The organism is Lelliottia sp. F153 (assembly GCF_002870005.1).
Classification (GTDB): Bacteria; Pseudomonadota; Gammaproteobacteria; order Enterobacterales; family Enterobacteriaceae; genus Enterobacter; species Enterobacter nimipressuralis.
Window position 1 is genome coordinate 685,976 of the sequence record NZ_PKFT01000001.1, and the last position, 57,671, is coordinate 743,646.

Genomic DNA, 57,671 nt, shown 5'->3' on the forward strand with positions numbered 1-57,671 from the left:
ACCTTTGGCGTAAGGGTTATTTTTGTCATATGCTGAAGAATTAGCCCCCGCCACCCCATTCACACTAAATCCCAGAATTGGCCTGTCGATTTCGCTGTGAATAATTAAAGTCACACCTCCGGTCGGCGGTCCCCAGATTGCGGCCCAGACTAGCCAACCACCATATGCCAGTATCATCGCCACCAGACTACCCCAGATCCATTTCCCCCAACGGGCATATCCACGGTTTACAACGCTATCCACTCTTTCAAATTTGCGAAAAAATCCCATTATTGTTTCCCTGCAATGCTTTTTCACGCGGTAAATGTTGTCAGTATCTGTTCAAGAGATATCTTTCCAAGACTCACTTGCTGCAACGATATTTGCATCTCATCCGACTCGAGCACCATTTTGCCACCATTGAGATAGTAAAGCGCATACAGTTTGCTGTCTGAACCCTCTGGTATACCTGCATCCTTCGCTTTTCTGAGCGCCTTAATTACCATGTCACGCTGAGTGCAATGTGGAAAATGTTGGCTTGAAGGCATCTTCTGCCATTGCGTTAATACGCTGCTGATTTCTGGTTTGTCCGTTATCTGTTGCCAGACCTCTTTGTCCAGGCGTACCACGTGATCAGAAGGATTTGAAGTCGTAGACGCAGGAATAGTGATTTGTTCCCATTCATCGTTCCCGGGTACCCACCACTGCCCAATATCCCGGAATAAAAAAGCGTGCCAGTCATTTTCTGCTGATAACGCCAGAACCTTAACAACATGCTGTGCGTAAAAGCGCATCAGTGAGGTGTTATTATCCGGCCCGACAACCACGCAACCTCTGGAAAGTTGAATCGCCACAGAAGAAAGATGTCGATTTGCAATAATAATTCCAGTAATCCCCGGAAGATTTTCCAGATACTCCAGTAACTGATTTTTATTTTTCACTTCCAGAAGCCATGGACCGTACGACTGAAATTCTTCCAGTTGCGGATGGATATACAGTGAGTACATATTTGAGGTATGTTCTGATTGAAATACCCGAAAATCTTCAATGACCTGTGCCCCGGCTTCAAACAGCAGATAAGTATGCGCACCTTTTTTATCAGGTAATGCGTGGAGTAATGCAGTAGTATCCATAGTCATGCTCCCTGCACGATGGCACTGTTTGATTTAATGGCATTCAGCAGGCAAGGGATGCAAATATTATCGGTAATAGCAGGATGCAATTTCTGTATATTGAGCGGCAACGTCGCCGCCCCCGCAAACATCGTCCGCTTCACCTTACGCATATACGTCGCCGTGGTGCCGTACTCCACCTTCCCGGCTTCAAGCTTCAGGTAGCTTCCGCCGCCGATCAGCGTGATACGTTTTTTCCCGACAAAGGAGATGTCGCTCGCCGAGCTCAGCGTCAGCTTCTTCTGTGCGAACAACCGCATACTGGCGTTTTGCGCTTGGACATCGATTGGCCCTCCGCCGGACTTCAGGCTCAGTTGACCGGTGCGGGCAAACAGCCCCAGTTTCTCCCCGGCAAGCGCCGTCATATTGCCCATCACCCCGACGCTGATATCCCCCCCGGCGTTGATGGCGACGTTCTTCGTGGCCGCAATTTGCAGATGCTCGCCGCTGGTGAGGGCCATGCCTTCCGGGGCGGAGAACAGAACCGCTTCGTTGAGCGGCTTCAGGCGCTCTTCAAACATCTGTATCTGGCCGTCGATATCCGCCTTCAGGGCCTGAGCTTTTTCGGCAGCTATCTCCAGTTGTTGCAGATGTTGATTGAGCTGTTGGATTTCTTTCAGTGCTGCATCCCTGTCCAGCGCGTCGCCCCGGGCTTTTGGCTGACCGTCTGCGCTGACAAACAGCCCTTTCCCGGCGCGTATCGTGCCCCACTCGTCGGTGCGCAATTCGGTGCCGGTGCCGCGAGACTCCCCCTTGTTATCCACCAGGTGCCCGCTGTTGAGCTGCGTCTTGCCGTATTCCGTGGCGAGTTTGATGTGCTCCTCGCCGCGTTTGTCTTCCATCCGCAGTTTTGAGTTGGCAGGCGTCCTGAGGATATTGCGGCTGTGATTGTCCCGGTTCACGAGGTCCGGATGTTCAGAGTCGTGCAGTGCATACGCGATGTACGGCAGATCAACATCGCCGTTGCTGTACGCAATCGCCACTTCGGTCCCGTCGATGAGCGGCGTATGCCAGCCCAGCGTTTCACCGGCATATGGTTTCGCCATCCGCAGCCACAGGTAGCCGTAACCCGGATCCGTGCCTTCCCGGTCGAAGTCCAGCTTCACCCGGTAGCGCCCATGGTCATCCAGATGCGCGTAGATGTCGTTCTTCTCACGACTTTCGATACGCGCCGGAAGCGTGCCGTGGATGACCGGACGCGGGATTTCAACCGGGCGGAAACAGTAACGCTCGGTATAAGGCATTCCCCAGACCGATACGTGCAGACGGGAATCACGGGCTCCACGGAATGTCACCAGCGTGAGGACCACACCTTCCTCCAGGGCCGTAATGACGTCGTCCTGCGGCTCCAGCACCTGCCCGGGTGTGAGGTGTGAAGCATTGCTGAACAGGTGAATACGGGCCGACCTGTTAAGCTCCCGCTCGTGGTGAAGCCGGGCGTAGAACGCCCCGCTTTCGGTTTCCGGCTCCGGAGCGGAGTCATCCCCGGCTTCGAGATAAGGCGCTGCGTAACGGTAATGCTCCCCGGTGGTGACCGCATCATTACGTACGCTGACCGCAGCATCCATCGGCGTGCTGGCTGTCCGGTAGTTGTAATCCCGCGCGGCGACGGTGCCGGTGGCGATGTTGTGCCAGGTGCGCACATCCCAGACCGACTCTGCAGCGCCGTCAAACAGGCCCGAAGGCTCGCTGTACGGGAGATGCACATCAAACTGGTAGCTGAGCTGGCTGTCGGCCAGTATGTACGTATCCAGACCGCGCACGTCGTCCATCACCGTACGCCAGTAAATCCCCACCTCAGACAAAATACGCTGGATGAACTGCAAATCCGTTTCCCGCCACTGGGTAATCAGCTCACGTGACGGGTAACTGCGCTCCAGACGAAATTCAAAATCCGGGCCTTCCAGGCCATGTTTGCGCATAACCTGCTCCACCACCTCCGGGACGGACTGATTCTGGTAGATGGCGCATTGCCGGGTGTAGCCCAGAAGCGTCATTCGGGAACTGAGCGTGGCCCGGTAATGTGACTGATCCTTTGAGGTGGAAAGCCATTCCAGGCGGGTAATAATGCCGTGGACATTCTTGCCGCCACGCATCCGCAACGAGGCATATTTCATCAGCACCTGTTCCGGGGCAATGTTTGCCTGCGGTGTGGTGAACTCGATGTCCCAGCTAAACGGCTCGCTCAGCGCTTCCCGTCCGCGAAAATTCAGCACATCCGGCTGCACAGTACTGTCGTTAATCTCCAGGCAATACCGCGTCTGTCCGTCAAAAAGGGCTAACCCGTTATCCATACGTCACTCCTTTACCGGCACGAGGCTGAGCCAGCCATCACCGAGCTCAATAGTGCGCGCTTTGTCCGGGTCAAGATCGTCACGTGTCAGCACCATCCGCCAGCGGTTATTCTTTATATCCGGGCGATTGAACAGGGCAACTACCGCCACGAACTGCGCGTTTTCATCCATGGGCATATTGAGCGACACGCTGCCATTGGGCATCACCAGCAGCTCTTTTGAGGCCAGCACATCCTCTTTCAGCACGGTATCGGCATTACTCAGCAGCGTCTGATAGTCTGCGGCATCCACGGCTTGCCGGTCTTTGAGCTGATAAACCCGCACCATGGTTGCCAGCGGGGTTTGTGCACCATCAGCATTGATTGCCGTGCGTGGAGTAAGATCCAGATGCAGCGTTTTGATCTTTTTATAAAAGATGGATTTTGTGAGACTGACTGTACCGTCCGTAACGGTCTGGGTCAGACCGCAGCCTGTCAGCTGGCCGCAGACGATAAGCGTCAGTGCCCACCAGCGGGTTATTGTCGCCATTCAAATTTCCTTGTAGAGGGAGAAAGTGCGTAATTAATAGAAACGGTAGCGCCCGTCTTCAGCTGATAGCAGCACCTGGCAATGCAGCCCTTCATAGCAACCCAGACTGACAGTCAGGGTTTCGCGGTTATCGCTGAGTTTGCCGTCTTTCAGCCCGAGCAGGCCGGTACGCCCCAGTTGAATACGCCGGCCTTTGCCCAGACGCGGCTCGGGCAGCAGTCGCACCGGCACGGTCAGGCGTAAACGCGCATCACTGCGGTAACCGAGATAAACGCGCATCAGGACCAACAGGTCGGTATGGAGATGACCGCCGGGTAACCAGCCTTCTGCTTCCTCAGGATCTTCCGTGGCGAGGATCACCAGCACCCGACTGCATGCTTCTTTGGCGGTTTTTCCCAGTGTTGCTCGCTGTGAAAGCTGAACGCGATTTCCCGCCCCCAAACCACTGCGTTGATTAATATGCACTTTGACCGGATCGGGTTCCGTTATGGTTGCCCGGGTGTGAGGGGCCAGCAGGCTGACCAGTGCCCGAATACCCTCCGCATTGCGGGTAGGCAGCCGCATGGTGCCCAGCAGCGCAAGGAAGCGGGAAATAGGTGTTGCCACCTGTTCAGCCGTGCCCGGGATTCCGAGTCCCACCAGCCCCAGCAGACACTGGGAAGTGGCGTCACGCCCTCCCCCCTCAAACGTGGCCGGGTATGCATATTTGCGCCAGATTCGGTAATACTGGGTGGTGATTCGATGGCTGAATATGTCCAGAAACGAAGTGACGGCCTCATGCCCTTCCCGGCTCTGTGCAATATCGTCCAGATACGTAGTGGGAAGTGGCGAGTCCACGCCATACATCCCCAGAAAAGTGGTGCGCACGGTCGGTGGCCGCTCGGGATGATCTTCATCGGTTTCAACCGTTTTCAGCGTGCTGACCGGAAATCCCATCCCCGGCCACGGGCGAAAACGCACCGGATCGTTTGCCGGATGGCTGGTGGCCCCGAGCTTCGGTGAGTCAGGGTTTTCCTGCTCCAGCAACTGGCAGAAACGATAAAAGTTAGCGCGCCAGATGTCCTTATTGAGGGCTAACGTCAGCCTGGTACGTGCTGGCTGTGATTCTCGTTCCATCGCAGTCGTTTCCCTGTCGGTTGCAGTACCAACGTGAGCTGGTTAAAGAGGTGAATATCCGCGTACAACGCAAAGAAGCGGTGCAGCATCTCGCCGAAGAGATTCACATCGCCCTCACCTGCAAAGTTGTCCATATTCAGCGTGACCTCAATGTCCACGCCACGCAGCATAAAGCCCTTCTCAAAGCGTCGGATGAGCGTGTGCTTCACCGCAACAATGGCTTCAAGGCGACGTCGGTTCATCTCGTCGTCGGTCCAGTCATACAGCGCCAGCGTCCCTCGCAGTACTTCAGGATTATCCATCATGCTGAGAAAATTAGAGCCAAGATGACTCATCACCCGCCAGTGGAAACGGTCATTTGCCGGAGGATAAAGGGGCATCGTCGGTGCGGAGACATTCAGCACCCTGACAGGGACTTTCCCTGCTTTGACTACCCTGTCCAGTAATGTACTTTCAAGTGCCTTACGCGGGAGCTGGCCGTTGGTGCCGGTGATCCGCATCGAAAGTGATTCTGGCTTCTCGGACAGTTGATCCAGTTCGAAAGAACGCCCTCCCAGAATGAGCCAGGTGTCATACAGGCCGGATGCACCGCGTTTTACCCGGGTGTGGTAATAACGCTCTGGCGCATCGTGCCGCATCATGCCGCCCCGGTGCCGGAAGCTGGTAAACGGGACATACAGGTGCTTACCGAGTTTTACCGCCCCGTGGATATTATCGACGCTGTAAATTTCTGTATGACCGTCCTGCAGGCGCAGCGGACGCAGCAGGTATTCATTATCCAGCGGGTTAAGCGTCAGCGGGTCGGCTTCGAGCGTGAAGAGGTTAATGACCGGCGCACAGTGCAGGCGAAAGTTTTCCGTCTCAAATGGTAGGTCTGATGACCATGCTTCACTGAGCACAATGTCGATTTCAAACCAGGTGCTGCCAGCACTAAGCCCAATGCTTTCAAGGCCCCGCAGCTCCACAAACATAAACTTTGGCCGGAAGCTGAAATATTCCAGCAGCAGTTGATATCCACTGAAGGCAGAATCGGCTTTGTGCCAAAGGCTGTCATTGTCGTCAAAGCCCATCGGCTTGCACCAGCCATCAAACTTGTGTCGTTCCGTACGGGTCCCGGCGTGACGGGCATACATTGCATGAACTCGGCGGGTCATCGCCAGATGCAAGGCGGAACTGATCGGGCTTTCGGCATTAAGAAAAATAGCAACCTTGTCGATCCCGGCTTTGCTCCAGTCCACTTTTTCTGGGCATTCGAAACGCAAGCGGATAGCGGAGCGCCCATCGGTTTCGGTATGCAGACGCGCATCGGCAAGGTGCAATGGCTGCAAAGGCACATCCCGCGTGGTCCGGTACTGGCAGGCAGTTTTGTGCGCCCCCACCGGACGCGAGAGAACCGAGAAACCTTCCGCCAGCATTTCAGTCTGACGAAGGCTTTGCCATTCAGGGGAAAACTCAACGATGGCAAGCGACGGAATGGTCCGCATGTAGTGAGGCCATAACAGGCTCACCAGCCCTTCAGTCAATTCCGGTAGATCATCATCAAGCTTTTCACGCAAACGCCCCATCAAGAAAGCAAAGCCTTCAAAAAGACGCTCTACGTAAGGATCGCGAGCGCCGGGTTTATCCAGATTGAGCATCGCCGCCCGGTCCGGGTGCGCTCGGGCAAATTCTTTACCGGCCTCACGCAGGTAGCGCATTTCGGCCTCAAAATAGCGCAGGGTTAAGTCATCCATGCACGGAGTTCCTGAAAGTTATCAAACAAAAATTTAGCCACAGAGCACCATTGCACGTGCAGGATCAATGGCAATCAGACCCGCCAGGAGCCTATCCATCTCGGGCATCAGCCGGGCTTTATCACTTTCACTGCGACCAGCTTTCATACGCAGGAGCTTCAGGCGGCGAGCCTGGACTTCAAATAACAGACCGGGCTCCCAGTCACCCAGCGTCAATTGCGGGGCGCTGGCGGTCAGCTCGCCCAGCAGATGCAATGCCATTTCGTTACGTCCGTATTGTTCAGCGACCCGGGCCATCAGCAGGCGCACCAGCCAGCGGTGTCGGGGTGTATCCAGTCCCGGCCGGTTCTGAAGCCAGGTCAGGGCTGCCTCGGGGCTTTCACTGTCACCTTTTTCCATTGCCTCAGATTCGAGTAACAGCACATCGTCTCCCTGTCCGCTTGCTACCGTTGCCGGTTCATCACCAAATAGCAGCGCGTCTTCATTCACCTTTTCAGCTATCCAGCTTGTGGTTACTTCATCGGCAAACGGGGTGCCGTCATTCCATGCCAGCCCCTCCAGCCCTGGCATGCGCTTAAGAAACAGGCGCAGATCCAAGAGAATCGAATCAGACCAGGTCTCCCATGGCTGACCGGCATGACTGAGTCCTTGCCAGAGATACCACTGGAGATCGAGCCAGAAATGGTTCACCCCTTCGCAGTACATCTGACTGGCCTGCTCCACCAGCTCTGCCCAGTTTTTTTGGAGATACAGTCGTTTTAGTTGTGCCCGGTACTCCGGTTTCGGCGGAACCAGGCGAGAACGGCCACTGCTGTCCAGCGGGGGGATCTGATCGATCGTATCCCAGCGTACGGTTTTCATCAGCCGATGGGAGGCCAGCCAGCCCTGAGGCTGTTCACCAAGCCAACGGGAGAGTAACTTTGCCTGATCGAGCAAATCCCGCCCGGACTTGACGGTGGACAACTGGGGTGACTGAGAAAGGACAGGATCTTGCCCGGCCTCATGGGCACTGCTGTTCTGCGGGATCAGCGCTTCTATACCACCGGAACGCGCAAGGCGGTTTTCCAGAGCGCTACATAGCCCGGCGAAAGAGGGTTTCTCATTCTCAGGCCAGTCAGCGACGGCAGCAGATAACAGGCTGATTGCTCCCGTGGTCAGTGCGGTATCATCCCGATCCACTTCCGGCCAAAGCGACAGCGCATCGAGAACCTTTGCACTGCTGAGCCACTCAAGAGCAGCTTTCCGCGCATTAGGGCGCTGTGGATGGCAAAGCCTGCCGAAGCGTGACAACATCGCCACCATCAGTAACAAACCTTCCGCCAGCCCTTTCTCTCCATCGCGGCTCAGTCGGGCCTGAATGTACCAGGTCACCACACGGATATCTTTGGCACTTTCACAAAGTACCTTTTCTGCCAGCGCACAGAGTTGCTCCGGGTCAGTACCGGAAAGTTTATTAATCTCTTCCCGCATCTGCTGGAAGTTGTCGTCGTAGGCCGGATCGTCACCGGTTTCCTGCTCAGGGCTGAGCGGTGATAACCAATTATCCCAGAGTGAAAGAGCATCGGATGCCCGGGTAATAAGGCGCTGCTGCTCTTCCTGACGAGGGGTGCATGCTGATAACAGGGCTTCCGGTGAACTCATTTATTTCCCTATTCATTACTAAATTAAAAGTTAAACATATCTATTGATCACTGCTCCGGACAGTTGGCACTGTAATCGGTTACTGTATAATTATCCCCCATTGTAATAACATTCAAAGAGATCCCACCTTCACGTTGATAATCGAAGCTACAGAAGCCAAATCCTGTCCCAGAGCATGAATCTACTTCGACAACTCCTTCAGCATTTAACTCTTTGGCAATGGAGTCGCCCTGATCTGTTTCGATATTTTCAGGCTTCCATCCATAATTTTTGAGCAATTTTCTGGCACTCTTAATATCTTTCCCATAAATGTTTGGTACAGGTGCTATCCCATTACAAAATGGCTCTACTGGTGCAATCGGTTGAACGCGAGCAACATTACCGTCATAGAACAAATCAGCGACGGCGGGCATACCCGGAAAAAACTCTCTCAGTCGAAATGTGTTATTCAAGTTGGTTTTGGAAACTGCACCCAAAAGCGAGTTTGAGTCATCGGTGATTTCATCACCATAAATTAAAGCCTGAAGAGCTCCTTTGCTATAAATTGCCACATTTCCATTTTTGACAAAGCAGGACCCGCTCGTACCGTCCTCACCTTTGCTGAAAAAACCAACAATAGTCAAATCGCCGTTAGAGACTTCATTAATCACTTTCCATCCCAGAGCGGAAACAGCTTTTCCCTCGGGACTTACGGGAGGATCTCTATCACAATTTAATACAGGCTCGTCAGTTGATGCTTCCTGAGGTGCTAATGGCAATTTATTAATAGCGACAATATGCAAGCCGTCTACCGTTGATGATATTTTAGGTATATTTTCTGAAGCATAGGATGAAAATCCAAACATTAAAAATAATAGGTTGCAAGTACCTACCAACCGGTATGAAAAACGACTGATAAAATTTAAAATCATATATACCACATGTTTTTTAAAAGCATAAAATCTCGAGTGTGGGATTTTATGTAAAAAGAAAATTATCATTTAATTTACCGCTTACTTCCCCACTCGTTGTTTTCCGAGAAAAGCCAGAACAGTACCGGCAGCACTACGTGCCAGAATCCATGGATTCCCTTTTCCTGCTGACTGATGGCCGTGGAGACAAGATCGGTTAACGCGAGATACTTCATCCCCATCGGAATGTGCACGCGGGAAAGCGAATCCTGGCTCTCAGCAAAGACCGTGTCAGCCGGAAAACTAGCCAGAATCTCCAGAATGGCGATTGGTGAAGCATTTCCCCTGACAGTGCGTCGGTCTGGCGAGTTTCTCTGTGGACCCGGAAGAGAGGTTCATCGTATTGGAGAAGTGTTTTCCCTGATTGCCAGGCCGAAAGGTCCTAAAAGGGTTGAGGATTCAGATTCACGACATCGTTCCAATTTGCTGAAAATACTCGGGGACCAGCCTTTAACCTGTTTTGCGAAAGCCAGCGCCGGATGAGTTTTCCCACCTATCGTTACTGGAGCTCTTCTGCGCCAGCGGCGACGTTGAAGATAGCGTTTGGCAGCTTGAATCCCTGTAGCTTCAGTAACGCCAGAGGGCCGTTGCCGAGCTCGCTGCGCATCACAAACTGCAGAGGGGTGCCGTCGGCGGCGGTCCACACCAGTTGTGTACGGCTGGCATCAAGCGGGGTGATGATGGCCTTGTCCAGCAGTCGAATGAAACCCCAGTTACCCTGGTTGTTGGCATAGAGCCGCATACCGTTGTTTACACTACGCCAGCTGAGCGACACGCCCGGGTAGTACGTATTACCTGGCCAGGTGAAGCTTTGCCAGCTTTCCATCTGATTGAAGTAATCCAGGTTCTGCTCATCGAGGGTAAGCTGCACTCTGGCAACATCCCGTGAAGGACGCGACATCAGTTCGAAGTGAACACTTGCATCGCCCTGAGAGAACACGATATCTGAGAGTTCCGCCAGCTGATTAATCGCCCGGAGAAAATCCGGACTGACAACCATCCCCTGACTTGCGGAAGGATCAACGACCCAGCGATTCCCTTCCTGGTGGAGGATCCCGCCGAGATTCGTTTTCAGGAAGGTAGTGATTCGACCCGAGTCGCTACGCAGGAACTGAGCCAGCAGCGGCAGGGAAGCATCGCTACCGGTGGCTTTAAACGGGTACCGTCCCGCAAAGGCCTTATTCCACTGATCTACAATGGTCGTCTGCCAGCGGGTATTGAGGCTACCCGCAGCCGGGGCAAGTACCTGCCGCCAGGCCAGATCAAGCGGTTGCACAAATAACGACTGACCAAATCCATTCCACTCCTGCCCCAGACTCGCCGCAACCAGACTGCCGTAATCGCGGGTATCGGTCAGATCGATAGCTTTGCCCTGGAACACGGTCTGGGCCAGCATCTGCGACATAGCCTGCGGATCCGGGGCGCTGGTAACCTGCTGGAGTTTCAGGCGTACCTGCGTGACGCGGGCAAGCCAGGACTGGAAACTGAGGTTACCGTTGGAACCGGTGCCCTCTTTACCTTCCATCAGCCCCATCAGCGGTCCAAACACGCCATCGAGCGGACCTTTAGGACCCTGTGCCTGCTCAATAAACTGTCTGGCATTTTTTTTCTGACCGATCAGCTTTTTCGCTGAGTCCACTATCGAATCAGCCAGTGCCTCACCTTTCTGCCCTGTTTTTCCCTGCCAGGCCAGAGTGTTCATCAGTGCCACCAGCGGCGACTGGCGGACATCACCGATCAGACTGAGCTGGGCAATCGCTTCGGAAAGTGATATGGCTTCCTGCCACTGAATGCTGTTGACCATGTTCAGCCAGGCGTTACCAAAATCGGTAAAGTATCGTTCTGTCAGACGCGTCTTCAGCGCTTCCGGGGAGATATCACTTCCTGTCTGATGGGTTTTATCCGTCAGGACCCAGTCGATTTCATCACGGCGGGTTTTGACAACCTCGTCAATTGCATCCTGAACCTGCTCTTCCCAGGCCTGGCGGGTAAACATACCCGGGACGACTTCGTCTGTGCTGAATACCGTTGAGGCATCGGTGTCGCCGGTCATATCTTCAAGTGTTAGATCAGGCCAGTTGCTGGCCACGCGCTTAAGCATGTCCTGATACAGGCTTGATTCAGCGTTACGCTGTCCTATCTGTTTGAGCAGGATCTGACGGACAGTGCTGATTAATTCAGTGTCAGGCTTAATTTTCCATTCCGGATGAGCCGGGAGGTTTTGCGCATAAAAGCCCAGTAGTTTGGGCGCGAGGTCCTGCCATGTGCCATCCGGTACATTCTGACGCTTCGGCCAGGCTACCAGTATGTTTTTTGCCAGCCAGCTCGCGTCCGCTTTATCCGGACGGGCCAGCATCAGATAACTTTTGAGTGCGTCGTAGGTATGCTGAGTGCCCTGTGTGCGGGCGTCACTGGCCGGTGGTAACTTCACAAAGGCGGTCAGCTGTTGCTTCAGATGGTCTGCGGTGGCATCCCTCATCAGCTGCGTGTTGTTCTTTGCATATAACGGCCAGAGCGCGGCCAGCGTGTCGCTGTCCTGATTCAGACCAAAACGGGTGTACCACGGGGCACCCGTGGCTTCACGATTTTGCAGACGGGCAATGGATTGCTGGAGCACGAGCTGGTTACGCAGGCGTTCAGTCAGCGGTAATGCGGCATCCGCCGCCTGCCTGGCCGTCTCCTGCGCCTGATAGATTTGAGCCCGGTTAACGACGAGAGACAGCAAGGTACCTGCACCCCATAAGACAATCAGAGCAAGCAGGATGAGCCGTAGCACTTTCCGCCAGTCATAGCCCAGTTTTTTGGCGCTGACGGCACCACAATCATCAGTAACCGCCGTCCAGCCAGGGGTATCAAGACGCGTGTTAGGTATGGCTCCCGCTACTGAGAGTTCTGGACTGAACATGACACCCCGAAGGCGCCAGGCGGCAGACCCCTGCATTAACACGTTGAGTAATGCGTTCAGACTGGATTTCAGCTCATTTTGCAGACGGGAAGAGAGCTGTAGCAGGCCGTCATGTGTCGAATCATTCACGACCTGTGCTACCCCGGCCTTACGAAGCCGTGGGATCAGGGTCTGAATGGCCTCATTTGCGGCCTTGGGTGTTCCCCCAAGCCCGAAAATCGCACCGATAGCAGGCGGCTGCGCTTCTGGCTGAGCACCGGTAGCCTTATCAGTCAGCCACAGCCAGACGGGTGCCTGCCATCCCAGCTGGTGGTCTGCTTTCTGGCGGCTGCGCAAAAATGCATCCCGCTCAACATCCGTCGGAAGTGACGAGGAATTCAGCACCTGAACAATGCCATCTACTGGATGGCTGGAACGCAAACGTTTCAGTTTTGAAAGGAAGATCTCATCCGGAAGAGACTGGGTATCGCCCCCATATATCAGCACATTTCCGTCGCCTTCCTGCCAGAGGTCAGCACATAAGCCCGGGGCAGCTTTATGGACCTCATCCGGATTACCCATCACCAGGAGGATACGTACCTTACGCTGCCAGCGACGGCCATAGCGGAAACGGAGATGCTCAGAAACGGCATCCTCACTGAAGACAGGTTCTTCTTCATCATCTTCGCTCGCAATGGTGCCTGTTGCCGGGGCAACCATCTGAGCCTTTTTCTGACCCCAGTGGAAATACAGTCCCGATTTACCGGCGAAGTCGAAGGCCTTCTCAATCAGCCAGCCGAATAAAAGCATCGCGGCAACCAGGATGGCACAGAACGTGAGGATCTGTTGCCCGTCATATGGTCCCAATCCCGTGGCCGAGGCGACATTTTCCGGAAAGCCGTAAAAGAGAAATGCAACGATGACCGTCAGAAAAAAGGCGACAGTCACAACGGAGCCGATGAGAGTTTTTACTTTTACCTTAGACATTCTTAGGCGATTCCTTGCGAACTTCTTCTTTGGTGATGACGGCGACCCAGATATCGTCCTTGTCAGCGGCGGGTTGTGCGGCGATAACTTGATCGCCATTCTTTTTACAGACTGCCGAGGCAAGAATGATGGCAAGCCAGGGGCCTGCACGACCAGCATATCCCAGAGCCGGATCAATACTGCGATTGTCTTCTGACAAGCTAAACGTCACTCCGTTATCTTCGCAGGCTTTATTCCACGCGCTTCCCCTGGATGTGACTGGCCCGGTATGCCAGCCAGCATTTAGTGCTTCAGAACTCTTCCCGGCCCACAATATTGCCCGTTGCAGTGTTTTTCCCAGCGTGTGTTCAAGACCCTTTTCAGGACGATGAAGGCATACTGCCTCTGAGTAGCCAGCAGCCTTACGGTTGCTGAGTACCACAAGAGTAATTGCATCAGCGTCATCTTCATCAGGCTGCGTTGGCAATGAAAACGTCACTGCGACAAGAATGCCCGGATGCTCCCATCGGTTATCCAGCCAGGCATCAAACGCTGCAAGACCTTTGCCCGCAAGAAGCCTGAAAACCCGTCCTGTTTTTGCAGCGAGTTCATTTTTGAGGTGTTTCTCCACCTGTTCTAGGATATCGTCCTCGCAGTCCAGCATCAGACAGCAGGGAATATCCTTCGGTAGGGTGTCGGTAATTTTTTTTACATGGGCAACGAGCGTGGACGCGGTAGAAATGATTTCGTTCTCTAAGTCGGTCTGAAAGGCCGTGAGGGCTGCATATCTGACGGCAGCGGTACCTCCACGTGGCGTGGATATCCCGGTTGTCGGTGTGGGATGCATAACCGCATTACCCAGCATACCTGGTTTATTGCCGGAAATATGTTGAATGCAAGTACCGAGTATCCACGCGCAGCGCTGACCCCGGCGCGTTTCACATTCAATTAATTTCTCTCGTTCCACATTCCGGGACTCAGACCCAACCTGCTCTGCTTTATATGCGAACCGTCGAAGGGAGAAAAGAAGTCCCCATGTGCAGAAGGGCAATCCCAGCGCAGTAAACCAGAAAATAAAACCTGTTCGCTCCGTCGTCCAGTTCCAGAGCGCTAACACGACCCCTACTGACATGAAAAATGCCAGGACCAGCATCCAGCGGCGGGTATCGGGTCGCTGCACCTTCGTCGCCTTCTCAGGGATGGCATCCAGCAAGACGGGCATACTCAGGCAACCTTCGCTTGTACAAAAGAACTGATTAGTGTGCAGCCGCAACCGCATTTGTGGCCGTGAAAGGCTACCGGAATCCCGTTATCAAGGTACTCCGGGTTACCTTCTATGATCGTTGTAGGACCATGACCTGGTATTGGGCATGAAACTTTGTCACCTTTACGTGCCACACCAACCCCGCCAAATATCATTGCGGCAGAACCGGTCATAACTGAACCACCGTGAGAGGTTTTATCGCCTTTTCGGATAATCTGGAGCATTCTTTAAGGTCTCATTGTTAGGTTATATTTGATTTTTTCGAAATTAGTGAGTGAACCTGATCTCGAACAAACGATAACGATAAAATGTGAAATTGCTTTTTGATTAAGCGAGGGGGTGATAATTTTGCGTTCATCCCCTCTCTATAAAATCATTGGGCTATAGTATCGGACTTGATCCAAGTGATTAGGGGTATGTTTTTGGGATTAATGTAACCTACATTCACCCATTTCCTATCTGATGAGTACTGTATTACTTTTATTTTATCACCTGGGATCAGGTAATTTTTAGTTTGGCTGCTATTGTTCGGGGCGGAATATAAATTTGCCCTTTCAATAATTGATGATTCTTCTTTACGGCTGTGCAAGAATGATAATATTGCATCTAATGCAATTTTTTTATTAATTTTATTCTCCCTTGCTAATTGTTGGTATTTATCTATATTTTCTATGGAGGGGGCATCACAACGGAGCAAGTTACTTGCACCTCTGGCATCAAGCGAAGAAAGTTTGTTTTTCAATTTAATAATTGAAGGCCGCATAGAATTGAAATCAAAAATATCAGCACCAACTTCTTCAGAACTGGCCAGTACATCTTTCCCTTCAGTCCAGGTATATCCGCATGCTTCTCCATCCCAGTCACTTACAATACAACCATTGCTCATATCAACAACACTACAATAAGCCCTTTCTGTATACTTCGACGTTCCATCTCCGAACTCAACAGTTCCACTTGAGACACTATTAACAATCAGGTATTTTCCTGAGGGTGAGACTTTTGAAGAGCCATCCTCAATGTAAAAACGGTCATCCCGACTGAGATCAGCAGAGTAATTTTTATTGGAAAATAAAATTTCCCCCCATGAGTTACCATCATATTGCTCACCATTTTTTTTCTGTGAAAAAGTTAAACTCCCTCCAGTTGGCGATCGAATTATAACATCAGCATCGTATTTTTCATGTGCTGAGGGTTCTTTTCCTGAGATCTGCTCTGTTTTTTTAAATAATATCACTTTAGGCACAGACATATTAGCATTTACAAATGGAGTGGGATTAGTGATGGTATATTTAAGAACATTCCTTTCAATTGATATCGTTGCCTGACCAATGCCTCCAAATGTACTTTCAAAGTCCACAACTCCAACATTATCTTTGATTATACCGCTAATATTTCTATCATTATCCTCTGAACAGTCAATTCTATTTCCGTTATTAGTTATAAAGCAGTATTTTCCAACAAGATGAGTACTATCTTCGACTAAATCCAATGCTAACGATTGTGAGTCGCTCTCATTTACCCAATGACCGGAAAAATTAGCCATTGAATGAAAGGAAATAAAAGCTAAAAACAATAATATTTTTTTCATATATCAACCCTCAAACAATCTTTAACTCTATGTAGTCCTTTTTAGTTGTCGGATCATTTTTTAAATCACCGCCTGAACGTTTACAAACTGCACTACTTAAGCTGACTGGATCAACCCATTGTTTACTCAAGCGACTATAGGATTTTGCAAAAATTATATTTAATTTATCATCTAGCACATATATGTTATCAAATAATAACGGTCCATCAATAGAGGATGAGTCCATGTTTAATCTGACTCCAATTGCTCACGACTTTTTGCATAGCTAGTCTTAATAAGGTAAGGATTGCATTTCCTTGATCCGTTGCTCATTAATGCGATAAATACATTTATTTACTAACATTGCATTAGCTTGGGATCCTGAGTCAGCAAATAGTGACTCCATAGCGCATTGCTGCTCTCTATATCTCAACCATCCCCTTTGTGCTGACAATAGTTTCGTCGAGTAACGTTCTGACATATCTTTATCCGTTGAATAATTTTCAGCTATTCTTATTCTGAGTGCAGAATACTCATCATTAAGACGTTTTTCAGAGTCATTTTTTAATTTTGCATAACAAGAATCAATAGATTGAGTTTCACTTTTCGCAGAGCAGACATCGTCTGCTAATACTGAAACTGATACCAGCAATGACAAACCACACACTAACATTTTAATTAATGACATGTTACTGACCTCTTAAGTAATTTGCTCTATGACGCCCGTTCTCGTAACTGGAAATTATTGCATTATTTTCTATATATGAAATTAACTCCTGCCGTCTATTATACATTCCAGCCCTCATGGGTCTTTCACCACTAAAACCCTGATATATAAAATCAACAAGTATGTCTTGGATTTTTTGCTCTAAACTATCCCATGGCAGAGCGCCAGGTACTCCATGAATTTTATCTTTATAATTCCGTTTGGCTCTATCTACATAGGTTGGATATATCAATCCAAATAATTTATTTTGCTGCATCCTAGTAATTTCACCTATAGACTCTCGATTAGAAAGGACAAAATTCATTGCAGCACTTCCTTTCAAACCTGCGGCCATCGAAATTTTGTTGGCTTTATCTGAATCAATTCCAGATGCAACCATATCACTATACACCGAATCCTTACTTCTCCCCCCCATATCATACCCTCGACCAAGGGTCACACCTGAGAGATCATTTCCAGGCCAATGAATTAGGCGGCTGAAGTAGCGGTTTCCCGTAATATCATTACCTTCAGCATCGAAAGTAACTTGTCCCTTGTCTACTTTGAGCCATTTCAGAGCCATTCCGTCTTCACTTTCACCCAAAGCATCTAAAAACACCATCGGATGCATGTGCCAGACTTCCGGCCCCAGCACAACACCCTTTTCCGACACTGCTTTCATCCACGTCATTTTATCCAGAAACGCTTCCAGATATGTTTTCCACAACGGCGCATCCGTGATTAACGTCTCCAGATAGGTCATCCATAGTTGATCGTCCTTGCCGTAGTACCATTCACTGGCATGCTTTGCTATCACCCGGTACAGGTGGTCACGGTAGGAAACATTGTGAACTGCCTGAAGATATTCCTGTTCCGAGTAATAGCCGTCCTGGTTACTGTCGATCATCTCCAGCAATCGCTGGTAGTTATATTTGTTCAGGACATGAGTGGTACGCGTTTCATCCTGTGCCGCTTTATACAACTGCTCTAGAATCCCCTTCACCACGTTACCCGGTTGTTTTATGCCATCAATCAGGTCAAAGCTCGCAGGGGCTTTATCCAGCGTGGCAAAGCCCAGTTCGCCTAACGCGTATTGCGATACTTTCTGAACACTGGCGGTAGGTAACCAGCCACCTTCCTGACGTATCTGAAAATAAGCCGCATCCTTGTTATCGGACAGTGCAGTTCCCGCAGCATCAACACCCGGCACTTTTGCAAGTGTAACAATACCCGATATCTTTGTTTTACGACTGCCCGCAACCATCCCCTGCTCACCCTTTTCAAACAACGGTGCATCGGCTTGCCACGTCAGATAAACCGGAGTATCTTCCCCCACCCTTCCAGGATTGGTGATGAATTTCTCCATATCATCCATGCTCAGACATTCAATATGCACTTGATAACGCGAGCGTTTGCCATTTTCTTCCGGGAGCTGATAAAAACCCAAATGTCCAAGGCTATCTCCGGCATTGACAGGTACAGGCGTTGGAGGTACATACACCTCATTTTTTGCTATAACATAGTACCGATACTGTGGTAAGAAATATGGTGAATCGATTGAGTTTATGAACCATATTTTCTATTTAAGTATTCTTTTATGGAGTTCGCATTTTTATATTTAAAAGAAGATTGATTTGTATTATAACCTGATAAATTAGGATCTTTATCTAAGGTGGTATTCAGACGTAGATGCCCTGTTTCATCATATGTATATCCATATATTTTATAATAATCACCTTCGTCAATATCCCCTCCCCAGGAGACCAGGCTAATAACATTCATTTCTGAACTAATATTCATAAAAAAAACGGTGCGAACCGAAGGCGACTTGTTGTCATGGTTTTTTATTGTATCAATAACAACGTCACCATTTGGATCTTCACGAATAAGATTTAAAGAATCATCTCTGATATATTTAATCACTGTATTATTAATGCCTTTTAAAACAAAAGGTCCCTGCTGTATAGCTTCGAAGTTTACAATGTAGTCCTTTTTAGTTGTCGGATCATTTTTTAAATCACCGCCTGAACGTTTACAAACTGCACTACTTAAGCTGACTGGATCAACCCATTGTTTACTCAAGCGACTATAGGATTTTGCAAAAATTATATTTAATTTTTCATCTAGCACATATATGTTATCAAATAATAACAGTCCATCAATAGAGGATGAGTCCATGTTTAATCTGACTCCATGAGCCTTTCCCCATTGACAAGAAAAAGTATAGTATTGTTTTATTTCAGCATTATTGGAGTTACCTTCAAGCCCCACTTCTATATTTTTAATTCCATTATCATTTCGTACTTGCAGCGAAAAATATTTTATATCTCCAATTTGGTCAGATGATGATAATTTAAAATCTGTTGCATGTGATAACTTTGTAGAAAAAATAAACACGAATACCAGTATGTTAAAATATTTCATCAAAAATACCCTCTTGCAAGAATTTTATTAAATTATTATGTCTATCTTCATAGTGGTTATCATAAAGATTAACAATTCGCGTTATTGAGTCCGACACTGTTCTACTAACCCCATTATCAGCTCTATTGTATAAATTATTCTGATCCCAAAAATACAAAGCAGACCTTGCCGCATAAACAGTTTCAACTAAAAGATCTGGATTGGTTTCAAAATCAATACGCTCACCCCAAACTCTTTCGTGATAATTTGTAAAAGATCTATAATTATTCTTGAAGGTTAACTGTTTCATTCCTCTTCCACGATACCGCCATCCATCTCCACTTGCAATGTCATCATTCCCCTCTCGCCCACCATATGCCCTGTTCGCAATGTTTTGTTTATTTGCTGTTTGCCTTCCCGGAATAAAACCATCCGCTTGAGCATCTTGAGAGTGATTACGATAATATGCAAATTTATCTATAAGCACTTGTGGCCTGTAGTTAAAACCCTCATTCAAATTGAAAGCAGGCCCTACTTCTTGATATATTTGAGCGAAAAAATGATATAGTCTATTCTTGGTGTTAATATTACACATATCAAATTTATTTGAAAATTCTTCAGCAACAACATCAAGGATAGAGTCAGAAACATTTCTTGGGTCAGACCAAATTCTCCTGAGCATTTCTCGTGTAATTTTGGCTTTTCCTTTCTTTAAAGCATTTAAAAATATAATCGGATGCATATGCCAGACTTCCCCCCCTAGCACCACGCCCTTTTCCGACGCCGCTTTCATCCAGGTCATCTTATCCAGAAATGTCTCCAGATACGTTTTCCACAGAGGTGCGTCCGTGGTTAACTTATCCAGATACGTCTTCCACACCTGGTCATCTTTGCCGTAATACCATTCACTGGCATGCTTTGCTATCAAACGAAAAAGATGGTCGCGGTATGAAATATTGTGAATCGCCTGAAGATACTCCTGCTCCGAGTAATACCCGTCCTGGTTACTGTCTATCAACTCCAGCAGGCGCTTGTAGTTGTACTTATTGAGTGCATGGGTGGTGCGGGTTTCCTCCTGCGCCGCTTTATATAATTGCTCCAGAATCCCTTTCACCACATTATTCGGCTGATTTATACCATCAATCAGGTCAAAGCTCGAAGGGGCTTTATCCAGCGTGACAAACCCCAGTTCGCCTAACGCGTACTGCGATACTTTCTGAATACTGGCGGCAGGTAACGAGCCACCTTCCTGACGTATCTGAAAATAAGCCGCATCCTTGTTATCGGACAGTGCAGTTCCCGCAGCATCAACACCCGGCACTTTTGCAAGCGTAACAATACCCGATATCTTTGTTTTACGACTGCCCGCAACCATCCCCTGCTCACCCTTTTCAAACAACGGTGCATCGGCTTGCCACGTCAGATAAACCGGAGTATCTTCCCCCACCCTTCCTGGATTGGTGATGAATTTCTCCATATCATCCATGCTCAGACATTCAATATGCACTTGATAACGCGAGCGTTTGCCATTTTCTTCCGGGAGCTGATAAAAACCCAAATGTCCAAGGCTATCTCCGGCACTGACAGGTACAGGCGTTGGAGGTACATACACCTCATTAAAAACAGGTTCACTACTGGACGCCGCCGGTGCAACCGGCGTCAGACTGTCGCCGTCTGAGACTACCCATACCCGGTCGCCCTTTTTCAACTTATCCTTATCACGGCCCAGAGTGACCAGACTGAATGTTCTTTCTGCATCACCGGCGTTCTTGCCGGGGCGGATGACCTGTTGTACGGTATTATCGGGCTCGTATGAAAGCGGGAAATCGGCTACCAGGCTGCCTGCATTTTTATATTGCAGAACATCGTCACTGCTAAGATAGTATGCCCAGTTTGTACGAGAAGTGCAGTTCACTACGCTTTCTGACTGATTAGTGTAAGCCGATGAACATTTTGTCCACCAGGACGGAACAGGCGCTGACGCCGCAACTTTCAGAGAACCCTGGTCAGATACCGTCCAGACTTTAGTGCCTGCGGCAAGTGTGTTCCCCGCTGCATTTTTTGTCTCACTGGTAATGGTCACTTCAGTAAACTGGCGCTTGTCACTGCTGCGGGTCACAATGGTGTCACTCAGCGTGACTACCGTGTCTTTCTCCAGTTTTCCGGTTACGTGTCCTGCCTGTAAACCTTCCACACTGGTGTAATAGCGCTGAACACCTGCCACTTTTCTGTCGAGCTGATTTCCCTGTTGTTTGTAGGCAAGATAGGGTGCCATATTCATATAAAGCGTAAAAAACGTCAGCCCACTCTCTACTGAATCTCCCGGCTGAATATAATGTTTTACTAATACAAAGGAGTTTGAAAGGAGAAGTTTTTCACCACGCCAGTCAATCCCGGCACTTTCATAGCTCTCACATACACGCCAGGCAACAATCTCACCATCCGCCATACAACGAATAAATTGTTCGCCTTTATAAAGCTCAGGGCGATATTCACTCTCTGCTGCGCTGTCAGTGCTCAGGGCGCACCAGGGAATAGTGGCATCAGTAATATGGATCCCCCCATGCCACATTCCCTGACTTCCCACCAGATACAGTCCTGAGCTTTCCCCTCCGATCATCGATAACAACTCTTCCACAGAGGAAAAGGGATGACCATTTTTGTTTGAAGGCACAGGAAAGCTGATTTTGGGCATCTTTGCAGTCATAAATTACCTTCCATTTTACTCACTGGTCCATTTGGCAGAGTTTTTTCTTGTGACCGTCACGTCCGTTGTTTTAAAGTCCGGTGTTTCCATCTGCTGGCTGGCACCTGTGCCCGGCACCAGGTAGCTCGCAACCTTCATCACCATCATCCCCTCAGATCCATGTTCAATCCCGTTCTTACTCAGGCGCAGATATGACCCACCACCGTTAAGTGTCAGTGTTTCAGGTGTGCTGATAATAATTTCATCTTCACTACTGGTCACGGTCAGCTGTTTTTCAGAAAAGAGAGTCATCGTGTTGTGCTGAGCCTGGATCTCGATGTCGCCCTGGTTAGCGACCAGCTTTGCGCCGTCTTTATGCACAAACAATCCCAGCGCTTTTTCTACCGTTACAGAAAGATTTTTCATCGCACCGATATCCAGATGCTGACCTGCATTAATCATGGTATTCCGGGTGCTGCTGAGCTGAAGGTGTTCCCCTGAGGTAAATGCTATCCCCTGCGGAGCGCTGCCCAGCAGTACGGCAGACTGGAGATCCTTGATTTTCTCGGTTACGAGGCTTATCTGGGTATTGATGTCACAGACCAGTGCTCCGGCGGCTTCAGCAGCGTTGTTCAGCGCCTGCATCTGGCTGTTGGCCTGGTTAATCTGGTTAATGGCAGGGGCCATTTCCAGTACCGGGCCCTGGGCTTTGGACTGAGCATCAGCCGTCAGGAACAGCCCTTTTGCCGCACGTACAGCGCCATGCTCATCCGTTCGCAGTTCAAAACCGGCGCCGCGTTTTTCACGCTGGCCATTGACCATGTGCCCCATGTTCAGCTGCGTTTTGCCGTATTCCGTCGCGAGCTTGATATGCTCTTCCTGCCGTTTATCCTCCATCCGCAGTTTATTGTTTGCCGGAGTGCGCCAGACGTTTCGCGTGTGGTTGTCACTGGTGACATGGTCCGGATGTTCTGAATCATGCAGGGCATAAGCGATGTAGGGACGATCCGGGTCTCCGCCGTCGAAGACGACGGCCACTTCAGTTCCGTCGAGAAGCGGTGAGTGAAATCCATAGGTATCACCGGCATAGGGTTTTGCCAGCCGCAGCCACAGATAGGCATAGCCCTGTTCAGGACTGCTGCGGTCGAAGTCCAGTTTTACCCGGTAGCGCCCATCCGGGTCGAGCCAGGAATAGGTGTCACCTTTCTGTGTGCTTTCCACCCGGGCAGGCAGCGAGCCGGATATCACCGGACGATTGAGCAGTGCCGGACGATAACAGACGGTTTCACTGTAGGGGATACCCTCAAACGTCAGCGTAAAGCTACTTTTGCGTGAACCGCTGGTGCGCACGGTGGTGATGACGATGCCTTCTTTGACGGCATCGGGTAGCGTGCCGTCAGTTTCCAGCACCTGTCCCGGAGCCAGATGAGGACTGGAGGAATGCCCGGTGACCTGATATTGCGCGTTCAGAATGCGTTCGTGGCGCAGGCGGGCGAAGTACGCCCCGGTCTCTGTACTATCAGTATCACCTTCTGTCAGGAAGGGTTCCGCGTAATGGTAGGTTTCCCCGGTGGTGATCCCTTCCTTGCTGAAAATACTTTCGGCGCTGTCCTGAGGTTTCAGTGCATCACGGTAGTTGTAGTCACGGGTGGCCACACTTCCGCTCACCACATTGTATGCGGTCTGAATATCCCAGATGCTCTCCTGCCCGCTGTCACTCATCCCGGCCTGGTTGCGTAACGGTAGCATGACTCCAAATTCATACTGCTGCTGGCTGTCCTGGAAAATCACCACATCCTGTTCAAGACGGGCATCCATTTCAAAGCGCCAGAAAATGCCCACTTCTGCAAGCAGACGCTGGACAAACTCAAGGTCAGTCTCCCGCCACTGGGTTATGAGCTCCCGGGATGGATATTCCCGGGAGAGCCGGAACTCAAAATCGGGTCCTTCCAGACCATGTTTACGTAATACTTGTTCAACCACTTCAATAACAGACTGATTGAGGTAGATCTCGCTCCGTTTCGTATAGTCCAGAAGGGCAATTCGGGGAACGATCGTCAGCGCGTAATGGGTATCATCATTCGAAGTGGACACGCGGCGAAAGGACTCAACCACGCCGAATACTGTCCTGACCGGCAGTGCCGGTGCCCCGTTAAACATCGGGGTCTGGAAAGTAAATGACGCCGGTTTCAGCAGTAACGTTTCGCAGGCAATATCCGTAGAGGAGCAGGTGACCGCCACGTTATAGCGCCATGGCTGGCTAAGTGATTCAACCGCGCTGTAACGCAATACGTCCAGGAACTCGCCGCATTCATGCACATCAACCCGGTAACGTGACTGATCTAACAGCTGTTGCACTGTATTGGTTGCCTTACTAATAAGGGAACCGCTCATGAATCCTCTCCTTCTGGCTCTTCATCAAATGCCAGCACAATGCCCTGTTCATCATCCCAGGTCAGCTGTAGCGAGGACGGCTTTTGTTTTGCCGCCATATGGCTCAACAACTGCTGGCTCAGTACCGGCAGAATTTGTTGATTCAGCAGGCTGTCCACGTTGCGGGCACCGGTATCTGGCAGTAGACAGGCTGTCGTCAGGGTATCGATGAGACTTCCGCCAATGTGAGTGGAAATGCCATAGTGGCGTTGCAGGCGCGTGCTCACCTGGGCCAGCTTCATGCCGACGATGGTGCGCATGGCATCCATTGCCAGCGGGCGATATATCACCGTCTGGAAGCGAGCCAGTAACGCGGGCTGGAAATGGTCGCGCAGGATCGGACGTAGCAACTCATGCAAATCTGCCTCTGTTGAGTCAGGCTGTTCGTCAACCAGCTGCATCAGCGGATCGCTCCCCAGATTGGACGTCATGAGGATCACGGTATTGCGGAAGTCGATTTCACGCCCTTCTCCGTCACGCATAAAGCCCCGGTCGAATACCTGATAGAACAGGTTCATCACATCCCGGTGTGCCTTTTCCACCTCGTCAAGCAGCACCACGCTGTACGGGCGCTTTCGAACGGCTTCGGTCAGAATGCCGCCCTGCCCGTAACCCACGTAACCCGGAGGTGAACCTTTTAACTGGCTGACGGTATGCGGCTCCTGGTATTCCGACAGGTTGATAGTGATCAGCGACTTCTCACCGCCATACATCACGTCTGCCAGCGCCAGCGCGGTTTCGGTTTTTCCTACTCCGCTTGGCCCCACCAGTAAAAACACACCCTGCGGCCCGTTCTCAGGTGTAAGACCTGTTTTAGAGGCACGAAGACGCTGAGCAATGGCATTTAGTGCCGATCCCTGCCCGACCACACGCGTTGCCAGCTGTTCTTCCAGTGTCAGCAGTTCGGTCTGCTCATCTTTCATCAGCGATGAAAGCGGTACACCCGTCCAGTCAGCGATCACGGTCGCAACGGTACGTACATCGACATCCAGGCCCAGTAATGGGCTGTTATCCTGAACCTGCGCCAGCTCCTGTTGGAAGGCGGAGATCTCCTTCTGGCGGCTGATGTCTTCCCGGCAGGCCTTCAGCGAGTCGGTAAGCTGTTTTTCGGTTTCATACTGTGACTGAAGGGCAGCTTTCTGCTGGTTGAGATCCAGAGTAAGTTGTTCGATTTGCGGCACACGGCTGGCATCAACAGTGTTTCCCAGAGAAATATCTTCCAGTAACTCCTGCTGCTCCATAGCCAGTGATGTCAGTTCGGCCTGCAAACGGGTGAGTTGTTCCGGCAACGTGTCCAGACTCATGCGCACCCGAGCCGCAGCGGTATCCAGCAAGTCCACGGCTTTATCGGGCAACTGGCGTCCGGTCAGGTAACGACGGGACAGCGTCACTGCTGCGCGGACGGCCTCGCCGGTAATGTGGACGCCATGGTGTTCGGCATAGCGGGATTTCAGGCCGCGCAGCATCAGGCAGGCAGTGTCATCATCAGGCTCATCAACCTTGACCATCTGGAAGCGGCGCTCCAGGGCAGCGTCACGTTCGAAGTACTGCTTGTATTCACTCCAGGTGGTGGCCGCTATGGTACGCAGTTCGCCACGCGCCAGCGCCGGTTTAAGCAGGTTAGCCGCATCTGCCCCGCCCGCCTGATTACCCGCTCCGATAATGGTGTGCGCTTCATCAATAAATAGCAGCACCGGCACCGGGGAGTGCTGGACGGCGTCGATGATATTTTTCAGACGCTGTTCAAATTCGCCTTTTACGCCAGCCCCGGCCTGTAACAACCCCAGGTCGAGCGTTCGGACAACCACAGGCTTCAGGCTCTCTGGCACATTTCCTTCAGCAATACGCAGTGCCAGCCCTTCAACCAGCGCGGTTTTCCCCACGCCCGGTTCACCCACCAGGATCGGATTGTTCTTTCGGCGTCTGGATAGAATGTCCACCATCTGACGGATTTCGTTATCGCGGCCAAAGACCGGGTCGATCTTACCGTCACGCGCCCGGGCAGTGACATCAACCGTAAAGCGGTTAAGCACCGCATCTTCCTGGCTGATTTCTGCCTGTTCCGCCGTAGCCGGGGCGTGCGTTCCCTTACCCAAATCCATCGCCCTGCCCATGATTTTGACATTACCCACAGGCTCTTGAATGAGCGCCTCCAGGCGCTCATCAGACTGCGATTCCAGAATGGGGCGCAGTCGTTCAAGCTGGCTGGTGGTTAGCGTCATCAACGGCCACAGACCTTCACAACGTGCCAGCCCTGGCGTTTCAATCATGGCGGTGAGCAGATGCACGCTGCGGATCTGTTCATCTCCGGCAAGCGTCGCAGCAAGCCAGGCTTGCCTGAGCAAAGACTGTAGTGAGTCTGAAAGCTCCGGACGACTACGTACCGAGCGAGGCAGACCGTCCAGCCAGCTCAGGAGAGCCTGCCAGACAGCATCCATGTCCCATTCATAGCGACGGGCGAGCACGGTCAGATCCCCTTCTCCTTGCTCCAGCAACTTTAACAGCCAGTGCTCAGGTGTGATTTCCGCATGAGCGCGCGTCTGGCACAACGAAGCCGCGCCCTCAAGTGCTTTGGCGCAGTATTGATTTAATCGACGCAGAAGAACGGCAGACTGACTTTCCATATCTCTATCTCTCTTTTTGATCGTTCAGGACACGCTACCGCCCATCGCTTTTCCTTGTGATAAGGAGACCAAAGCGCACGAGGTCAGAGGGCAGGTTTAAAAAGTAATTTTTGATGTCACCCGGACAGATGACAGCAAAAACTACCTCACGGGCTGACTTTCGCCAGCCCGGTCGGGTATTACGCGGTGGTGCGTTCGTTCCAGGAATCGGAATGAATGATGTTGCCGTCTTTGTAAGTCCAGGTAATTTTTTCGTAGCGAAGTTCGATCGCTTCGAGGTGATTGTGTTTCTCGAAGGACGGATCTTTGATGTCATGCATTTTCGGCGCGACTTTTACCAGCTTGACGTTTTCCAGTTTGGTGTTGAAGTACTCAACTTCCTGGCCCGCGTCGTTGATTTTGTACCACTTGAATTCAGCCGATTTCAGGGTCTGGCCGGTGGTGACCGCCTTGTACAGATACGGGCTGGAAGAGTCGATTTCTTTGGTAAACAGGAACGGGGTGTGGATACGGGTTCCCGTCAGTTTGCCGGTGTTGTTGTCGGTCGGGATGTACAGGTTATGTTCCTGAGCAACGACTTCGATGCTGCCTTCACGATCTTTCACGTCAACAGAACCTTTAATGTCCGCGCCGCCGTCATCTTTCAGCCACAGATAAACTGGAATTGCCATTTTTTACTTCTCCATTTCTTGGGTTAAAACGCCACGTACATCCTGTGACGCTGGTTTAGTGCCTGGCAGACGACAGGCATCTGCCTGCGGCACCAGACTGATTTCGACACGCCGGTTATGCGCACGGCCATCAGGCGTATCGTTTGAAGCAATCGGACGGCTGTCACCGTAACCCTGTACCGCAAAACAACTTTCCGGTACATCTCCGGTGTCCCGCATCCAGTTGCGAACGGATTCGGCCCTTTGCAGGGACAGATTCTGGTTAAGGGACACACTGCCGGTATTGTCCGTATGTCCGCTGACGACAATCAGCCAGCCGGGTTTGGCTTTAATCCCTACCAGTGCATTGACGAGAATTTTGGTCGAGCCGTCTTTGAGTAGCGCTTTGCCGGAATCGAATAGCGACATGCTGTCGAGTCGCACAATTTTGGGTACAGGCTGAGGTTTTGGAGCCGGTGGCGGAACATACGTATCAATAGCCTGCTGGAGGGCAAGCCACAGACGTTGACCCGGGTAATAGCCCAGGCTGTAACGAACAGGCTCCCCCTGTCGCTGCCAGCGCTCCAGCAGGAGAGCATCCTGTTTCAGCGCCGCCAGTGACTCAGCTTTAGGCACGTAATGATTCATCGGAATGGCAGACCAGCGCTGTAGATCGTTACTGACCTGGCGGATCAAATCGCGGTTATTGGATGCAGAAAAGCCTATAGCCGCCAGAGCACACAGCCATATCAACAGAACAACTCGACGAGTACGTTGCCCCCCCTGTATCGGGGAGGCAAAAGGAGCCAGCAACGGCATAACCGCATCAGGAAAACGACAGCAAGGATCGGTTTCTCCCGCCGGACGGCGAAATTGTAGGCAGGTTCGCAGACACAACCAGTGCGACCAGACTGATAGCATCTCTGGCCTGGCTGCACCGAGGCGTAGTGTCACAGCAAACGGGCGCACGGGAGGAATTAGCCTGTCCGCTTTCTCAAGCTCGTCCAGCAATGTCTCGCGAATAAAAGCAAATGCCTGGCCAAGAACCGGAAGGCAAGCCAGATTATTTTCCGTCTGCTGCCAGTCCATCAGAGTCAGAGGCGATTCATCACCCGGACACACAATTGGTCTGTCACCGCGAACAATCGCCCAGGGCGTCATAGGCCCTGAAAACTCGCAGCTCACCACCACCGGCATCGTAAATCCGATCAGTGCTTTTATCTGACGGACCTGCTGACGGAGTGTTTTTAGTGAAGATCGCAGAACGGCCTCATCCTGATGTTTGTCGGGCAGACACGTATACATCACGGAAAGCTGTCCCACCTGGCGGGGTTGCTGCACCAGAATGCTGCGCACAATATCCGTTAACCGGTTGACATCGCCCACCCGATACCACCAGCCCTGAGCGGTTTTTCTGAGTTGTTGCCCCTGAAATATCGCCTCAGGGTCATCCCCACACACCAGCACAACCGGCCCCTGAGTATCGAGTAATGGCAGTTCAACCGATTTATCAGTACCTTCAATTTCTGGTGCGCGATACCGGCAGCTTTTCCAGACACTCCACCCGGCAACAATAAAGAGAACCAACGTTGCCAGACTTTTAAATACATTACTGACCGGGGCGAAATACCAAAGCAGCCACAGCAACGCCGCAGCCCCTGCCAGGGTATGCAACACAACCGAGGCGATAACTGATTTACGCATTAACGTGGCAGCTCCGGGATTTGTGCCGACAACAACGCCTGAAGCCACAGATGCCCCCCCCACCAGACCACACTCGTCAGGATGACCGCCAGGACAATCCAGAACCAGACAGAACGCATCAGGCTGTAGCGATGCTTGCCCGTCCGATGAACAACGAGAGATAATCCCGCATCCGGCTGAGGTACACGCTCTGAAAGGGCTTTGATCACTTCATCACGCTGGGTCTGGCTCATCGTCTGAAGGCTGAACAGCCCCTGGAAACCGAGTGCGATAACCCGGTGATAGCAGATTAGTACCGCGTTAACTGGTGCTGGCTGGCGAAGGACTTCAGCAATGCGATCCCACAATGCTTCACCTGCATGCAGGGAGCCAAAGAACCTCGCCTGAAGGGGGGCTCTGCGCCAGGCTATCTGACCCGCATCCAGCCTGGACTCCTCGCCCTCTTCAGGTTTTTCTTGCTTGCGGCTCATCACGGCCTCATCCAGCAGGGCACACTGGGCATAGGAAATATGGTCAATGCTGGCCTCGTCGAATCCGGCACGTTCAAGTGCCTCACGAACGCTTTCAACCTGCCTGATGCACTTTTCATACAGCGCTGTACCATCCGGTGTGACAGCCCCTTTTTTGAGCATGGTGACGGTCAGCCAGGTTTCTGCCATCAGTTGGTCAATGTCGATGTCCTGTCTCATGATCGCAGCACCGCAAAGAGTTCAAGTTCCAGTTTCCCGAGTAACGCAGGGACATAGAACATACATACGCCCTGCTCCTGCATCTCACGGGCGGGAGCACTTTCCATGTCGAGGGCGAAGTACTGGTTTTCCATACGCACCGGTAACGCCGCAGGAACACGACTGACAGGAATGAGCGGAATTCCTTTGAGTGCGGCGCTGTAAATTTGATTCACGTCATCAGGTGACCCTGCCTGACAAAGCGCCGGGAAGCGCTCGGCAATCTGCCAGGCCGGAATATCCGAACGGACAGAAAGATACAAATCGGCTTCTTCACGCAAACGAATATCATGAAGACTGGCTTTCCAGGTCTGTTCATCAGGTCGCAACATTTCCAGTGCAATAACCCTTGATGGCAGACTGGCTTCCAGCAGCCCTGTGATCAGCTCAAACAGGGGTGGAAAGGCTTTTGCAGGTTCGGCATGGTCATAACCCGGTATCGCATCAAGGTCATGATCCAGAGAAAAGGTCAGCATGCTGCCAGCCAGACGTGCAAGCTCTGCCCAGACCTGTTCAGGATGACGGGCCGGGAAACGTTCATATTCTGTCAGCACCCGTGCATGGGAATTCAGGGCATTGAGCAACCAGAACAGCGAGACATCAGCGACTGCAAAATCAGCCAGCCGCTCGTTGCTCTCTCGACGCATTGACATCAGGCGCTGACGGCGGGAGCGAAGCTGGCGATTGAGTAATACAAGACGTTCACGAAGTGCTGGACTTGCGGAAAAGAGTGCCAGCGGCGGAATAAACGCCGGATCCTGACGCCACCCGCCCTGCCCGTCCCGGATAAGTCGAGCCACCGGACAGGTTCTCCAGGACTCGTTACTTTCATGCGCAAACCGGACAGCAATATTGAAACGTGCCACGGCCATAGACTCTTCTTCGGATCCGAAGGCATCCTGGACTGTCACCCATTCTTCACGATAGCGAAGCGGTCGGTCAGCGATGGCGCCGTCCTGTTCTACGTTGATCACACCTGGCTGCAGGTGAGGCAGTGCGATGACGACCGTGACCACATCCAGGCCCGCAAGTTGAACGGAATCGAGTTCGCGAGGTACAGGGGTTAAGTCACTGCTTTGTGTATCAATCAGTGAACCATCTTCAAGCCACAGTCGCAGTTGTGAAATCTGGATAAGTCCCGATGAAAGCAGTTTGTCATCAAGCTCAACGTTTTCCACACCCCACGGGAAAGGAGACGCCAGCGCCGACACTCCGGCACTGCGAAAAGATTCCCATTCTGCCTGCTGCTGGAACTGCTGAGGGGACAGCAATGCCCCCTCGTTCCACAGTGGACGATAAATTTTCATCCCTGCGACCACCTTAGGCTTTGGCTTTTGGCATCTGAGAAACCAGTGACAAATTGATGTCCATGCCTTCTACCTGGAAGTGAGGTACCGCAAAGAGTTTTACGCGGAAGAAGCCCGGATTGTCTTCGATATCTTCCACTGTCACTTTCGCGTCACGCAAAGGGTGTGATGCCTGAAGATCATCACCCGGGTCAGTCATTTCGGTTACCAGGCCGCGTACCCAGGTATTAAGCTCCAGCTCAAGCAGACGGCGGTCTTTGGTGGTACCGATATTTTCACGCTGAATCAACTTCAGATAGTGAGCGATACGAGACAGCAGGAAGATGTATGGCAGACGGGCATTGATACGGCTGTTGGCAGTCGCGTCAGCTGTATCAAACAACGCGGGTTTCTGCGAAGAGTTAGCCGAGAAGAAGCAGGCATAGTCGCGGTTTTTGTAGTACGACAATGGGATGAAGCCCAGGTTCGCGAATTCAAATTCACGCGTCTCGGGGATCATTACCTCTGACGGGATTTTCACCTGATTGCCGGTACCCAGATCATACAAGTGGATCGGCAAATCTTGCACTGCACCGCCCGCCTGAGGGCCACGAATTTGAACGCACCAGCCGTTATTGATAAAGCTTTTCACCATGTTGGCGGCAAACGCAAAAGAGGCATTGGTCCAGAGATATTTCTCGTGATCCGGGCCTTTCACCTCTTCCACATAGTTAAAGCTTCGCACCGGGACAGTATCCGGGCCATACGGCAGTCGACCGAGCACACGCGGCATAGTCAGGCCGATATAACGGGAGTCTTCTGAGTCACGGAAGGACTTCCATTTGATGTATTCAGCACGGTCGAAATAGTTGCCGATATCTTTAATCGCGGCTACTTCTTCCATCGAATTTTTATAGAAGAACTTCGGTCCTACAGATCCAATAAACGGCATGTGCGCCGCTGCAGACACTTTAGAGATGTTACGCAGCAGCGCCACATCCTGCGCGGACGCATCGAATTCGTAAGAGGAAATGATAGCCGCGATAGGCTCGCCACCAGGCTGATCGTATTCCATCGTGTACGTGTGATAGTAAAGCCCGCTCTGGATAATTTCCGGTGAGTCTTCAAAATCCTGACGGAGGTCATCTTTGGAGACATCCAGAATCTCAACTTTCACGTTCTGGCGGAAGTCGGTACGGTCAACGGTATGCTTGAGTCCGCGCCACAAGCCTTCTACGCGCTGGAACTCAGGATGATGCATCACTTCATCCAACTGGCGGCTGATCTGGCGGTCCAGTTCTGCAATATGTTGATCAAGCAAGGTTTTATCGAGTTTTTCGACTTTTTGGCCTGACTGGGTGATCACCTGCATGAAAACCTGAATCCCTGCCGTCACTCGCTCATCAGCGGATGCTTCCGCCATCATGCTGGTGTCCTGATAATTGGTGATATCACCCAGGTTTTTAACGGGAGTCAGATTGATTTTTTCAAACAGTGAAGCGTAAACGCTATTTTGCGGAGTTTTATCCAGTACAGTCGTTTGCCCTTGTACTGATTGTGTTTCGGTATTTACGGACATCAGCATTCTCTCTGTTAATCCATTAAAGATTTCACCCTGATATTATTCAGGAGCAAGGGCACTTAATTCGTCGCGTAATTCCTGCGTCAGAGCCGGATCGATAAGAATTTTCTCAAGTTCTTTTCGGAAAGTAACATTATCGAGAAGGTTAGATTTCAGATCGCGAAGCAAATTTCGCATGGCAAGCATGGCGCGGAGCTGCGGAATTTGACGGGCAACGTGTTCTGGTTCAAAGTCTTTCATTTCCTGGAAACTAAGAGAGATGTTTTCTTCAGAACCGTCGTTAGAAAGTGTATTTGGGACGGAATATTTTAATTCAGGGTTCAACTCAGAGAGGACGCTGTTAAAATTGTTTTTGTTAACATTTATTTTACTTCTTTCTGAAAGAGGGAGAGTTTCCTTTCCATTACTGAAATCCCCTACCGCCAGTAGTTTAAGCGGCAACTCTACTTTCTTTTGAGCGGAGCCTGTATGCAGGTCCAGCCGGATGTTTACGCGTGCTTTTGGTATCTCGCTTTGAAAGGTCGACTCAGCCATATCATTCCCTTAATACTCAACAGTTGTGACAGATCCAATGGTGTTTCTTTACACAAGCATGATAGAGCAAAACACTTACTGAGATCAAATTTACAGATCAAAATCTTAAATTAGAAAAATCTTAAGAATATTCATCTAAATGTTAATGTGGCATATTACCGTGAACTACTCATTTGCCCCTTAATCAACCTGATTTTGAGTGTTCTGATAGAGGTTTTAACTGCCAGTCAACAAACAGGCAGTTAAATGTTGATCAAATGAAATCAAATTGATCTACATCATGGTTATTTAATTATGCTGATGCACAGGGGGTTCGCAGGATAATATGCATTTTTTAATTTGTGTCAGAAATTAATAAAGAGGATGAAAATTCCTAAAAAAATTGTCAACTGAACAATTTCATTTGCAACGAAATGATTTAATATTCATTCACGGAGTGAATTTTTGCTTTGTCATGGCTTGGAATGCGTAAATGTTGAACGTGGCTATTCTGTTTCCAGGCTTCGTTTAAGAAATCCATTTCACCGACTCTATGTGAGACCGGTTCACTCACTACGCTCACTATCATTAATATGCCAGAGAGCATCACTGTTCTCTGTCAGTCCGTTTTTTCGCTTAATTTCTCGCGCAGAAATTCAATGAATACCTGAGTTTTTGCAGGTAACAGACGCGTCTCAGTCAGCGCATAAATGGTGACCTCTTCTGCTTGCCAGTCAGGCAAAACCCGAGTCAGTTTATTATCGATAACCTCTTCCTCGACAATTTTGTCCGGCAGGATTGCAATGCCAGCGCCCATCTCGGCAAAACGACGCATCATACCAATGCTGTTCATCTGAAAACGCCCGGTCGGCGTGACGCTAATTTCATCTTCTTTACGCTGTAATAACCAGTGGCCGGGCTTATCCTGGCGCATAGCAATACATTCATGATGTGTCAGTTCATCAGGATTGTCGGGCGTGCCGTTGCGACGTAAATACGCCGGGGAGGCATAGAGGCTTCGAGGGAGCGAGCCGAGCTTTCGCGCAATAAGACCGGAATCAGGCAAACTACCCATGCGAATCGCCAGATCATAGGGTTCCGAAACCAAATCGACATTTCTCGGTGTTAAATCAAAATCGAAGCTTATCCCAGGATGGCAGTCCGAAAACGCTTTGATGAGCGGTGCGAGAATAACTACCGCAAAATCGGCCGGCAAAGAGACCCGCAGCATGCCCTGTGGCTGAGCCAGGAGAGAACCGAGCTGCTCATGTGCCAGACGCGCTTCATCAATGATGCGCCGGCTTCGTTCGTAATAGATCTGCCCCGCCTCAGTCAGTTCAATCTTGCGGGTCGTCCGGTGTAACAGCCTGAGGCCAATAAACTTTTCAAGCTCATTTATTTTGCGGGACAGCGTGGAGTTCGGCATGCCGAGAGCCTGAGCTGCGCCACGAAAACTGCGCGCTTTGACGACCTCGACAAAGTAGGACATGTGGTTAAGAAGTTCCATATTCATTGTGCCATTGATGGAATATTCAATTCTGATTTTAGCTATTTATCCCAAAAATTAACAGAACTATACTTTAGTCATTCGCAGGAGATACCTGCACAAACCCTGATAAATACTAGCTATCTCAATCAGTTAACCACAAAAGAGGATTACCTATATGAGCTTTGAAAAATTCACCGCTGACAATGCCGCCATGCTGTTGATTGACCATCAGGTCGGTACGATGGGCTGGGCTAAATCGATGGCGTTTGACGAACTTAAACGCAATGCACTGATGCTGGCTAAATCTGCCGCCATTCTGGATATGCCGGTGGTGCTTACCTCCAGCATGGAAGAATATGCGCAGGGGCCGCTGCTTGAAGAACTGAAATCCATTCTGCCAGAAGAATTTGAAGCACGAATCAAACGCATGGGCATTGTGAATGCCATGGACGATGAGAACTTTGCCGCCGCCGTTCACGCAACCGGCAGAAAAAAACTGATTATTGCGGGCGTAACTAACGACGTCTGTACGGTATACCCTGCTCTGTCGCTGGTTGCAGCCGGGTTTGACGTGCAGGTTGTTGCGGACGCCGGTGCTTCTCCAACCAAAATGGCCGACGACATCGCCCTGCGCCGTATGGATAAGAATGGCATCACGCTTACCACAACGAACCAGCTGATTGCTGAGCTGGCAGGAAGCTGGGCGACACCGCAGGGTGAAAAACTGGTTCAGGTATTAATGGAATCTTTCCAGTAAACACTGAGCTGTTGGCCACTGACCCGGCAACAAAATATTTCTGTGGTGGAGTGAACAGTGTAAATATGCGCCAGCGTATATCATCCCCACAGAAAGCTCCGTGATACTTTTATATTTTTTTGATGCTCACCCTTTATCCGATGAGCGTTATTACCTTTACGTTTTCCTTCAGCATGCCGGGCTGCTGAATTAATTTCTTTTTATTATCTCAGGGAATTTACCGCCTTTATTTTTCAGCCTACAGGAAAAGAAAAATGAATAAAATATTTACCCCATTCACACTCGGGAAATTAACCCTTAACAACCGCCTAGTCATGGCTCCCATGACTCGCAGCCGTGCTGAATATGATGGCACGCCGGGTGCTCTTGCGGTTGAATATTACGCACAGCGCGCCGGTGTGGGTCTTATCATTGCAGAAGGGACACAGCCCAGCGATGACGGACAGGGATATTTGATGACGCCGGGTATTTACACCGACGCGCACGTGGCCGGCTGGAAAACTATCACTTCAGCCGTTCACCGTCAGGGTGGACATATGTTCATTCAGCTTATGCATGTCGGGCGCATGAATCATCCTGACAACACCCCGCACCATCGTCAGGGCGTTGCGCCGTCCGCCATTGCTCCCGGTGTACAGATGTTTACAGCAACCGGGATGCAGGATGTTCCGGTGCCACGAGAACTGACAACGGCAGAAATCGCCAGCACCGTGGCTGATTTTCGTTACGCAGCCAGACGTGCGATGGAAGCTGGCGCAGACGGCGTGGAAATCCACGGTGCTAATGCCTATTTGATACATCAATTTTTGGCACCGAGCGCTAACCAGCGCACAGATGAATATGGCGGTTCCATTGAGAACCGAGCCCGATTTGCGCTGGAAGTGACTGCAGCCATCGCCGATGAGATTGGTGCAGATAAAACGGCAATCCGTCTGTCGCCGGGCAGCAAGATCTGGGGTATTGATGAAGGTGAAGAAGGCCCGGCGCTTTATCGTTATCTGGTGGCTGAGCTAAATAAACTCGGACTGAGCTACCTGCATATTATGCATATGGGCAATGAGGAATTGCTTAGCGAGCTGCGGACATTGTGGTCGCAATCGCTGATACTGAATCGCCCGGGCAAAAGCAGAGAAGCCATCGGCGATGATGTCGAGTCCGGATTTGCTGAACTGGAATCCTATGGTCAAATGATTTTGGCTAATCCAGACTTTACCCGTCGTATTAAAACAGGGGCACCGCTGAACAGTGCCGATCCGGCAACGTTCTATGCCGGTGGTGCCGAAGGATATACGGATTATCCTGCAATGCAGTAATTTCTCGCACGAAGAGAGAGGATGGGCATTTATGCTCATCCTTTTTTTATTGCGCCGCACCGAGTCTGATAATTGCGGTGAGTTTTAGTCATATTACAGGTCACGAAAAGCCCCGCCCCCGTCAGGATATATATTCCAGAATTCAGCGCTGAAATTCATGAATACGCCATGAGATGAATATCCACAGTTGATTAACTCACCGTCGTGTCAGAAACGCGCATATCTGTTACATTGCCAGAACTATCGCCCGATTCCGACACGAGGACCTCATGAATAACAACAACTACCAACAACTCACCCGCACGTTCCAGCGTCTCTCCCGTTTCTCCCATCTCTCCTCCATCGCCAGCTGGGACATGTTCGCCATGATGCCGCCGGGCGGGAGCCAGGCGCGTGGGGAAGCACTGGCGGAAATGAGCGTGTTACAGCATCAAATTCTGACGGATAAAAAAGTGGGCGACTGGCTGGCCGCTGCCGAAAGTGAAGATCTTAATGACGTTGAACGCGCCAACCTGCGCGAAATGACGCGCCATTTCCAGCAGGCCTCCCTGCTGCCGGAATCGCTGGTGGAAGCCAAGTCTCTCGCCGGGAGCAAATGTGAACACGCCTGGCGCACCCAGCGTCCGGCTAACGACTGGCAGGGTTTTTCAGCCAACCTGAAAGAGGTGGTGAAGTTCAGCCGTGAAGAGGCGCGTCTGCGTGCCGAAGCCAAGGGCTGCACCCCTTACGACGCCCTGCTTGATATCTTCGAGCCAGACATGACCAGCGCCCGCCTCGACGTGCTGTTTGGCGATCTGAAATCCTGGCTGCCAGACTTGCTGGCGCAAGTGGTAGAGAAGCAGTCACAAAAATCGTTCGTTCCGCCACAAGGCCCTTTCCCGACCGCCGTTCAGCGTGAGCTGGGGCTGGAAGCGATGAAAATGCTGGGCTTCGATTTTAACGCCGGGCGTCTCGACGTCAGCGCCCATCCGTTCTGCGGCGGCGTGCCGGAAGATGTGCGCATCACCACACGTTACGATGAAGACGAGCTGCTGAGCGCTCTGTTTGGTGTGGTGCACGAAACCGGCCATGCGCGCTATGAGCAAAATCTGCCGCGCAACTGGCTCGGCCAGCCCGTAGCACTGGCGCGCTCCACCGCCATCCACGAATCCCAAAGCCTGTTCTTCGAGATGCAGTTGGGCCGCAGCAATGCGTTCCTGAAACATCTGCTCCCGGCGGTACATGCCCGCTTTGGCAGTCAGGCGGCGTTTAGTGAAGAGAACTTCATCGCCTGGAACCAGCGCGTGAAACCGGGCTATATCCGTGTTGATGCGGATGAAGTGAGCTATCCGGCGCACGTGGTATTGCGTTACGAAATTGAACGCGCGCTGATCAACGGTGAAATCGAAGTGGACGACATCCCGGCCCTGTGGGACGAGAAAATGCAGGCGTGGCTTGGGTTGTCGACAAAAGATAACTACCGCAACGGCTGTATGCAGGATATCCACTGGACCGACGGCGGCTTTGGCTACTTCCCGTCATATACGCTGGGGGCGATGTATGCCGCACAGCTGTTCAGTGCGGCGAAAACGGCGCTGCCGGGGCTGGAGTCTTCTGTTGCGGAGGGTGATTTCTCGGCGCTGTTTGACTGGCTGAACCAGAACATCTGGCAGCACGGCAGCCGCTTCACCACTTCGCAGCTGATTACCCAGGCCACGGGTGAAGATCTTAACAGCCGCTACTTCCGCGACCACCTCACCTCCCGCTATCTGTAACCCCCCGCGCCGGGGCGTGTACCCGGCGCTGTACATTCCGTTACACGCCGATACCAATGACTCACGGAAGCCTCGAATTCATAAGGATATAGTTATTTCAACGGCCCCGCAGTGGGGTTAAATGAGAAACCAAATTCGAGGGTATGAGAATGAAAAAAGTATTAGCTCTGGTTGTTGCCGCTGCTATGGGTCTGTCTTCTGCTGCGTTTGCTGCTGATGCTGCAACGTCTGCTACCCCAGCTCCGGCTGCTGCTGCGACCACGAAAGCGGCGCCAGCAAAAACTGTACACCACAAAAAACACAAGAAAGCCGCTGTAGAGCAGAAAGCTCAGGCCGCTAAAAAGCACCACAAAAAAGCAGCAACCAAACCAGCTGCCACCACCACTACGGCTGCGCCAACTGAGCAGAAAGCCCAGGCTGCGAAAAAACACCACAAGAAAGCCGCTGCTAAACCTGCTGTAGAGCAGAAAGCTCAGGCTGCTAAAAAGCATCACAAAAAAGCAGTAAAACACGAAGCGGCTAAACCAGCTGCACAGCCTGCTGCGTAATCGCACTCGCTAAACCGTGCCCCTCGCGGGCACGTTGCTAAACCGGCGCTGAGCTGTATTTATCGGCGCCGTTTTTTTATCCGGAGGGCGTATGCTGCGGCGCTATCGGTTTGAGTTCATTCTTATCACGCTTATTTTATGCGCGATTATCGCCAGCATGTTTTATCTTTCCTGATTGTAGCACGCTGATTTTACTCCCACTTTAACGCCGTCCCGTCTATAGTATTTTCATAGGGTTCAACTTTTTATAATCATAATTACCCCACCAGAGTGTGATATGCGGAAAACTGTTGTGTTGTTACTGGGAACGTTCTGTCTCTTTTCAGGCCTGGCACATGCAGACGATGGCGATGATAGCGCCATGGCTGCCAAAGAGATCAAAACGCTGTTCTTTGGTCATGATGACCGCACGCGTGTCACCGATCCGACCGGGGCGCCCTGGGATGCCATCGGGCAGCTGGAAACCGCCAGCGGCAACCTGTGCACCGCAACCCTGATCTCACCTCATCTGGCCCTGACCGCCGGGCACTGTTTACTGATCCCACCGAAAGGCAAGCCGGACAAAGCCGTTGCGCTGCGTTTTATCTCCCAAAAAGGTCTCTGGCGCTATGAGATCCACGGCATCGAAGGTCGTGTCGATCCGTCGTTAGGCAAACGCTTAAAACCGGATGGCGACGGCTGGATTGTGCCGCCGGCGGCAGCCGAGTGGGATTTTGGTCTGATTGTCCTGCGCTATCCGCCATCGGGGATCACCCCTCTGCCGCTGTTTGATGGCGACAAAGCGGCGCTGACGGCAGCCTTAAAAGCTGCCGACCGTAAAGTCACGCAGTCGGGTTATCCCGTCGATCACCTGGATTCGCTCTACACCCACACGGACTGCATCGTCACCGGCTGGGCGCAAAACAGCGTCTTATCCCACCAGTGCGATACGCTGCCGGGCGATAGCGGCTCTCCGCTGATGCTGAAAACTGACGGCGGCTGGCAGTTGATTGGCGTACAAAGTTCAGCACCTGCCGCCAAAGACCGCTGGCGCGCCGATAACCGGGCGTTATCCGTGACCGGTTTTCGGGAAAAACTTGAAGCGCTGGCGCAGGAATAGCTCAGCCATATTTGATTTCACGTAATTCCATAATCGCCTCGATGGGCATCGGCTGGCTGAACCAGAACCCTTGCAACTGATCGCAGCCCGCGAGGCGCAGCAGTTTCATCTGCTTTTCGTTTTCCACGCCTTCGGCCACCACCGCCATCCCCAGAGCACTGGCAATCCGCACGGTGCCGCTCACCAGCGCCGCCGCCTGTTCGTCGTTATCCACCAGCCCAGCCAGCGATTTGTCGATCTTGATGGTGTCAAAATTAAAACGGCGTAAATAACCGATGCTGGAGTAGCCCGTACCGAAATCATCCAGCGCGACGGCGATGCCCAGCGCTTTAAGATTCGAGATCGCGGCCCTGGCGCGCTCCGGGTTTTCCAGCACGTAGGTTTCCGTCACTTCCAGCTGCAGACGCGTGGCCGGGAAACGCGTCATTTCAATGACCTGCGCCACTTTGTCCTCAAATTCGGGATCGCGAAACTGCGCTGGAGAGATATTTACCGACAGCTTCAAATCACCGAAAGGCTCCAGATCCTGACAGGCGCGGCGCAGGACAAACTGCCCTAAACCATAAATCAGGCCGCTGGTCTCGGCGATACTGATAAACACATCCGGTCCCAGTTCCCCCGCCGGACGCCGTGGCCAGCGCAGCAGCGCCTCAACGCTGGTCATTTTCTGGCTACGCGCATCGATAATCGGCTGATACCAGATGTCGAACTCGTCGCGTTCCATGCCGCTGCGGATCTCATTTTCAATCGCCAGCTGCTGCTCGCGCACGCTGTTCAGTTCAGCGTCATACTGGGTGACGCGGCCCTTGCCGGTAATTTTCGAGTGATACATGGCGATGTCGGCCCGGCGGAACAGCTCCGAGCTAGTGCATTCGATCAGCGTGCCGCTGGCAATTCCAATGCTGGCGCTGATGTGAATGGTGCGCTCACCGAGGCGCAGGGGTGCACTCAGGAATTCAAGCACGTTATTGGCAAACGCCGCCGCCTGCGCCTGTGAATGGTCGCCGCCAATCAACATCGCAAATTCATCGCCTCCCATGCGGGCCAGCATGCCCCCTTCCAGCACCCGTTCACGCAGGGCGCCAGCCATCATGATGATCAGGTCGTCGCCCACGTCGTGACCATAAATATCATTCACATCTTTAAAACCATCGAGATCGATAAAGACCACGCTTTTGACATCAATATCGCCGCGCAAACTCACCCGCTCCAGCTCCTCAATCAGGGCGCGGCGATTGGGCAGATGGCTCAGCCAGTCCGTCCGCGCCACCCGCCGGGCCTGATTTTCTCCGCGCGCCAGTTTGTACAGCCCTACGCTGCTCAGCAGAATAAACAGCAGGATCAGCCCCGCCGCCAGGGTCACAATTTGCGTGATGTCGTTCGACGCGGCGCTGGCCGCCTGCGCACCGGGCAGTCGTGGCTGCCAGTTGAGATAGCCCAGCAGCTCGCCCGCCGAGCTTTTCAGCGGAACGCTGGCGATGCTGGTGTGATCGACGGTGAAATTGAGATCTTCAATCTGAAAGGTATTGCCCAGATCGCTCAGAATTTGCGGATTCAGGTGGCGGGTGATCACCAGGTAACGGCGCACATCGTTGTGCACCTGCAGGCGGCCAATCATCGGGCGGATTAGCCCAATGCCGACAAACGCTACCCCCTGGCGCGTGCGGGTGATCCCGGCGTAGATATTTTTCTCAGCGCGCAGCGCGTCGGCGTTATCGCGAATCAGCGCCTTCAGGCCATTGCCAAAAAAATCGAGGTTTTTCTCGTGGAAGGCTTTGCTCTGAAACGACCCCCACAACACATTGAAATGCTCGTCCAGCACGAAGGTGCCGTCGTACAAATTATTGATTTTAAAGCCTGCCCCCCAAGTATTGTACAGCCACTGGGTGTTCAGCACCGGGGGATACACCTCACGAACGGCATCATCCCAGACGGCATTATCAATCACCAGCGACCAGACGCGGTTGGCCGACGTCTGGATCGCCCCTTGTACGGAGAGCGCCGAACGGTGTTCATCTATTTCGTTGGTTTTACTGCTGATGAGGTGCAGGGAAAGGTAAAGCAGCGCAATGATGGAAACGATCAGGCCGATCCCGGCCATAAAAATCATGACAAACAGGGTTTTCGCGGTGGGAATATTGCGCCAGCTTAATGGGTTATACATTCGCCGCCCTCTCAAAAGCACTTCTTTCTAAGAGTAATACAGGTAGCGAATTTCGCTGCCCGTAAATACAGGCAGCGATCACATCAGGCCAGTTTTATCATGATCATGCCGGCGAGCAGCAGGACCAGGCCAATCCAGCCTTTACGGTTCAGACGTTGGCCGAACAAAATCCAGCCCGCCGCCAGCGTTGCGGCGATACCGAAACCGCCCCACAGAGCGTAGGCCACGGAAAGATCGATCCCTTTCACCGCCTGGGACAGCGCGCTGAACGCCCCCAACACTGCGGCGATTGACATCAGGCCGTAGACTTTACGGCGGAAGCCATCAGAGAATTTCAGGAATACGTTGGCGGCAATTTCCAGCACAATCGCCAGTGCCAGCCACGCCCCATGTACCCACTCAAACTGTTGCATGAGTTGGCTCCTGTGGCTGTTTTTTGCCTTTGCGGGTGCCCGATTTGATCAGCACAATGCCCGCGACCAGGGTGGTCAGACCGGCAATTTTCATCGTTGACAGGGTTTCATCAAATAACATCACGCTGAACAGCGTGATTAACAGAATACCGATCCCCTCCCACAACGCATACGCCACGCCGAGGGCGATTTTTTTAACCGCGAACGACAGGAAAATATACGAAAGGGAAATCATCACCAGCATTAAAATAAATCCGGTGTTGCCATCGCTGACGCTTGCCCATTTCATCGACAAGGTTCCGGTAATTTCAGCGATAATGGCCAGGGCTAACAATATCCAGTAAAACATGGTACTTCTCCTGCATGAGAATATAAATCACTGCAGCTTGTCGAAAACGACAAACCCAAAAATATGAAATAAATCAGATAGCCAGACGCATGGCGTCAGCTCAGGCAGAAGACGGGACTATAGCGCGTTGCGCCAGTGTTGCTCACCGGACAGCAGGCAGAGGGAGGTGGAAAATACAGCGGTGTTATTTGAAAAGTACGTCCTGAACAGATTGTCCATAATATTACAATTATCCGCGGTATTGCTTCTCGTCATTGCGGATGAAAATTGTCCTCGGTAGTTAAACACGCCTGATTTGTACCATAAGCTAAGGATTTACTCAAAACATTTTCAATTCTTTACCCTGCCCGTTTTATTTTCGTTCGCATATAAAATGCGCGTTGCCGTTATTATCATTATTATAAATAAAAAGCGTCACGCGGGAACTCACATGGCTAAGCCCATCATTACACTGAACGGACTGAAAATTGTCATCATGCTCGGCATGCTGGTGATCATTCTTGCGGGGGTACGTTTTGCCGCCGACATCATTGTGCCCTTTATTCTGGCACTGTTTATCGCCGTGATCCTCAACCCGTTGGTGCAGCGTATGGTGCGCCTGCGCGTCCCGCGGGTGCTGGCGATTACGTTGCTTATCACGGTGATTATTCTGGCCATGGTGCTGCTGGTGGCGTATCTGGGCACCTCCCTGAACGAGCTGGCGCGCACTTTGCCGCAGTACCGTTCCTCGCTGGTCGTGCCGTTACAGCATCTCGAACCCTGGCTGCAGCGCGCCGGGATTGAAGTCTCCGTGGAAGAGTTACTGAAGTACATCGACCCCAATGCCGCCATGACGCTGGTGACGGCGCTGCTGTCACAGCTTTCGAGCGCGATGACCTCGATTTTCCTGCTACTGCTGACGGTGGTGTTTATGCTGATTGAAGTGCCGCAGCTGCCCGTGAAGTTGCAGCAGATGATGTCTCGCCCGGTTGAGGGGATGGAGGCGATTCAGCGGGCGCTGGACAGTGTTTCGCGCTACCTGGTGCTGAAAACGGCCATCAGTATTGTGACGGGTCTGGTGGCGTGGGCCATGCTTGCCGCGCTGGACGTGCGCTTCGCGTTTGTCTGGGGGCTGCTGGCCTTTGCGCTCAACTATATTCCCAACATTGGCTCGGTGCTGGCCGCCATCCCCCCTATCGCTCAGGTGCTGGTATTTAGCGGACTGTACGATGCCCTGATCGTGCTGGCGGGATACCTGGTGATAAATCTGGTGTTCGGCAATATTCTCGAACCGCGCATGATGGGGCGTGGGCTGGGGCTGTCCACGCTGGTGGTCTTTTTATCGTTGATCTTCTGGGGCTGGCTGCTCGGCCCGGTCGGGATGCTGCTCTCCGTGCCGCTGACCATTATCGTGAAGATTGCCCTCGAGCAGACGGTGGGCGGCCAGAGTATTGCCGTGTTGCTGAGCGACGTCAGCCATCGCTGATCGCAAACACCGGCTTCGCGATCCTGCCCGCCTCGCGGTAATACGTCAGCGCCGGACGCCACTCTGTAAGGGAAAACAGCGTGGCGTCCCCGCCGTGGCTGGCCTGCAGTTTTGGCCAGATTTCACGAAACTCCCCCTGCCACTCGGCCACGCTCATTCCCGCCAGATAATTACGAATATGAAACCAGCGCACCTGCGGCTGTTGCCGGAACAGCTTCCCGGACAGCAGACCGTAGCTGACAAACACGCCTGCCGCAGGCAGCGAATTCAGGATCTGCTCGGCCACCTCGCCACCCGTGGCGTCGAAGACAATATCCGTCTCTTTGGCGATGGCGTGGATCGCCGCCGTGTCATGGTGTGATATTGGCGTGATCCCCCGCGCTGCCAGCCGGTCGGCGTGAACCGCTGAACGATGAATGCCGTACACGGATTCGGCCCCCGCCTGAAGCGCCCACTGTCCCAGCAGGAGCGCACAGTCCGATCCGGCGGCCGTCAGCAGCACGCGTTTTCCCCGTGGCGGAGAATGTTTTAACATCAGCTGCGCGGCCAGCGGGTTAATGTACGCGCGCGCGGCAAGCACGGAATCGATAAACTCGGGCACAGGAACCGCCAGATCCGCCGGGCAATCCACCACCTGCTGCCAGGTTCCCTGTCCGCGCAGCGGCAGCACCCGTTTACCGGTCCAGCCGGGCGGCCCGTCAATCACCACCCCAACCCCCTCGTAACCCGCAATGGCAGGCAGCGGCGTGCGATGGCGATAAGCCCCGGTGATGGGGATCAGATCTGAGGCGTTGACCGGCGCGAACAGCATCTGCACCCGTAACTGGCCGGGAGCCAGCGGCCCGCAGCGGGAGGTTTCCAGTTGCAGCACCGATTCCGGCTCACCAAAACGGCGGTACATTAGCGCAACGTTGTTCATCAGCGGCCCCAAGCAGAGTTAAACCGCACGAGTTTACTGTCTCGCGCGACGAGGGAAACGACTATTTTGCCACAGGCAAATCGGCGTAGCGTGTCGTATACCCCGGCGACAGCATTTCGCGTTTCATCGCCCAGCTTTTCTGGCTGCCCTGACCGGCAAACCAGACCGTTCCGCGCCCGGAGAGATTGAGCCGATCGATAGTCTGCATCAGCGCCTGGCTGTTGTTTCGCGGCTGGTATTCATCAAACAAATTCAGCTGCGCGACCCCCTGGCTGAAAAAATCGCTCAGCATCACCCCCGCTTTCATATAGCGAAAACCGTCCTGCCAGATCCGCTCCAGCGCATGGCTGGCGACGCGGATGATATCGCGCGTGTCGTTCGACGGGATCGCCAGACGACCGCTGGCCTGAGGGCCATAAAACACTTCATTTTCCGCGTGCGGGCTGGTGCGCATAAACACGCTGATCACGCAGCAGAACTGCTTTTCTGCCCGCAACTTCTCGGCGGCACGTTCCGCGTAAGCGCACACCGCCTGCTGCATCTCGCGGTACTCCGTAATGCGGTGCCCAAAGGAGCGGCTACAGATGATCTGCTGTTTCGCTGGCGCGAATTCATCGATCTCCAGACAAGGCTCGCCGCGCAACTCACGCACCGTGCGCTCCAGTACCACATTGAAATGTTTACGGATCACCCAGGTTGAGCACTCCGCCAGCTGCAGCGCGTTTTCAATGCCCATCTGATTGAGTTTTTTGCCGATGCGCCGCCCCACGCCCCACACTTCGCCCACCGGCACCAGCGCGAGCAGCTTTTGCTGACGATCCGGATCGGACAGATCCACCACGCCATCGGTCTTACGCCAGGTTTTGGCCGCAAAGTTGGCCAGCTTGGCGAGGGTTTTGGTCGGCGCGATACCGACGCCAACGGTCAGCCCGGTATTTTTCAGGATCTGCTCGCGGATCTGACGGCCAAACGTCTCAAGCGCGATGCAGTTTGCCACGCCGGAGACATTAATAAAGGCCTCATCGATGGAATACACTTCAATCGCAGGCGCCATCTCCGCCAGGATCGTCATCACGCGATGGCTCAGGTCTGCATACAGGGCGTAGTTGGAGCTAAACACCGCCACTTTTTGCCGCCGCAGTTCGTCTTTGATCTTGAAGTAAGGCGCACCCATCTTGATGCCAAGCTTTTTGGCTTCTGCCGAGCGGGAAATAATGCATCCGTCGTTGTTGGACACCACCACCACCGGTTTGCCCTGCAGATCGGGGCGAAACACCGTCTCACAGGAGGTGTAGAAGCTGTTGACGTCAACGAGCGCGAACATGTTTGTGCGATTTCACGGTGTGCGTTACCACGCCAAAGAGCTGCAGCTCGTCCTCTGACTGGAAAACGATGGGAGAATAGTGCTTGTTGTGCGGCAGCAGATGGAGGTACGGGCGGGTGCGCAGCTCTTTCACGGTGAACTCCCCCGCAATCGCCGCCACCACAATATCGCCATGTTCCGCCGTTAACGATCGGTCGATCACCAGCAGATCCCCGTCGCCAATCCCTGCGCCGATCATGGAATCCCCGCTCACTTTCACGAAATAGGTCGCACTGGGATGTGCGATGAGCAGTTTGTTCAGATCGAGACGATCTTCGACATAATCCTGCGCCGGACTGGGAAACCCGCACGGGACGCGCTCCAGAAAAAGCGGTAATTCGATGATTTCTTTATGTTCACATGAAAAAACAGGATTCATGATAGCCAACCCAATAATAACTGTATATAAATACAGTATTATGCATTTAGCGATCAGATCAAGTCGATTCTGGCCCGCGAAAATGAAGCCGTTGAAGTCACACGGAATTTAAAAAGGAGAGATCATGCTGAAAGTCATCGCGGAAGATTTTATTAAACCGGAAGCCATTGAGACCGTACTCCCGCTCTACCGCGCGCTGGTGGAGGCCACCAAACGGGAGCCGCTGTGCATTGCCTACGATTTATATGTGGACGAGAAAGATGCCGGGCATTTCGTTTTTATCGAAGAGTGGCCGGATCGCGCCGCGCTGGATGCGCATTGCGCGAGCGAACACTTCAGACGGCTGGTGCCGATGATTAACCAGCACCAGCGAAAAGCGCCAACCTTTATTCTGATGGGCGGTTTCAGCCCTACAGTTTAAACGTGAAGTCAGCGATATACCGCTCGCCGCCTTCGGCAATCGCCTTCGACAGCTTCTTGTAATAACGCTCAACGCCGTAGGCTTCGATGTGCTGGATTTGAGCGCGAACCGGTGCGCAAAACAGCTCGGCATTACCGGCCCCCACTCTTTTGCTGTTGGGCGGCAGCTCGGACGAAATCGCTTTAAACCAGGTGCGCACGGCGCTCTTCAGCGTGGCGGGCACTTTGGCGACGTCGTCGATGCCCGTCAGCACCTGCACCGTGGGAAACTGGTTGGCCTCGACCGCTTTTTTGAGTCGGTTAAAAAACTGGCTGAATAATTCAAACGAGCTTAAATCAGAAATCTTCTGTTTCGTGGATCCACGGGTTTTGCTGGCCACTTTCGCACCGCTTCTCCCGCGTTGAGGGCTTTCTTCGAGTTGCAAATCAAACAGCAGATTGCAATGCTCCCGACGTTTTTTCACATCGGAGAACATTTCCAGAAACGTAGAGATAAACTGCGGCGTCATCAGATCGTGAAGCTCATGGTTCACCAGCCACTGGGAGCGCGCAAACGCGCCAGGTGTAATGAACCAGTCCGGTGTGTCGGTGAAGCGCCTTGACCGACCTTTGCTGTCAAATTCGACGAACTCTGCCCCGTTCGCAAAGGCGAAACGGCAGTTCTTCAGACTGATGATAGTGTGGTTCATGATCAACGCATCTTTGATAAATCTGGCCACCACCGCACTCATCACAAAGGCGGTGTGCTTATCATCACGGATGACATACTTCAGATCTTCGACAGACTTTACGCCGGGTTCAAGATTATCGAATTCCAAGAAAAGGTGGTACATGCCGATGACTTCCTGATAGCGCCAATCCGCAAAGGATAACACAGATTAATAATGGGGTTGTTAATTGCCAGTATCCCTTTGCAGACACAACACATACTTCACTTACACTACAATAAAAAACATAGCACACTAACAGAAATAAAAATCATCACTTCAAATAAAAAGTAGACACTATAAACTCACTAAAATAAGACTTTTTCAGAATTTTATGCTGTTTTTACGCCCGCTCTTGCAACCGTTCTTTGCAGAAATGTTACATCTTCCGCGCCCTCTCTCTGGAGCACTATCGGCGAAAAATGGGACTTTCCGAATTTTAAGTGCATAAAAAAGCATTTTATTGCATAGGTAAAGATCCCACGTTGAGGTGATGTTTAATTGTTTACATCCCTGTAATTCATTGAGCAGATTTATGATTAAGCCAGAAGCTCTCACGCAGGACCTCATCCCGAGAATGGAAGCGTTTACACACTATGCAAAACCGGATGATTATTTTCCGCTGTTTTGCACACTTTCCATACTCAAGCCTTTCCCCTTTCAAATGAAAATCGGCACAAAAACCAGGCGCGTTTTTAACGGATTTAATACAAATTAAACCGCAGTTTCAGAAAGTTGACTTGTAATCACTCTCCACGCATATTTCACAGCACGAATTAACAAGACAACGTTTGGAGGACTTGAGCAATGCCAAGCCGAGATTACCCGGACAAGCGTGTAGCACGCGGTACAGCAAAGGATGCTAACTTAAAAATGTTGAGCGCGAGGATTGAATCCACGCTGGTCGAATATGTCAGAGCCACGGCGTATGAAACGCGGCTGAGTAAGCAGGAAATTATCGCTGAGGCGCTAGAGCTGCACAGAAGAAGCCGAATGACGGAAGCGGCCACGGAATAAAGGCGTGGCCGCCTGTTTACCTGAACAGACGGGTTATTCCGCCAGCGCGTTCAGGGCAGCCAGGGCGTCATCCGGCAGCACCAGATCGCCAGCCGCCAGGTTTTCGCGCAGATGTGCCACCGACGACGTGCCAGGAATCAGCAGGATATTCGGCGAGCGTTTCAGCAGCCATGCCAGTGCAACCTGCATTGGCGTGGCACCCAGTGAATCAGCAACCACTTGAAGGCCGGACGATTGCAGCGGCGTGAATCCCCCCAGCGGGAAGAACGGCACATAGGCAATCCCCTGCTCCGCCAGCTCATCGATCAGCGCATCGTCGCGACGATTAACGATGTTGTAGAGATTCTGCACGCAGACAATCGGCGTGATGCTCTGCGCCTGCGCAATTTGCGTGGCAGTAACATTGCTCAGCCCAATGTGTCGTACCAGCCCCTGACGCTGTAATTCCACAAGCGTAGTTAAAGGTTCTTCAATCGATCCCTCTGCAGGGCCGTGAGCGCTAAACATGATGCGTAAATTCACCACATCCAGCACGTCCAGCTGCAGGTTTCGCAGGTTATCGTGCACCGCCTGCGTTAGCTCCTGAGCCGAAAAGGCCGGCAGCCAGGAGGCGTCAGTTCCGCGACGGGCGCCAATTTTCGTTACCAGCGTCAGATCGTCACGGTACGGATGCAGTGCTTCCCGAATCAGCTGATTGGTCACATGCGGGCCGTAGAAATCACTGGTATCAATATGATTCACCCCTGCCGCCACCGCTTCACGCAGCACTGCCAGCGCAGCCGCTTTGTCTTTTGGCGGACCAAATACACCGGGGCCTGCAAGCTGCATCGCGCCATAGCCGAGTCGGTTAACCGCGCGAGTCCCTAACGTATAACTGCCACTTTTCTCAATACGGGTCATATGCGTCTACCTGTCTGACTGCCAATTAAGCAGTAGTAAAATTAAAGTTTAGCCCTACTACGTCGATAACAATGATGCAACTTCTGCACATCAAATGGGCTTCCGTCATGCTGAAAAATCTGCACGTTATTACCGGGATTGTCTTTGCTCTCACTATATTCTGCCTGTTGCAAGTCGTCACGGGGGGATTGTTTTATTCCGCTGTCAGCAATGACCGTCATAACTTCCAGAACTCAGGCAACCTGAATGCACAGCAGGAGAGCCTGAGCGACAGCGTCAACACGCTGGTCAAAACCCGCGTCACGGTCACGCGCGTCGCCATTCGTTACCTCAAAAATCAGCGCGACCCGGCCTCTCTGGCGGCGATCAATAAGCTGCTCGGTAACGCCAGCGATTCCCTGACCAAAGCGGAAAACTACTACAGCGCCTGGCAGGCCATGCCTCCGGTGAAGGGCCAGCGTCCGGAACTCACGGCTGAAATGCAAAAAGCGTACATCCAAATGCATGAGGTGATGCGCCTGTCGATTGAGTATCTGCGCGCGGATAACTATCAGGCGTATGGCGATCTCGACGCGCAGCAGGCGCAGGATGGAATGGAAGCCGTCTACACCCAATGGCGGGCGGAAAACAACACCCTGCTGAAAGCGGCGGCCAAAGAGAACCAGAACAGCTTTACCCATATGCAGTGGACGCTGGGCACCATTTTCCTGGTGGTAGTGGCGGTACTGATTGTGTTCTGGCAGGGATTGCAGCACCTGCTGCTGAAACCTCTGCGCAGCGTGATGAATCATATCCGCACCATCGCCAGCGGCGATTTAACACAAGCTATTTCCATCGACAGCCGCAACGAGATGGGCCAGCTGGCGGCCGGGCTGCATGAGATGCAGACGTCGCTGGTTACGACCGTCAGCGCGGTGCGCGGCAGTACCGATTCTATCTACACCGGCGCGGGCGAAATCGCCGCGGGCAGCAATGATCTCTCCGCCCGTACCGAGCAGCAGGCCTCTTCGCTGGAAGAGACGGCGGCGAGTATGGAAGAGCTGACGGCCACGGTAAAACAGAACTCTGACAACGCGCGCCAGGCGACTCTGCTCGCGAAAAACGCGTCGGAAACGGCGGATCGCGGCGGGCGTGTGGTGGATAACGTAATCCGCACGATGACCGAAATTGCCGACAGCTCCCAGCAAATTGCGCACATTACCAGCGTGATCGACAGCATCGCCTTCCAGACGAATATTCTGGCGCTGAACGCCGCGGTGGAAGCGGCGCGAGCCGGTGAACAAGGGCGCGGATTTGCCGTGGTCGCCGGGGAAGTTCGCACCCTGGCGAGCCGCAGCGCACAGGCGGCGAAGGAGATCAAAGCGCTAATCGAAAATTCCGTCAGCCGGGTGAATACCGGCTCCGGTCAGGTGAGTGAAGCCGGGGAAACCATGAAAGAGATCGTCGCAGCCGTCACCCGCGTAACCGATATTATGGGTGAAATCGCGTCGGCGTCCGATGAACAGAGTCGCGGTATTGAGCAGGTGAGTCTGGCGGTTTCGCAGATGGATAGCGTGACGCAGCAAAACGCCGCGCTGGTGCAGGAGTCCGCTACGGCGGCAGCGGCGCTGGAGGATCAGGCGGAACAGCTGCGCCAGGCCGTCGCCGCATTTCGTCTGAACGTGCAAACGCAGACCATCTCCCCGCGCGCGGCAAACCTGAAAACACCGCAGGTATTGCGCCCGGCGGCAGCCTCCGCCGGGGATGGCAACTGGGAAACCTTTTGATGCACTTAGCGGCTGCGCTTCGCGTGCCGCTCCCGATTCTCCAGCTTAGCGTCGTCCGATTTTTGTAAGGCTACATAGCACGCACCGCTGCCGCCATGATGGGGCAGCGCAACGCAGACGGCCTGCACGGCGTCGAATTCCGCCAGCCAGCGCGCCAGGTAGCTGCGCACGATATTGGCATGCGAGCCCTCTTCCCGGCCCTTGCCGTGGATGATAATCAGATTGCGTAAACTGTCCTGCTGCGCCTGCTGAATAAATGCAAACAGCATCTGACGGCACTGCTCCACCGGCTGGCGTAATAAGTTTAGGCTGGCCTGACGCGGGTATTTACCGGTGCGTAGCTTATCAATGACCCCTCGCTGAACGCCTTCGCGCTGAAACATCAGCGGTTCGGAAAGCGGCAGAACATCGAGGAAGCCGAGGGTGAGGAAATTATCGAGCTGGGTAGTGTCGATACGCTGGCGGGCACGCGGATTGCGGCTCGGCTGCCAGTTAATATCGGTGCTGCGCTTCAGCGGCTGGACATCATCCATGGCGTCAAGAAAAAGCGATTTGTCGTCAGGTTTCATGGTGCTCCTCCCGCTACATCTGAAGGCGTACTATACCTGCGCCCGGCGAGCGTCTCAATATCAGCCGAGCGCCCTGAAAAAATAATAACGCGCAGGTATGTATTAAAAAAGCTAATAGATAATCCTGAAGCCGCCTTAAAATAAATTTAACAGGTGATTAAGTGTACAGTTTAAGTTAAAAATAAGTTAAATCATGCACTCCGATCACTTTATTTTTAGAGGAAAGCTGTTATAACTAAATAAACCTGCAACACGGATAATAAGCGGGACTTGCACAAGGATGCACTGCTGTGTGTACTGTAGGGTCTGTCCGATGTCGGCAGGCTCTATTTTTTTATTTCCCTTCGTTGAACATTATTCCATGGGCGTGTCTTCTGAACTGCGTTATTAATGATGCCGTCAACGGTGTTTGTCGGGAATCACGTCTTTGGATTAAATAATAAGCGGCTTTGGGTAATATTTCTTCAACCGGCAACATCACCAGACGGTGCGCCAGCAGAGGGTCGCAGCCCAGCTCCTGCGGCAAAATGCTCAAAAAATCGCTTTGCGCCACCAGGCTAATACAGGACGAGAATGTTTCACACACTACGCCAATTTGCGGTATTTGTGAGCGATGGCGGAATATGTCTTCAAGTTGTTTGTAATAACTTCCGCGCGGTGTGGGCATCGTCCAGTTATAATTCATAAGCTCACTAATGGATTTTGCGCCAATCGCCGGATGACCTTGCCGACAAAATATGGCGAAGGGTTTTTCGAACAGTTTTTCAAAGGTAAATTCGTGATCGTAAGGACCCTGATAATAGGTATTGATGGTGAAATCCAGCTCTCCCTGGCGTAATTCGTTGATCATCGACACCAGTTGCCCTTCCATAATTCGCACTTTCACCTGCGGGTGCTGCTCGTGAAAACGGGTGATCACCGCAGGCATTAACGTCCGGGCCACGCTGGCTCCCATCCCGATATTGATCTGCCCGCCCTGCAACCCCTGACGCTGGCGAATATCATCCTGCGCGGCGCGCAGTTCTTCGAGGATCAGGTTGGCGTGCTGATAGAAACTCTCGCCGCATTCCGTCAGCGCCACGCCTTTACTGCGCCGCACAAACAGCTGTGCCGCCATCCCCTCTTCCAGCTCTTTGATGGATTTGGTTAACGCCGGTTGCGACAGATTCATCGCCCGGCTGGCACCGCGAATACTGCCCTGACGCGCCACTTCGACGAACGCGCGGATCTGATGAAATTTGACCTGAAATGACATAACCCGACCGATAACCGTTGTTTATCAGAGTAAAGAAATTGTCATCTACTTTAATGGAAATGGATGTGCGAGGGTAATTCCTGAACGGTTAAAACTGTGAAAAATTGGTTAGTGATAAGTAAAAACTATCACAGCGTGAAGCAGTTCACATATTTTCATGATGACAGGAAGAGAGATGGATTCATTGACACAATCCCTTCAAAAATTAATGCCTCAGCTGACAACATGGCGTCGTGATTTTCACCAGTATGCTGAATCCGGCTGGGTGGAGTTTCGCACCGCCGCAAAAGTCGCGGAGATCCTCGATAACCTGGGCTATGCGCTGGCGATGGGCCGTGATGTGGTCGATGCCGACAGCCGAATGGGACTGCCCGACGCGGACACGCTGGCCGCGGAATTTGCCCGCGCCCGCCAGCAGGGCGCGCCAGAGAAATGGCTCAGCGCCTTTGAAGGCGGCTTCACCGGCATTGTCGCCACGCTGAACACCGGTCGTCCCGGACCGACTCTCGCGTTTCGGGTGGACATGGATGCGCTGGATCTCAGCGAAGCCCTCGACGACAGCCATCGCCCGTTCCGCGACGGTTTTGCCTCCTGCAACCCAGGGATGATGCACGCCTGCGGCCACGACGGTCATACCACCATCGGCCTTGGGCTGGCGCATCTGCTGAAGCAGAACGAATCCCGGCTGAACGGCACCCTTAAACTTATCTTCCAGCCCGCTGAGGAAGGCACGCGCGGCGCGCGCGCCATGGTGGCCGCCGGTGCGCTGGATGGCGTCGACTATTTTACCGCGATCCATATCGGCACCGGTGTCCCGACCGGAACCGTTATCTGTGGGAGCGATAATTTTATGGCGACCACCAAATTTGACGTGCGTTTCACAGGCGTTGCTGCCCACGCGGGCGGTAAACCGGAAGATGGCCGCAACGCCCTGCTCGCCGCCGCCCAGGCCGCACTGGCCCTGCACAGCATTGCGCCCCATAGCGAAGGCGCGTCACGCGTTAACGTCGGCGTCATGCAGGCGGGCAGCGGGCGTAACGTCGTTCCCGCCAGCGCGCTGTTAAAAGTGGAAACGCGCGGCGAAAGCGAGGCCATTAATCAGTACGTGTTTGAACGTGCTCAGGCTGTGATCGACGGTGCCGCAGCGCTCTACGGCGTAAAAGCCGAAATGCGCCTGATGGGCGCCGCGACCTCCAGCGCCCCGTCACCGGCATGGGTTGACTATCTGCGCGAACAGGCAAGCCAGGTGCCGGGCGTGCGCCAGGCCATCGACAAAGTGAAGGCCCCGGCGGGATCAGAGGACGCCACGCTGATGATGGCGCGGGTGCAGCAGAATGGCGGGATGGCCTCTTATATGGTGTTTGGCACCGATCTGAGCGCCGGTCATCACAATGAAAAGTTTGATTTTGACGAGCAGGTCATGGCGGTGGCGATTGAAACGCTGGCCCGTACTGCGCTCAATTTTCCGTGGACGCGAGGTGTGTGATGCAGGAGATCTACCGTTTTATTGACGATGCGATTGAAACCCGATGTCAGACCTTCACCGATATCGCGGATGAAATCTGGGATCACCCGGAAACGCGCTTTGAAGAGTTCTGGTCCGCCGAACGTCTGGCGAGCGCGCTGGAAGCCGAAGGTTTTGCCCTGACGCGCGAAGCGGGCGGCATTCCGAATGCCTTTATCGCCAGCTTTGGCAGTGGCAAACCTGTGGTGGCCCTGTTAGGGGAATTTGACGCGCTGGCGGGTTTAAGCCAGACCGCGCACTGCGCCAAGCCGCAATCAGACACACCCGGCGAGAACGGCCACGGCTGTGGTCATAATCTGCTGGGAACGGCGGCGCTGGCAGGCGCGGTAGCCGTGAAAAGCTGGCTGGAAAAACACGGCGGCAGCGGCACGGTGCGTTTTTATGGCTGCCCGGGTGAGGAAGGCGGCTCCGGCAAAACCTTTATGGTGCGCGAGGGGCTGTTTGACGATGTGGATGCCGCCGTGACCTGGCATCCGGAAGCCTTTGCCGGGATGTTTAACGTCAGCACGCTGGCGAATATCCAGGCCTCGTGGCGCTTTCAGGGGATCGCCGCGCATGCCGCGAATTCGCCTCATCTCGGGCGCAGCGCGCTGGATGCCGTTACCCTGATGACCACCGGCACAAACTTCCTCAATGAGCACATCATCGAAAAAGCCCGCGTGCATTACGCCATCACCAACACCGGCGGGATTTCGCCGAACGTGGTGCAGGCTCAGGCCGAGGTGCTGTATCTGATCCGCGCCCCGGAGATGACCGACGCCCAGCAGATCTACGAGCGTATTGAAAAGATCGCGCAGGGCGCAGCGCTGATGACGGAAACCACCGTCGAGCGCCGCTTTGATAAAGCTTGTTCCAGTTATCTGCCGAACCGCACCCTTGAAGCCGCGATGTACAGCGCGTTGCAGCATTACGGTACGCCTGTGTGGACGGAAGAAGAGCGCGAATTTGCCGCTGAAATTCGTAAAACCCTCACGCCAAACGATCTGCAAAACAGCCTGAAAAATATCGCCGCGACGGGCGCAGACGAAGGTAAAGCCTTTGCCCGTCGACATCATGAAACGCTGCTGGTGGATGAGGTCGCGCCCTACGCCATCACCGATAATGTGCTGGCGGGTTCCACTGACGTGGGCGACGTGAGCTGGAAAATGCCGGTGGCGCAGTGCTTCAGCCCCTGCTTTACCGTCGGCACGCCGCTGCACACCTGGCAGCTGGTGGCGCAGGGTCGCACCTCTATTGCCCATAAAGGTATGCTGCTGGCGGGAAAAGTGATGGGCGCTACGGCGCTGAATCTGCTGCAGGACGCGTCGCTTCTGCAATCCTGCCGGAATGAGTTTGAACAACAGATAAAAGAACGACCGTACGAGTGTCCGATCCCACATAACGTGACACCGTCACCTTTAAAATAATAAAACACGCAAACAACAACACAACAGTCCCGAGGAACGCCCATGAGTATGTCTTCCATACCTTCGCATTCCCCATCCGGTAAGGTCTATGGCTGGGTTGAAAGGATCGGCAATAAAGTGCCGCACCCTTTCCTGCTTTTTATCTATTTGATTATGATTCTGATGATCGCCACCGCCGTGCTGTCGGCTTTTGACGTTAGCGTGCGCAGCCCGGCGGATGGCAGCATGGTGGCGGTGAAAAACCTGCTCAGCGTCGAAGGGCTGCACTGGTTTTTGCCGAATGTGATTAAAAACTTCAGCGGTTTTGCGCCGCTGGGGGCGATTCTGGCGCTGGTGCTGGGCGCGGGTCTGGCCGAACGCGTGGGGCTGTTACCGGCGCTGATGGTCAAAATGGCGTCGGTGGTGAACGCACGTTACGCCAGCTATATGGTGCTGTTTATCGCCTTTTTCAGCCACATCTCCTCTGACGCGGCGCTGGTGATTATGCCGCCGATGGGTGCGCTGATTTTCCTCGCCGTGGGCCGTCATCCGGTGGCGGGTTTGCTCGCGGCCATCGCGGGCGTCGGGTGCGGCTTTACCGCCAATCTGCTGATCGTTACCACCGATGTGTTACTCTCGGGGATCAGCACCGAAGCGGCGAAAACCATTGATACCGCCATGCACGTCAGCGTGATCGACAACTGGT

At 52.5% G+C, this 57,671-nt stretch carries 48 protein-coding genes and 1 pseudogene (2 of these 49 running past the window's edge); 12 read left to right on the forward strand and 37 right to left on the reverse strand.

Going from position 1 to position 57,671, the window contains the following annotated elements; all coding sequences use genetic code 11:
• The 27 genes and pseudogenes from F153LOC_RS03260 to F153LOC_RS03380 all read right to left on the reverse strand — a co-directional run.
• Positions 1–270: the 5' portion of a DUF3304 domain-containing protein gene (locus tag F153LOC_RS03260; protein ID WP_102103626.1), read on the reverse strand. The gene continues 252 nt to the left of window position 1, outside the view; the window shows 270 of its 522 coding nt (coding positions 1–270); its start codon is at positions 268–270; its stop codon lies beyond the left edge, outside the window.
• A 23-nt stretch (positions 271–293) separates the two neighbouring features.
• A complete protein-coding gene (locus F153LOC_RS03265) occupies positions 294–1,112 on the reverse strand; it encodes a DUF4123 domain-containing protein (protein ID WP_102103625.1) in 819 nt (272 codons plus the stop codon).
• A 2-nt stretch (positions 1,113–1,114) separates the two neighbouring features.
• Complete coding sequence (locus tag F153LOC_RS03270; RefSeq protein WP_102103624.1) at positions 1,115–3,445, reverse strand: type VI secretion system Vgr family protein; 2,331 nt, start codon at positions 3,443–3,445, stop codon at positions 1,115–1,117.
• 3 nt (positions 3,446–3,448) lie between these two features.
• On the reverse strand, positions 3,449–3,973 hold the full coding sequence (gene tssJ / locus F153LOC_RS03275) for a type VI secretion system lipoprotein TssJ (protein WP_102103623.1): 525 nt from the start codon (positions 3,971–3,973) through the stop codon (positions 3,449–3,451).
• Positions 3,974–4,006: 33 nt separating this feature from the next.
• Entirely contained in the window at positions 4,007–5,089 is a 1,083-nt protein-coding gene (gene tssG / locus F153LOC_RS03280) for a type VI secretion system baseplate subunit TssG (protein ID WP_102103622.1), read from the reverse strand.
• Complete coding sequence (tssF, locus tag F153LOC_RS03285; protein WP_102103621.1) at positions 5,053–6,822, reverse strand: type VI secretion system baseplate subunit TssF; 1,770 nt, start codon at positions 6,820–6,822, stop codon at positions 5,053–5,055. The genes tssG and tssF overlap by 37 nt, the downstream gene beginning before the upstream one ends.
• A 33-nt stretch (positions 6,823–6,855) precedes the next feature.
• Positions 6,856–8,463, reverse strand: coding sequence for a type VI secretion system protein TssA (gene tssA, locus F153LOC_RS03290; protein WP_102103620.1), 1,608 nt, complete (start codon positions 8,461–8,463; stop codon positions 6,856–6,858).
• 47 nt (positions 8,464–8,510) lie between these two features.
• Positions 8,511–9,443 carry a PASTA domain-containing protein gene (locus F153LOC_RS21490; protein ID WP_146003451.1) on the reverse strand — a complete coding sequence of 311 codons (933 nt, stop codon included), beginning with the start codon at positions 9,441–9,443 and terminating at the stop codon, positions 8,511–8,513.
• A 5-nt stretch (positions 9,444–9,448) separates the two neighbouring features.
• The gene (locus F153LOC_RS21590) at positions 9,449–9,607 is read right to left on the reverse strand and encodes a hypothetical protein (protein WP_158238448.1); all 159 of its coding nucleotides are present in this window, start codon (positions 9,605–9,607) and stop codon (positions 9,449–9,451) included.
• Between the two features lie 305 nt (positions 9,608–9,912).
• Positions 9,913–13,284: an ImcF-related family protein gene (locus F153LOC_RS03300; RefSeq protein WP_102103618.1), complete on the reverse strand. Its 3,372-nt coding sequence runs from the start codon at positions 13,282–13,284 to the stop codon at positions 9,913–9,915.
• A complete protein-coding gene (locus F153LOC_RS03305; protein ID WP_102103617.1) occupies positions 13,277–14,485 on the reverse strand; it encodes a hypothetical protein in 1,209 nt (402 codons plus the stop codon). The genes F153LOC_RS03300 and F153LOC_RS03305 overlap by 8 nt, the downstream gene beginning before the upstream one ends.
• Positions 14,486–14,487: 2 nt before the next feature.
• The gene (locus tag F153LOC_RS03310) at positions 14,488–14,751 is read right to left on the reverse strand and encodes a PAAR domain-containing protein (protein ID WP_102103616.1); all 264 of its coding nucleotides are present in this window, start codon (positions 14,749–14,751) and stop codon (positions 14,488–14,490) included.
• Positions 14,752–14,900: 149 nt separating this feature from the next.
• A complete protein-coding gene (locus F153LOC_RS03315) occupies positions 14,901–16,115 on the reverse strand; it encodes a hypothetical protein (RefSeq protein ID WP_233210343.1) in 1,215 nt (404 codons plus the stop codon).
• Positions 16,116–16,125: 10 nt separating this feature from the next.
• Positions 16,126–16,341, reverse strand: coding sequence for a hypothetical protein (locus F153LOC_RS21495; RefSeq protein WP_146003452.1), 216 nt, complete (start codon positions 16,339–16,341; stop codon positions 16,126–16,128).
• Positions 16,342–16,386: 45 nt separating this feature from the next.
• Positions 16,387–16,782 carry a lysozyme inhibitor LprI family protein gene (locus F153LOC_RS03320; RefSeq protein WP_102103615.1) on the reverse strand — a complete coding sequence of 132 codons (396 nt, stop codon included), beginning with the start codon at positions 16,780–16,782 and terminating at the stop codon, positions 16,387–16,389.
• Position 16,783: 1 nt separating this feature from the next.
• Positions 16,784–18,307, reverse strand: a pseudogene (locus tag F153LOC_RS21730) (pesticin C-terminus-like muramidase); the annotation flags it as partial.
• Between the two features lie 56 nt (positions 18,308–18,363).
• Positions 18,364–19,224 (reverse strand): hypothetical protein, encoded by an 861-nt coding sequence (locus F153LOC_RS03330; protein ID WP_102103614.1) that lies wholly within the window; start codon positions 19,222–19,224, stop codon positions 18,364–18,366.
• A complete protein-coding gene (locus tag F153LOC_RS03335) occupies positions 19,211–21,910 on the reverse strand; it encodes a hypothetical protein (protein ID WP_233210341.1) in 2,700 nt (899 codons plus the stop codon). The genes F153LOC_RS03330 and F153LOC_RS03335 overlap by 14 nt, the downstream gene beginning before the upstream one ends.
• Positions 21,911–21,925: 15 nt before the next feature.
• Positions 21,926–24,283 carry a type VI secretion system Vgr family protein gene (locus F153LOC_RS03340; protein WP_102103613.1) on the reverse strand — a complete coding sequence of 786 codons (2,358 nt, stop codon included), beginning with the start codon at positions 24,281–24,283 and terminating at the stop codon, positions 21,926–21,928.
• Entirely contained in the window at positions 24,280–26,946 is a 2,667-nt protein-coding gene (tssH, locus tag F153LOC_RS03345) for a type VI secretion system ATPase TssH (RefSeq protein ID WP_102103612.1), read from the reverse strand. The genes F153LOC_RS03340 and tssH overlap by 4 nt, the downstream gene beginning before the upstream one ends.
• Before the next feature lie 179 nt (positions 26,947–27,125).
• The gene (locus F153LOC_RS03350) at positions 27,126–27,617 is read right to left on the reverse strand and encodes an Hcp family type VI secretion system effector (RefSeq protein WP_100780316.1); all 492 of its coding nucleotides are present in this window, start codon (positions 27,615–27,617) and stop codon (positions 27,126–27,128) included.
• Between the two features lie 3 nt (positions 27,618–27,620).
• Complete coding sequence (locus F153LOC_RS03355) at positions 27,621–29,300, reverse strand: OmpA family protein (RefSeq protein WP_102103611.1); 1,680 nt, start codon at positions 29,298–29,300, stop codon at positions 27,621–27,623.
• The gene (tssL, locus tag F153LOC_RS03360; RefSeq protein ID WP_102103610.1) at positions 29,300–29,989 is read right to left on the reverse strand and encodes a type VI secretion system protein TssL, short form; all 690 of its coding nucleotides are present in this window, start codon (positions 29,987–29,989) and stop codon (positions 29,300–29,302) included. The genes F153LOC_RS03355 and tssL overlap by 1 nt, the downstream gene beginning before the upstream one ends.
• A complete protein-coding gene (gene tssK, locus F153LOC_RS03365; protein WP_102103609.1) occupies positions 29,986–31,335 on the reverse strand; it encodes a type VI secretion system baseplate subunit TssK in 1,350 nt (449 codons plus the stop codon). Before tssK ends, tssL begins: the two co-directional genes overlap by 4 nt.
• A gap of 13 nt (positions 31,336–31,348) precedes the next feature.
• Positions 31,349–32,899, reverse strand: a complete 1,551-nt coding sequence (gene tssC / locus F153LOC_RS03370; RefSeq protein ID WP_102103608.1) for a type VI secretion system contractile sheath large subunit — start codon at positions 32,897–32,899, stop codon at positions 31,349–31,351.
• Between the two features lie 36 nt (positions 32,900–32,935).
• Positions 32,936–33,430 carry a type VI secretion system contractile sheath small subunit gene (gene tssB, locus F153LOC_RS03375; RefSeq protein ID WP_100780320.1) on the reverse strand — a complete coding sequence of 165 codons (495 nt, stop codon included), beginning with the start codon at positions 33,428–33,430 and terminating at the stop codon, positions 32,936–32,938.
• Between the two features lie 598 nt (positions 33,431–34,028).
• Positions 34,029–34,916: a LysR family transcriptional regulator gene (locus F153LOC_RS03380; protein ID WP_102103607.1), complete on the reverse strand. Its 888-nt coding sequence runs from the start codon at positions 34,914–34,916 to the stop codon at positions 34,029–34,031.
• Positions 34,917–35,073: 157 nt separating this feature from the next.
• Between F153LOC_RS03380 and F153LOC_RS03385 the strand changes: the two genes are divergently transcribed.
• The 5 genes from F153LOC_RS03385 (at position 35,074) to F153LOC_RS03405 (ending at position 40,369) form a co-directional block, all read left to right on the forward strand.
• Positions 35,074–35,655: an isochorismatase family protein gene (locus F153LOC_RS03385; RefSeq protein ID WP_102103606.1), complete on the forward strand. Its 582-nt coding sequence runs from the start codon at positions 35,074–35,076 to the stop codon at positions 35,653–35,655.
• Between the two features lie 254 nt (positions 35,656–35,909).
• Positions 35,910–36,968 (forward strand): alkene reductase, encoded by a 1,059-nt coding sequence (locus F153LOC_RS03390; protein ID WP_102103605.1) that lies wholly within the window; start codon positions 35,910–35,912, stop codon positions 36,966–36,968.
• Between the two features lie 269 nt (positions 36,969–37,237).
• A complete protein-coding gene (locus F153LOC_RS03395; RefSeq protein ID WP_102103604.1) occupies positions 37,238–38,722 on the forward strand; it encodes a carboxypeptidase M32 in 1,485 nt (494 codons plus the stop codon).
• Positions 38,723–38,871: 149 nt separating this feature from the next.
• Positions 38,872–39,270 (forward strand): acid resistance repetitive basic protein Asr, encoded by a 399-nt coding sequence (gene asr, locus F153LOC_RS03400; protein WP_095281884.1) that lies wholly within the window; start codon positions 38,872–38,874, stop codon positions 39,268–39,270.
• A 277-nt stretch (positions 39,271–39,547) separates the two neighbouring features.
• A complete protein-coding gene (locus F153LOC_RS03405; RefSeq protein WP_100780326.1) occupies positions 39,548–40,369 on the forward strand; it encodes a serine protease in 822 nt (273 codons plus the stop codon).
• A gap of 1 nt (position 40,370) precedes the next feature.
• On the opposite strand, the gene F153LOC_RS03410 is transcribed toward F153LOC_RS03405, so the two are convergent.
• The 3 genes from F153LOC_RS03410 to mdtJ form a co-directional block, all read right to left on the reverse strand.
• Positions 40,371–42,533 (reverse strand): bifunctional diguanylate cyclase/phosphodiesterase, encoded by a 2,163-nt coding sequence (locus F153LOC_RS03410; protein WP_102103603.1) that lies wholly within the window; start codon positions 42,531–42,533, stop codon positions 40,371–40,373.
• An 83-nt stretch (positions 42,534–42,616) separates the two neighbouring features.
• Complete coding sequence (gene mdtI / locus F153LOC_RS03415; protein ID WP_100780328.1) at positions 42,617–42,946, reverse strand: multidrug/spermidine efflux SMR transporter subunit MdtI; 330 nt, start codon at positions 42,944–42,946, stop codon at positions 42,617–42,619.
• Positions 42,933–43,295 (reverse strand): multidrug/spermidine efflux SMR transporter subunit MdtJ, encoded by a 363-nt coding sequence (gene mdtJ / locus F153LOC_RS03420; RefSeq protein WP_100780329.1) that lies wholly within the window; start codon positions 43,293–43,295, stop codon positions 42,933–42,935. The genes mdtI and mdtJ overlap by 14 nt, the downstream gene beginning before the upstream one ends.
• Positions 43,296–43,725: 430 nt before the next feature.
• Here mdtJ and F153LOC_RS03430 point away from each other — a divergent pair, with 430 nt between their 5' ends.
• On the forward strand, positions 43,726–44,760 hold the full coding sequence (locus tag F153LOC_RS03430) for an AI-2E family transporter (RefSeq protein ID WP_100780330.1): 1,035 nt from the start codon (positions 43,726–43,728) through the stop codon (positions 44,758–44,760).
• Here the strand turns inward: F153LOC_RS03430 and F153LOC_RS03435 are convergent.
• From F153LOC_RS03435 to umuD, 3 genes are all read right to left on the reverse strand, one after another.
• Positions 44,747–45,679, reverse strand: a complete 933-nt coding sequence (locus tag F153LOC_RS03435) for a zinc-dependent alcohol dehydrogenase family protein (RefSeq protein ID WP_102103602.1) — start codon at positions 45,677–45,679, stop codon at positions 44,747–44,749. The two genes, F153LOC_RS03430 and F153LOC_RS03435, sit on opposite strands and share 14 nt — an antisense overlap.
• Before the next feature lie 61 nt (positions 45,680–45,740).
• Positions 45,741–47,003, reverse strand: a complete 1,263-nt coding sequence (umuC, locus tag F153LOC_RS03440) for a translesion error-prone DNA polymerase V subunit UmuC (protein ID WP_100780332.1) — start codon at positions 47,001–47,003, stop codon at positions 45,741–45,743.
• Entirely contained in the window at positions 46,987–47,421 is a 435-nt protein-coding gene (umuD, locus tag F153LOC_RS03445; RefSeq protein ID WP_100780333.1) for a translesion error-prone DNA polymerase V autoproteolytic subunit, read from the reverse strand. The genes umuC and umuD overlap by 17 nt, the downstream gene beginning before the upstream one ends.
• A 124-nt stretch (positions 47,422–47,545) precedes the next feature.
• Between umuD and F153LOC_RS03450 the strand changes: the two genes are divergently transcribed.
• On the forward strand, positions 47,546–47,842 hold the full coding sequence (locus F153LOC_RS03450) for a putative quinol monooxygenase (protein WP_102103601.1): 297 nt from the start codon (positions 47,546–47,548) through the stop codon (positions 47,840–47,842).
• Here the strand turns inward: F153LOC_RS03450 and F153LOC_RS03455 are convergent.
• A complete protein-coding gene (locus F153LOC_RS03455) occupies positions 47,832–48,674 on the reverse strand; it encodes a hypothetical protein (RefSeq protein ID WP_102103600.1) in 843 nt (280 codons plus the stop codon). The two genes, F153LOC_RS03450 and F153LOC_RS03455, sit on opposite strands and share 11 nt — an antisense overlap.
• A 747-nt stretch (positions 48,675–49,421) precedes the next feature.
• On the opposite strand from F153LOC_RS03455, the gene F153LOC_RS03465 reads away from it, so the two are divergent.
• Positions 49,422–49,565 carry a hypothetical protein gene (locus F153LOC_RS03465; protein ID WP_228483593.1) on the forward strand — a complete coding sequence of 48 codons (144 nt, stop codon included), beginning with the start codon at positions 49,422–49,424 and terminating at the stop codon, positions 49,563–49,565.
• A 33-nt stretch (positions 49,566–49,598) separates the two neighbouring features.
• Here the strand turns inward: F153LOC_RS03465 and F153LOC_RS03470 are convergent, their stop codons facing one another.
• Positions 49,599–50,465, reverse strand: coding sequence for an aldo/keto reductase family oxidoreductase (locus F153LOC_RS03470; protein WP_102103598.1), 867 nt, complete (start codon positions 50,463–50,465; stop codon positions 49,599–49,601).
• Between the two features lie 107 nt (positions 50,466–50,572).
• On the opposite strand from F153LOC_RS03470, the gene F153LOC_RS03475 reads away from it, so the two are divergent.
• Positions 50,573–52,231, forward strand: coding sequence for a methyl-accepting chemotaxis protein (locus F153LOC_RS03475; RefSeq protein WP_102103597.1), 1,659 nt, complete (start codon positions 50,573–50,575; stop codon positions 52,229–52,231).
• A gap of 5 nt (positions 52,232–52,236) precedes the next feature.
• On the opposite strand, the gene smrA is transcribed toward F153LOC_RS03475, so the two are convergent.
• Complete coding sequence (smrA, locus tag F153LOC_RS03480) at positions 52,237–52,800, reverse strand: DNA endonuclease SmrA (RefSeq protein WP_100780340.1); 564 nt, start codon at positions 52,798–52,800, stop codon at positions 52,237–52,239.
• A 334-nt stretch (positions 52,801–53,134) separates the two neighbouring features.
• A complete protein-coding gene (locus tag F153LOC_RS03485; RefSeq protein WP_102103596.1) occupies positions 53,135–54,055 on the reverse strand; it encodes a LysR family transcriptional regulator in 921 nt (306 codons plus the stop codon).
• 175 nt (positions 54,056–54,230) lie between these two features.
• Here F153LOC_RS03485 and F153LOC_RS03490 point away from each other — a divergent pair, with 175 nt between their 5' ends.
• The 3 genes in view from F153LOC_RS03490 to abgT are tightly spaced (at most 42 nt apart) and all read left to right on the forward strand, a layout consistent with a single transcriptional unit that may run on beyond the window.
• The gene (locus tag F153LOC_RS03490; protein ID WP_102103595.1) at positions 54,231–55,541 is read left to right on the forward strand and encodes a M20 family metallo-hydrolase; all 1,311 of its coding nucleotides are present in this window, start codon (positions 54,231–54,233) and stop codon (positions 55,539–55,541) included.
• Positions 55,541–56,986 carry a M20 family metallopeptidase gene (locus tag F153LOC_RS03495; protein ID WP_102103594.1) on the forward strand — a complete coding sequence of 482 codons (1,446 nt, stop codon included), beginning with the start codon at positions 55,541–55,543 and terminating at the stop codon, positions 56,984–56,986. The genes F153LOC_RS03490 and F153LOC_RS03495 overlap by 1 nt, the downstream gene beginning before the upstream one ends.
• Before the next feature lie 42 nt (positions 56,987–57,028).
• A protein-coding gene (abgT, locus tag F153LOC_RS03500; RefSeq protein ID WP_102103593.1) for a p-aminobenzoyl-glutamate transporter crosses the window boundary here: on the forward strand, positions 57,029–57,671 show its 5' end (the start). Its footprint extends 884 nt past the window's final position; the window shows 643 of its 1,527 coding nt (coding positions 1–643); the start codon lies at positions 57,029–57,031; the stop codon falls past the right edge of the window.

Bases quoted from the DNA above. Each gene is read 5' to 3' on its own strand.
- F153LOC_RS03265 (WP_102103625.1), bottom strand. From the start codon at position 1,112: ATGGATACTACTGCATTACTCCACGCATTACCTGATAAAAAAGGTGCG.
- F153LOC_RS03270 (WP_102103624.1), bottom strand. From the start codon at position 3,445: ATGGATAACGGGTTAGCCCTTTTTGACGGACAGACGCGGTATTGCCTG.
- tssJ (WP_102103623.1), bottom strand. From the start codon at position 3,973: ATGGCGACAATAACCCGCTGGTGGGCACTGACGCTTATCGTCTGCGGC.
- tssG (WP_102103622.1), bottom strand. From the start codon at position 5,089: ATGGAACGAGAATCACAGCCAGCACGTACCAGGCTGACGTTAGCCCTC.
- tssF (WP_102103621.1), bottom strand. From the start codon at position 6,822: ATGGATGACTTAACCCTGCGCTATTTTGAGGCCGAAATGCGCTACCTG.
- tssA (WP_102103620.1), bottom strand. From the start codon at position 8,463: ATGAGTTCACCGGAAGCCCTGTTATCAGCATGCACCCCTCGTCAGGAA.
- F153LOC_RS21490 (WP_146003451.1), bottom strand. From the start codon at position 9,443: ATGATAATTTTCTTTTTACATAAAATCCCACACTCGAGATTTTATGCT.
- F153LOC_RS03300 (WP_102103618.1), bottom strand. From the start codon at position 13,284: ATGTCTAAGGTAAAAGTAAAAACTCTCATCGGCTCCGTTGTGACTGTC.
- F153LOC_RS03305 (WP_102103617.1), bottom strand. From the start codon at position 14,485: ATGCCCGTCTTGCTGGATGCCATCCCTGAGAAGGCGACGAAGGTGCAG.
- F153LOC_RS03310 (WP_102103616.1), bottom strand. From the start codon at position 14,751: ATGCTCCAGATTATCCGAAAAGGCGATAAAACCTCTCACGGTGGTTCA.
- F153LOC_RS03315 (WP_233210343.1), bottom strand. From the start codon at position 16,115: ATGAAAAAAATATTATTGTTTTTAGCTTTTATTTCCTTTCATTCAATG.
- F153LOC_RS21495 (WP_146003452.1), bottom strand. From the start codon at position 16,341: ATGGACTCATCCTCTATTGATGGACCGTTATTATTTGATAACATATAT.
- F153LOC_RS03320 (WP_102103615.1), bottom strand. From the start codon at position 16,782: ATGTCATTAATTAAAATGTTAGTGTGTGGTTTGTCATTGCTGGTATCA.
- F153LOC_RS03330 (WP_102103614.1), bottom strand. From the start codon at position 19,224: ATGAAATATTTTAACATACTGGTATTCGTGTTTATTTTTTCTACAAAG.
- F153LOC_RS03335 (WP_233210341.1), bottom strand. From the start codon at position 21,910: ATGACTGCAAAGATGCCCAAAATCAGCTTTCCTGTGCCTTCAAACAAA.
- F153LOC_RS03340 (WP_102103613.1), bottom strand. From the start codon at position 24,283: ATGAGCGGTTCCCTTATTAGTAAGGCAACCAATACAGTGCAACAGCTG.
- tssH (WP_102103612.1), bottom strand. From the start codon at position 26,946: ATGGAAAGTCAGTCTGCCGTTCTTCTGCGTCGATTAAATCAATACTGC.
- F153LOC_RS03350 (WP_100780316.1), bottom strand. From the start codon at position 27,617: ATGGCAATTCCAGTTTATCTGTGGCTGAAAGATGACGGCGGCGCGGAC.
- F153LOC_RS03355 (WP_102103611.1), bottom strand. From the start codon at position 29,300: ATGCGTAAATCAGTTATCGCCTCGGTTGTGTTGCATACCCTGGCAGGG.
- tssL (WP_102103610.1), bottom strand. From the start codon at position 29,989: ATGAGACAGGACATCGACATTGACCAACTGATGGCAGAAACCTGGCTG.
- tssK (WP_102103609.1), bottom strand. From the start codon at position 31,335: ATGAAAATTTATCGTCCACTGTGGAACGAGGGGGCATTGCTGTCCCCT.
- tssC (WP_102103608.1), bottom strand. From the start codon at position 32,899: ATGCTGATGTCCGTAAATACCGAAACACAATCAGTACAAGGGCAAACG.
- tssB (WP_100780320.1), bottom strand. From the start codon at position 33,430: ATGGCTGAGTCGACCTTTCAAAGCGAGATACCAAAAGCACGCGTAAAC.
- F153LOC_RS03380 (WP_102103607.1), bottom strand. From the start codon at position 34,916: ATGGAACTTCTTAACCACATGTCCTACTTTGTCGAGGTCGTCAAAGCG.
- F153LOC_RS03385 (WP_102103606.1), top strand. From the start codon at position 35,074: ATGAGCTTTGAAAAATTCACCGCTGACAATGCCGCCATGCTGTTGATT.
- F153LOC_RS03390 (WP_102103605.1), top strand. From the start codon at position 35,910: ATGAATAAAATATTTACCCCATTCACACTCGGGAAATTAACCCTTAAC.
- F153LOC_RS03395 (WP_102103604.1), top strand. From the start codon at position 37,238: ATGAATAACAACAACTACCAACAACTCACCCGCACGTTCCAGCGTCTC.
- asr (WP_095281884.1), top strand. From the start codon at position 38,872: ATGAAAAAAGTATTAGCTCTGGTTGTTGCCGCTGCTATGGGTCTGTCT.
- F153LOC_RS03405 (WP_100780326.1), top strand. From the start codon at position 39,548: ATGCGGAAAACTGTTGTGTTGTTACTGGGAACGTTCTGTCTCTTTTCA.
- F153LOC_RS03410 (WP_102103603.1), bottom strand. From the start codon at position 42,533: ATGTATAACCCATTAAGCTGGCGCAATATTCCCACCGCGAAAACCCTG.
- mdtI (WP_100780328.1), bottom strand. From the start codon at position 42,946: ATGCAACAGTTTGAGTGGGTACATGGGGCGTGGCTGGCACTGGCGATT.
- mdtJ (WP_100780329.1), bottom strand. From the start codon at position 43,295: ATGTTTTACTGGATATTGTTAGCCCTGGCCATTATCGCTGAAATTACC.
- F153LOC_RS03430 (WP_100780330.1), top strand. From the start codon at position 43,726: ATGGCTAAGCCCATCATTACACTGAACGGACTGAAAATTGTCATCATG.
- F153LOC_RS03435 (WP_102103602.1), bottom strand. From the start codon at position 45,679: ATGAACAACGTTGCGCTAATGTACCGCCGTTTTGGTGAGCCGGAATCG.
- umuC (WP_100780332.1), bottom strand. From the start codon at position 47,003: ATGTTCGCGCTCGTTGACGTCAACAGCTTCTACACCTCCTGTGAGACG.
- umuD (WP_100780333.1), bottom strand. From the start codon at position 47,421: ATGAATCCTGTTTTTTCATGTGAACATAAAGAAATCATCGAATTACCG.
- F153LOC_RS03450 (WP_102103601.1), top strand. From the start codon at position 47,546: ATGCTGAAAGTCATCGCGGAAGATTTTATTAAACCGGAAGCCATTGAG.
- F153LOC_RS03455 (WP_102103600.1), bottom strand. From the start codon at position 48,674: ATGTACCACCTTTTCTTGGAATTCGATAATCTTGAACCCGGCGTAAAG.
- F153LOC_RS03465 (WP_228483593.1), top strand. From the start codon at position 49,422: ATGTTGAGCGCGAGGATTGAATCCACGCTGGTCGAATATGTCAGAGCC.
- F153LOC_RS03470 (WP_102103598.1), bottom strand. From the start codon at position 50,465: ATGACCCGTATTGAGAAAAGTGGCAGTTATACGTTAGGGACTCGCGCG.
- F153LOC_RS03475 (WP_102103597.1), top strand. From the start codon at position 50,573: ATGCTGAAAAATCTGCACGTTATTACCGGGATTGTCTTTGCTCTCACT.
- smrA (WP_100780340.1), bottom strand. From the start codon at position 52,800: ATGAAACCTGACGACAAATCGCTTTTTCTTGACGCCATGGATGATGTC.
- F153LOC_RS03485 (WP_102103596.1), bottom strand. From the start codon at position 54,055: ATGTCATTTCAGGTCAAATTTCATCAGATCCGCGCGTTCGTCGAAGTG.
- F153LOC_RS03490 (WP_102103595.1), top strand. From the start codon at position 54,231: ATGGATTCATTGACACAATCCCTTCAAAAATTAATGCCTCAGCTGACA.
- F153LOC_RS03495 (WP_102103594.1), top strand. From the start codon at position 55,541: ATGCAGGAGATCTACCGTTTTATTGACGATGCGATTGAAACCCGATGT.